Origin of the sequence: Saccharopolyspora hirsuta (assembly GCF_008630535.1) — a bacterium.
GTDB lineage: Bacteria > Actinomycetota > Actinomycetes > Mycobacteriales > Pseudonocardiaceae > Saccharopolyspora > Saccharopolyspora hirsuta.
The window spans coordinates 113,171-170,841 of the sequence record NZ_VWPH01000002.1 but is presented as its reverse complement, the minus strand read 5'-3'; the positions used below and the strand labels follow the sequence as shown (position 1 = coordinate 170,841).

The following is a 57,671-nucleotide window of genomic DNA, read 5'->3' as shown; positions in this document are numbered from 1 at the left end:
CGTCCGGATGCGTCCCACCTCCGTGCCAGCACGCCCCGGAACCCCCGACTCCGCAAGCCCGACGCCGTCCCGCCCCGAGCGCCATGTCACGATGTCGGCCGGGCACCACCGCCTGTCGCCCCGGGCCGGTAAGCTCGGGCAGCGGTGCCGGGCGTCACAGATCGGCTCCGCGGGCCGACGACGCCCGATCCGCCGTGGTGTAAAGGCAGCACCTCGGATTTTGGTTCCGATGGTCCAGGTTCGAATCCTGGCGGCGGAGCGAGCGGTCCTCCCGGATCCGACGCGGCGCGCGGCGACGCGCACCGTCCGGGAGGCAGGGTGAACAGGGGGTGTGCGCCGCTGCGCGACGACACGACCGCCGTGCGCGAAGAACCGGCGACCACGCTGAGCGAGGTGTCCGACGCGTGGTTGGTCGGACGCGCACGCGAACTGAACGCAGTCGGCCAGCACAGCGACCCGGCCGGACAGCGCAGCACCATCCGCGAGGCGGACAACCTGCTCGCCGAGGCCCAGCGGCGCGGTGAACCCCGGATCGTCGCCCAGCTCCTCCGGCACTGCGCCTCGATGCGGCTGGCCACCCCCGGTCTGGTGGACAGCGCCGACCCGCTGCTCGACGAACTGCTCATCCACTCCCGCCGCCACGGCCTGGACGTGCTGCAGGCCGACGCGCGCGCCCTCCGCGGCCGACGCGCGCTGCTGGGCGGCAGCGAGGACATCGCGCTGACCGAGATCGCCCACGGGCTGGCGATGCTCGACGAGGAGCTGGTGCCCGACCGCACGCTCGGCCGCCGCTCGTGGGAGCGGCTGCTGGCGACCGCGCTGATCGACATCGGCCTGGTGCTCACCCAGCTCGGCGTCTACGAGATGGCCGACGAGGTGATGGCCCGCGCCCACCAGCGGATCCGGGAGAGCGGCGGCCCGCACGAGATCGCGGTGCACATGATCAACCGGTGCCGGATGCTGCTCGGCTGGGGGCTGCGGCTGGAGCGCATAGGGCAGGACGAGGAGGCCGCCGCCCGGTTCGCCACCGCGTCGGCCATCGCGGTGGCCGTCGAGGGCCCCTGGCGCGAGTCGCTGTTCCCCCGCGTGTCCGACCGCCCGGCCGCCGAGCAGATGCCGGTGCTCGGCGCCGCGCACGCGCTCGCGCAGCCGCACGCCGAGCACATCGACCGCCTGGAGGTGCTGCGCACCCTGGACCGCGCGATCCACCCGCGGGAGAAGATCATCGTGGCGATCGCGCTCTCCCGCTGCCTGACCCGCGCCGACCAGGGCGAGCGCGCGGTGCAGGTGCTCTCGGAGACCAGGGCCGAGCTGGACGCGGACACCTCCGAGCCGACGCTGCGCATCTCGCTGGCCCGCGAGTACGCGCACCTGACCGACCTGGACAGCGCCGACGTGCACGAGGCGCTGCGCGAGTACGCGCTGGAGCTGGAGACCGAGCTGTGGACCATGCGCCAGGCGCGGCTGTCCACTTTGGTCACCCGGCTGGAGAACTCGCGGCTGAGCCACAAGCACGACGCGATCACCCGGCAGGCCCTGCAGGACCCGCTGACCGGCCTGTCCAACCGCCGCGCCCTGGACGACCGGCTGGAGGCGCTGCTCAACGAGCCCGACGCCGATCCGCTGGCGGTGGCGCTGGTCGACCTCGACGGGTTCAAGGGCGTCAACGACCGCTGCTCGCACGCGGAGGGCGACGACGTGCTGCGCACCGTCGCGGTGACCTTGCGCGACACGCTGCGCACCGACGACTTCGTCGCGCGCTACGGCGGCGACGAGTTCGTCGTGCTGCTGCCGGGCGCGACGCTGGGCGCGGCGGAGGCCGCGCTGCAGCGCGCGGTCGAAGCGGTGGACCGGCTGCCCGCCGAGCTCATCCACGGGGTGACGCTGTCGATCGGCGTGGTCGCGATGCGCCCGCAGGAGTCCGCGGCGCAGGTGCTGGCCCGCGCGGACGCCGCGATGTACCAGGCCAAGCGCGGCGGCGGCAACCGCGTCGCGGCGCTGGCGGGCGGCGCGATCCCCCCACCGGACCAGCCCGCCGAGGATCACTCCGTGTGGATCCCGCCGGACGCGCTCTAATCCGATCGAGTTGCGCACAACGGACACCCCCGACCGACCAGCTCGACGGAAGGTGCCCGCGACCCGTCCCGCGGAAGAGTGGGACCGATCACCCCGCACCGCCGCGGATCGTGCATCGAAGATCACATTTGCCCAGCTCGGACCGTATGTCTGAGCTCATCGCTGGACCGTTCGGCGGTACCATCACTCGCGCCGGAAGTCCTGCAGGGGCGCTGGACCGGCAGTCGCACCGGTCCGGTTACCCTTCACCCGCTTGGACGCAACAGGCACTGCCGGCCACATCGAGCCGCACAGAGATCAAGGGAGAGCGCTGATGCTCCAGGGCGACACCGCCCCGCCCTCCTCCCGCCGCGCTGACGCACATCCGGAACCGGTCAGCACCATCGTGCTCGCCGCGGGCGAGGGCACCAGGATGCGCTCGGCCACCCCGAAGGTGCTGCACCGGCTCGCGGGCAGGCCGCTGGTCGAGCACGCGGTGCGCGCCGCGGCCGGGGTCGAGCCCGACTCGCTGGTGGTCGTGCTGGGGCACGGCCGCGACGCGGTCGCCGAGCACCTCGACGGCGTGGCCCGCGCGCTGGACCGCCCGATCAGCACCGCGGTCCAGGAGGAGCAGCTGGGCACCGGGCACGCGGTGTCCTGCGGGCTCAGCGCCCTGCCGTCCGGGCTCACCGGCACGGTCCTGGTCAGCTACGGCGACGTGCCGCTGCTGGACAGCGACACCCTGCGCGGGCTGCTCGCCGAGCACACCGGCTCCGGCAACGCGGTCACGGTGCTCACCGCCGTGGTCGACGAGCCCACCGGCTACGGCCGGATGCTGCGCGACGCCGACGGCAACGTCACCGGGATCGTCGAGCAGAAGGACGCCACCCCGGAGCAGGCGGAGATCACCGAGATCAACTCCGGGGTCTACGCCTTCGACGCGGAGGTGCTCACCGACGCGCTCAAGCGGCTGTCCACCGACAACGCGCAGGGCGAGCTCTACCTGACCGACGTGCTGTCCATCGCGCGCGCCGACGGCCGCCCGGTGGGCGCGCTGGTGTGCGCCGACCCGTGGCTGGTCGAGGGCGTCAACGACCGGGTGCAGCTGGCCCGGCTCGGCGCCGAGCTCAACCGCCGCCTGCTGCTGCGCTGGATGCGCGAGGGCGTCACGATCACCGACCCCGGGTCGGTGTGGCTGGACTGCGACGTGCAGCTGGACCGCGACGTGCTGATCGAACCGGGCGTGCAGCTGCGCGCCGGGACCACCGTCGGCGAGGGCGCGACCATCGGCCCGGACACCACGCTGGCCGGGTGCACCGTGCACCCCGGCGCGTCCGTGGTGCGCACCCACGGCGAGGGCGCGGAGATCGGGCCGGGCGCCAAGGTCGGGCCGTTCGCGTTCCTGCGCCCCGGCACCCGGCTCGCCGCGAAGGGCAAGATCGGCACCTTCGTGGAGACCAAGAACGCCGAGATCGGCGAGGGCACCAAGGTCCCGCACCTGACCTACGTGGGCGACGCGACGATCGGTGCGGGCACCAACATCGGCGCGGCCACGATCTTCGTCAACTACGACGGGGTGAACAAGCACCGCACCGTGATCGGGTCGCACGCCCGGACCGGCGCGGACAACACCTTCGTCGCCCCGGTCGAGATCGGCGACGGCGCCTACACCGCCGCCGGTTCGACGATCACCCAGGATGTCCCGCCGGGGGCGATGGCCGTCGCCCGCGGCAGGCAACGCAACGTCGAGGGCTGGGTGGCCAGGCGCCGCCCCGGCACCCCGGCGGACGAGGCCGCACAGCAGGCCTTGGCGAAGGAACCGACCACCAATCCGACGGAAGACGCCCAACGACGGACGTCGAACGGGGAGGGACGATGACCGTGAGTGCCATGTCTGCGACCCCGAAGAAGAGCCTCAAGCTCTTCTCCGGTAGCAGTCACCCGGAACTTGCCGAGGAGGTGGCCAAGCAGCTCGACGTAACGGTCACGCCCCAGGCTGCCTACAAGTTCGCCAACGGCGAGATCTTCGTGCGCTACGACGAGTCGGTGCGCGGTTGCGACGCGTTCGTCATCCAGTCGCACTGCAACCCGCTCAACGACGCCATCATGGAGCAGCTGATCATGGTGGACGCGCTCAAGCGCGCCAGCGCCAAGCGCATCACCGTGGTCATGCCGTTCTACGGCTACGCCCGGCAGGACAAGAAGCACAAGGGCCGCGAGCCGATCTCGGCGCGGCTGATCGCGGACCTGTTCAAGACCGCCGGTGCCGACCGCATCATGGCCATCGACCTGCACACCGACCAGATCCAGGGCTTCTTCGACGGTCCGGTGGACCACCTGATGGCGCAGAAGCTGCTGGCCAGCTACATCCGCGACACCTACGCGGACGAGCAGATCACCGTGGTCTCCCCCGACTCCGGCCGCGTCCGGGTGGCGGAGAAGTGGGCCGACGACCTGGGCGGCACCCCGCTGGCGTTCATCCACAAGACCCGCGACCCCAGCAAGCCCAACCAGGTGGTCGCCAACCGCGTCGTGGGTGACGTCGAGGGTCGGCTGTGCGTGCTGGTGGACGACATGATCGACACCGGCGGCACGATCACCAAGGCCACCGAGCAGCTGCTGGCCGCGGGCGCCAAGGACGTGATCATCGCGGCGACGCACGCGGTGCTGTCCGGCCCGGCGGTGGAGCGCCTGTCCTCCTGCGGCGCGAAGGAGGTCGTGCTGACCAACACGCTGCCGATCCCGGAGGAGCGCCGCTTCCCGAACCTCACGGTCCTGTCGATCGCCCCGCTCGTCGCCGAGGCGATCCACCAGGTCTTCGAGGACGGCTCGGTCACCAGCCTCTTCGACGGCCGCGCCTGATCCCAGAGCGCAGAACGGCCCCGGTCCACTTCGGTGGGTCCGGGGCCGTTTCGCGTTCCGGTGCGATTTCAATGGAAATCAGGCACGCGATTTCCACTGAAATCGCGGAGGTCGTCCGCACCCGTCGGCGTGTCAGGCCCCGACACGCCGACGGAACGCAACTTCAAGGGAAATCGGACGTCCGATTTCCCTTGAAATCGGGTCAGACGGTGGTGACGACCTCGTCGTAGTCCAAGCGGGGCAGGCGGTCGAACCAGGCGTTCTCGGCGGGCTTGCCGATGTTGACCACCACCAGGACCTGCTGCTTGCCGTCCGGGAAGAACTCCTGGTTGATGCCCGCCGCGTCGAAGCCGGTCATCGGGCCCGCGGCCAGGCCCGCCGCGCGCACGCCGAGGATGAAGTAGGCGACCTGCAGGCTCGCGTTGAGCTTCGCGTTCTGCGCGCGGAACTCGTCGTCGGCGAAGATGTCCTTGGCGTTCGGGTTGTGCGGGAACACCCGCGGCAGGTTCTCGTGGAAGTCGGTGTCGGCGGCCAGGACCGCCACCAGCGGGGCCTGCTCGGTCTTGGCCCGGTTGCCCTCCATCAGGTGCGGCAGCAGGCGCTGCCTGCCCTCGTCGGAGCGCACCAGCACGATCCGCAGCGGCTGCTGGTTCATCGAGGTCGGGGCCCACTTGACCAGGTCGTAGATGGCCTGGACCTGCTCGTCGGACACCGGCTCGTCGGTGAACGCGTTCGCGGTGCGGGCCTCGCGGAACAGCAGGTCCTGCGCCTCGGCGCCGAGCACGAGCTGCGCCTGGTCGGTAGCGGTCATGGTGTCCTCTCCCAAGGGGTCGGGTCGCGGTGGGACCGCCCCGGGCGGCGATCCCACCTCCGACAACCTCATTGAACCTTCAAGTATTCCCGGTTCAGGAGAAGACCCCGACCAGCTCGTTGAACGCCACGCCGACGAACAGCGCCAGGCACAGGACCAGCATCGTGTTCGACAGCCACCGCGACCGGTGCTCGGCGGGCATCATCGACTTCGAGTTCAGCAGCACCAGCAGGGTGCCCGCCAGGAACGGCATGAACAGCGCGCCCAGCACGCCGTACACCACGGTCAGCTGGAACGGCTTGCCCAGGAACAGCAGCAGCATCGGCGGGAAGGTCAACCACAGCAGGTAGACCCGGTACGCGGTGCTGTTCATCCCGGCCTTGTGGTCGTAGTCGGCCGCGGTCTCCGGCGGCGCCTCCTTGGGCAGCCGCCAGGTGCGCCACCAGTCGGCGAACAGCAGGCTGACGCCGTTCCACACGCCGATCACCGAGCTGAACGCGACCGCGAAGAAGCCCACCAGGAACGGGATCCGGGCCCACTGCCCGTAGTCCGCCGCCAGCGTGTCGCCCAGCTGCAGCAGGCCCTTGTCCCCGCTGGTCAGGTCGTGCCCGAGCAGGATCTCCGCGCCGACCACCAGCATCGCCACCACGAAGATCCCGGTGGTGATGTAGCCGACGGCGTTGTCCGCGCGCATGAACGGCATCCAGCTCGGCGCCCGCCACCCCTTGGCGAAGGTCCAGTAGCCGTAGGCGGCCATCGTGATCGTGCCGCCGACGCCGCCCATCAGGCCGAGGACGTAGGCGACCGAGCCGTCCGGCAGCGTCGGCACCAGCCCCTCGCCCAGCTCCAGCAGGTTCGGGCCGACCATGACCGCGGTGCCCACCACGGTCACGAACATGACCCCGACCAGCACCGTCATGATCTTCTCGAGCAGCGCGTAGCGGCCGAACCAGACCAGCGCCAGCCCGAGCAGACCGCAGATGATCGCCCACCCGGCGACCGGCAGCACCGGGAACAGCGCGTTCAGCGGCAGCGCCGAGGCGGACATCGCGGTGGCGCCGTAGACGAAGCCCCACACCACCGCGTAGGCGCCGAAGTAGCCGACCGCCCAGCGCCCCATGGTCCGCCAGCCGGCCAGCATGGTGCGCCCGGAGGCCAGGTGCCAGCGCCCCACGGCCTCGCCGAGCGCCAGCTTGAAGAGCGTGCCCAGCACCACCGCCCAGAACAGGGTGTACCCGTAGCGGGACCCGGCGACGAGGGTGGCGACCAGGTCGCCGGCACCGACACCGGTCGCCGCGGCCATGATGCCGGGCCCGACCTGCTTGAGCCTGGCCTTCCAGGTCGCTTCGGGGGCGGTGGCGCCCGTGGTGTTCGCGTCAGCAGCCATGCCGGGGAAGCTAACCCGAAATTCCGGGCATTATCGATCCCGGCGACCGAACCGTGACGTCACCGATCAGTACCCGACGGTGAAGCGCTGCCTCCGGTGCGCGGGCTCCTCCAGCTCGTCGACGAACGCGATCGCGTAGTCGTCGCCGCCGATCGCGGAGTTGCCGTCGGCGTCGGTGACCAGCACCTCGCCGCCGAGCCGGTAGGTGCCGGTGCGCTCGCCCGGCGCGTAGGCGCCGAAGGTGCCCGCGGGGCTGAGGTAGAACCAGTCCACCCCCTCCGGGGCCTCGCGCAGCGCCGCCAGCACCTCGGCGTGCGCGCTCGCCTCCGGCTTGAACTCCGCCGGGAACTCCGGGGTGTCGATCACCCGCGGCCCGTCCTCGGACACCCGCAGGCTGCCCGCGCCGCCGACCACGCCGATCCGGACGCCGTGCCGCTCGGCAGCGGCGAACAGGGTGGGCAGCGCGTCGAGCAGCTTCGTGCCGTCGGGCATCGGGCGGCCGGGGATCGCCACGACCACCGCGTCCGCCCCGGCGGTCACGTCGAGCACGAAGTCCGCGTCGTGCAGCGAACCCGCCGCCTTCGGCTCCGGCAGCGCACCGGCGTTCCGGGCGATCCCGAGCACCTCGTGCCCGCGCCGCACCGCTTCCTCCCGGATCCGGCCGCCCGCGTAACCGGTGGCGCCGAACAGAACCAGTCGCATCACAATCCTCCTTGGATAAGTCCTGGTCAGCGACGATAACCACTGGTTACCGGTGACTTCAAAGTGCGCCGCGCACCTGGCGGTAACCATCGAGGTGAACGGCCCGCCCGGCGGCGCCGCAGCGGCGGGGTCACCCGTGCGAAAACGACTATGCGAGCACCGTTTAGACTATTCGGGTTGCCTCGGCGAGGTCGGGACGTTCGCCCGGCGTGATCGGCGCGGTGGCACGGTGGCCGCCGACCCACTCGGTTGGCGCACTGATGTCGCTCGTACCCCGGGGTGCCGTTTCGCGGCACCGCGTCGATTCGCTCCAGTAGCGCGCCCCACCGCCGCAGGCCAGCGACCAATTCACGTTCGCCCGACGTCATGAGGAGTGCACCACCGTGTCCGAGGTACGTATCGCCGTCGAACAGCGCACCGAGTTCGGCAAGGGTGCGGCCCGCCGCACCCGTCGCGCCGGCAAGATCCCCGCGGTCCTCTACGGCCACGGCTCCGACCCGAAGCACCTGTCCCTGCCGACCGTGGAGTTCGCCCGCGCCATCCGCGAGAACGGGCACAACGCGGTCCTCACGCTCGACGTGGCCGGCGGTGACAGCGAGCTCGCGCTGACCAAGACCATCACCAGCCACCCGATCAAGGGCTACATCGAGCACGTCGACCTGCTGCTGGTCAAGCGCGGCGAGAAGGTCACCGTCGCGGTGCCGGTCGTGCTCAGCGGCGAAGCCGGCCCCGGCAGCCTGGTCAGCCAGGAGACCACCGAGGTCGAGGTGGAGGCCGAGGCCCTGCACATCCCGGAGCAGCTGGAGCTGTCCATCGCCGGTGCCGAGGTCGGCACCCAGCTGCACGCCTCCGACATCCAGCTGCCGTCGGGCGTGACCCTGCAGTCCGACCCGGAGACCCTGGTCGTCAACATCACCGAGGCCGCCGCGGCGATGGCCGAGGAGCCCGCCGCCGAGGAGGCCGCCGAGGGCGAGGCCGCGGAGGCCTGATCCCCCGGACGTCGGGCGCACGGCGCGCTGCTCCGCTCCGGCGGGGCAGCGCGCAGCGTGTCCGTTGACGGGTGAGCAGAATGGGGTGCGGCCTGCGCCGTCGTCGCACACCCAGGTAGAGCAGGAGACTTCCCGTGACTTCCCCGGACGCGGTTTCGCTGATCGTCGGGCTCGGCAACCCCGGCCCGCGCTACGTCGGCAACCGGCACAACATCGGTTTCCTGGTCGCCGACGAGCTCGCCGACCGGGTCGGCGGGAAGTTCAAGGCGCACAAGTCCGGCGCCGAGGTCGTCGAAGGACGCCTCGGCGGGGCGCGCGCCGTGCTGGTCAAGCCCCGGTCGTTCATGAACCTCTCCGGCGGGCCGGTGGCCGGCGCGGTGAAGTTCTACAAGGTGCCGCCGGAATCGCTGATCGTGATCCACGACGAGCTGGACCTGCCGTTCGGCACCATCCGCCTCAAGCGCGGCGGCGGCGAGAACGGCCACAACGGCCTGCGCTCGATCACCAAGTCCCTCGGCACCCGCGACTACGTGCGGGTGCGCTTCGGCATCGGCCGCCCGCCCGGCCGGATGGACCCGGCCGACTACGTGCTGAAGGACTTCGCCACCGTCGAGCGCAAGGAACTGGCGTACTTCATCGACGTCTGCGCCGACGCCGTGGAGGCGGTGGCCACCAAGGGCCTCGAAGCCGCCCAGAACCAGTTCCACTGACCAAAGAGCTTTCCCGGCTCGTTCTGCGTGGCGGTGCCGGTAGCGGTGCCAGCTGCGGGGGCGGGCTATGCGCCTGCGGCGCGTGCGACATCTCCCGGAACGGGGCACGTTGATTGTCGCGGCTGCGGCCACCACCCGAGGTGCAAAGGCTCACCGGCCCCGCGCGACACGCCCGGGCGCGCGGGAAACTCCGCGATTTCAATGGAAATCGGACCTCTGATTTCCATTGAAATCGCGTGTCGACGCCGTCAGTCGGACGGGACGAGGGAGGCGGTGGCCGCTCGGCGGAGCTTGCCGGAGGGGGTCTTGGGCAGCGAGCCCGGCGCGAGCACCACGACCGCCGACGGCCGGACGCCGACCGCGTCGACCACGCGGGCCGCGACCTCCTTGCGCAGCGCCTTCTCCGCCGCTTCGTCACCGGCCAGGCGGGACTCCAGCACCACCGCGAACCGCTCGCGGCGGCTGCCCGCCTCCTGCCGGACCGCGGCGGCGTTGCCCGCGCGCACCCCTTCGACCTCGCAGGCGGCCCGCTCGATGTCGATCGGGTAGATGTTGCGGCCGCCCATGATGATCACGTCCTTGCGCCGACCGCAGATCACCACCTGCCCGTCGACCAGGTAGCCGTCGTCCCCGGTGTCCAGCCAGCCGTCACCGTCCTGCGTGGACAGCGGGCCGTCGACGGTGAGGTAGCCCGGCGTCACCGCGGCCCCGCGGATCCGCAGCCGCCCGACCTCCCGCTCCCCCAGCCGCCGCCCGGCGTCGTCCACGACGTCGACCTCCAGGCCCGGCAGCGGTCCGCCGAGCAGCGCGAACTGCCGCGCCCGCGCGGAATCCGGCGGCACCGGCTCGGCCCGCCGCTGCTGCTCCAGCGCGTCGGCGTCGACCACGTCGACCTCCAGACCGCGCCCGAGCGGCGCGAAGGAGACCGCCAGCGTCGCCTCCGCCATGCCGAAGGCGCACACCATGCTGGTCGGGCTGAGCCCGAAGCGGGTGCCCGCCTCGGTGAAGGTCCGCACCGCCGCCGGGTCGATCGGCTCCGCGCCGTTGAGCGTGAAGCGGACGCTGGACAGGTCGAAGTCGCCGTCGTCGGCGCGGGCCATCCGGCGGCCGACGATCGCGTAGGCGAAGTTCGGCGCCGCCGTCACGGTGCCGCGGTACTTGGTGATCAGCTCGGGCCACAGCAGCGGCCGGGCCAGGAAGTCCGCCGGGGTGACCTTGACCGCCGACATGCCGATGGCCATCGGCACGGTCAGGCAGCCGACCATCCCCATGTCGTGGAACAGCGGCAGCCAGGACACCGCCACATCGCGCTCGGCGTCCAGCTCGGCGGCCTCGACCATCGCCAGCAGGTTCGCGTGCAGGTTGCCGTGGGTGATCCGCACCGCCTTGGGATCGGCGGTGGACCCGCTGGTCAGCTGCAGCAGCGCGGTGACGTCCTCACCCACCTCGACCGGTCCGGCCAGCGGCGCGGCATCGGCCGCGGCGAGCTCGGCCAGGTCCCGGTGCGCGATCGAGTTCTCCTCCAGCAACCCGGACAGCTCCTCGAACGGCGGCCCCAGCAGCACCAGCCGAGCGCCGATCATCTTCAGCACCCGCAGCGTGTCCTCGGCCCAGTGCGCGAGATCGGTCCGCGGCGTCGGCTGGTGCAGCATGGTCACGCTGCCGCCGCCGAGCCACACCGCCTGCACCGCAGGCGCGATCAGCCCCGGATCAGCGGCCAGGATCGCAACGGCCGAACCGGGCGTGAGGTCGTCCCCGAGCGCCCCGGCGATCCGCAGCGCCTCGGCGTGCACCTGCCCCCAAGTCCGGAACAACGGCTGCTCGGGCTCGCCCGTGGTGAGCCCCCGCCCGCTCCCGCCGGAGTTCCGCTGCGCCGACGCCACGAGCGTCTCCACGAACCGACTCATGTGACGCAGCTTACGATCCGTACGATCACCCGCACAAAAGACGCGCTCAACAACTCCGCCGTCACCACGCGCCCCGGATCACCCCAGTTGGTCGGCGAGTTCCATCCAGCGGGCTTCGACGTCTTCCTTCTCCTGGTGCAGTGCGCGCAGCTCGCTGTTCAGCTCCGCCAGCCGCTCCGGCTCCGTCGCGGCCTCCGCGAGCTTCTCGTGCAACTTCTGCTCGCGCTCCGCGAGCTTGTCGAGCTGCCGCTCGCAGCGCGCGAGCTCCTTGCGCGCCGCGTGCTCCTCCGCGCCCGACAGGCCTCGCGGCTTCGCCGCGTCGGTCGCCTGCTTGCCGACGCTGGTCTCCGCCGCCAGCAGGGACTCCCGGCGCTCCAGGTACTCGTCGATGCCGCCCGGCAGGTGCGTCAGCCGACCGTCGCCGAACAGCGCGTACACGCTGTCGCACACCCGCTCCACCAGGTACCGGTCGTGCGAGACGACCACCAGCGTGCCCGGCCAGCCGTCGAGCAGGTCCTCCAGCTGCTGCAGGGTGTCGATGTCCAGGTCGTTGGTGGGCTCGTCCAGGACCAGCACGTTCGGCTCGGCCATCAGCAGCCGCGCCAGCTGCAGCCGACGGCGCTCACCGCCGGAGAGGTCCTCGACCGGCGTCCACTGGCGGCCCTTGCCGAACCCGAACCGCTCCCCCAGCTGCGAGGCGGACAGCTCGTACTTGCCGAGGGTGACCCGCTCGGCGACGTTCTCGATCGCCTCCCGCACCCGCCAGTGGCCGGGCAGGTCGTGCAGCTCCTGGGTGAGGTGCGCCAGGCGCACCGTCTTGCCCTCGATCCGCTTGCCCGCGTCCGGTTCGCGCTCCCCGGCGAGCAGCTTCAGCAGCGTCGTCTTCCCGGAGCCGTTGACGCCGACCAGGCCCAGCCGGTCGCCGGGGCCGATCCGCCAGGTCACGCCGTCCAGCAGGGTCCGGTCGGCGACCCGGAGGTCGACGTCCTCCAGCTCCAGCACGGTCTTGCCCAGCCGCCGCTTGGCGAAGGCGACCAGCTCCGCGGAGTCGCGCGGTTCCGGCACGTCGGAGATCAGCGCCTCGGCCGCCTCCACCCGGTAGCGCGGCTTGGACGTGCGGGCCTTGGCGCCGCGCTGCAGCCAGGCGAGCTCCTTGCGCGCGAGGTTCTGCCGCTTCTCCTCGGCGGCCTGCGCGATGCGGGCGCGCTCGGCGCGGGCGAAGATCCAGTCCGCGTAGCCGCCCTCGTACTGCTCGACGCGGCCGTCGACGACCTCCCAGGTCCGGTTGCAGACGGTGTCCAGGAACCAGCGGTCGTGGGTGACGACCACCAGCGCGCACTTGCGCTCCAGCAGGTGGTCGGCCAGCCAGCGCACGCCTTCGACGTCGAGGTGGTTGGTCGGCTCGTCCAGCACCAGCAGGTCGATGTCGCGGACCAGCGCGGCGGCCAGCGCGACCCGGCGCCGCTCGCCGCCGGAGAAGTCCTTGACCGGGGTGTCCAGCCCGAGCTTGGTCATGCCGAGCCCGCTGAGCACGGAGCGCACCTTCGCGTCGGCGGCCCACTCGTGCTCGGCGGTGAAGCCGTGCGGGTCGAGCACCGCGTTGCGCACGGTCGCGTCCTCGGGGAGCTCGGTGCGCTGGGTGACCACGGCCATCCGCAGGTCGCGCGACTGGCTCACCCGGCCGTCGTCCGGTTCGGCGAGACCGGCGAGCACCTCCAGCAGCGTCGTCTTGCCGCCGCCGTTGAGCCCGACGACCCCGATCCGCTCGCCCGCCGACACGCCCAGGGACACGCCGTCCAGCAGCGGGCGCACGCCGTAGCTCTTGTGGACCGATTCGAGATTGACCAGGTTCACCATCGAGTGCTCGTCTACTCCATCAACTGCGTTGCGTGGTCACGGGAAACCACAGTTTCAATTGAAACTGTGAACCGCCGCGGGTGGTGACCGCAGTTTCAATGGAAACTGCGGATCGGACGCTCGGGTGCCGCACCCGTCGGGCGGTCACCTAGGCGTGGACCTGAGGCGGGGTGGGGCGGTGGGCCGGTTCCTCGGACACGAGCTTCGCGCCCGGCACCGGGCCGTGGGCCACGCGGACCGTCCGGCAGACGCCCGCGCCGGAGAGCTCCGCGGCCACGCGCACCGCCGCGTCCGCGTCCGTGCACAGGAACGCGCAGGTCGGCCCGGAACCGGAGACAATCCCGGCGAGCGCGCCCGCCTGCACGCCCGCGCGCAGCGTCCGGCGCAGGCCGGGGCGCAGCGAGACCGCGGCGGCCTGCAGGTCGTTGCCCAGCAGCAGCGCGAGCTGGCGGGGATCGCCGGACGCCAGCGCCTCCAGCAGCGGCTCGACCTCGCCCACCCGGTTCGGCCGGGACTCGGCGCGCAGCCGGTCCAGCTCGGTGTAGGCGGCGGGAGTGCTCAGCCCGCGCCGGTCGAGCGCGATCACCCAGTGGAAGGTGTGCCGGGCCAGCACCGGGACCAGCCGCTCACCGCGGCCCGTGCCCAGCGCGGTGCCGCCCTGCAGGGAGAACGGGACGTCGCTGCCCAGCTTCGCGGCGAACTCGCTGAGCTCGTCGCGCCCCAGCTCCAGCCGCCAGAGCTGGTTGAGCGCCAGCAGCGTGGCGGCCGCGTCCGCGCTGCCCCCGGCCATGCCCCCGGCGACCGGGATGCCCTTGTTGATCGACAGCCGCACGCCGGGTTCCTCCGGGTCCCGACCGCTGTGCTCGGCGAGCAGCTGCACCGCCTTCCACGCCAGGTTGCTGGCGCCGGTGGGCACCGAGTCGGCGCCCTCGCCGTGCACGTCGATGCCGGGTTCCTCGGCGGCCAGCACGGTCACCTCGTCGGTCAACGACAGCGCCTGGAAGACGGTGACCAGCTCGTGGTAGCCGTCCGGCCGGGCATCCCCGACCGAGAGGTGCAGGTTCACCTTGGCCGGTACGCGAACGGTGATGGGGGTAGGAACCACGGAGAGCACACTTAGAGCGTACGTGCCCGAGGAACCCCACCGCCGACTATGTGTCCGTCCTGGCTCACCTTTCTCAGCGAGGAAACAGCGGAGGGCACCGCCCGGGCCGCAGCCCGGAGGGTGCCCTCCGCCGAACGCCGCCGGTCAGGCGGCCGGGATGACGGCCACGCCGCCCCACTTCTGGTTGATGAAGTCCTTGACCTGCTGCGAGCGCAGCAGCTCGGCCAGCTTCAAGATCCGCGGGTCCTTCGCCAGCGCCGGGGTGGTCACCAGGCCGTTGGCGTACGGGTTGCCCTCCGGGCTCTCCACGACCACCGGGTTCTGCAGGTTGGCCTTGATCGCGTAGTTGCCGTTGACCACCGCGGCGGCGGCGTCGTCCACCGAGCGCGGCAGCTGGTCCGGCGAGAGGTCCTTGAAGTCGATGTTCTTCGGGTTCTCCGCGATCGCGGACGCCAGCCGGGTGCCGACCGCGGCCTCCGGCTTGAGCTTGATCAGCCCGCCCTGCTCCAGCAGCTTCAGGCCGCGGAACTGGTTGGCCGGGTCGTTGGACAGCGTGACGGTCGCGCCGTTCGGGATCTCCTGCAGCGACTTGAACTGCTTGGAGTACACCGCCAGCGGCTCCAGGTGCACCGGCGCGACCCACTCGAAGTCACCGCCGCGCTGCTTGCGGTACTCCTCCAGGTACGGGACGTGCTGGAAGTAGTTGGCCTCCAGCTCGCCGTGCGCCACCGCCTCGTTCGGCCGGTTGTAGTCGTCGAACTTGACGATCTCGATGTCGATCCCGGCCTGCTCCGCCAGGTTGTCCTTGACGTACTCGAGGATCTCGCCGTGCGGCGTCGGGTTGACCCCGACCCGGATCGGGGCGTTGGGGTCGTCGGCGGCCGACGAGCCGCCACCGCACGCGGTCAACGCCAGACCGGCGGCGGCCACCAGGGCAGCGAAGCGCAAACGCATCAGGAAATGTCCTTTCTGGACGTCAGAACGGGAACGCGTTCCCGAACGAGGGGGGATCGCGGGATCCGAAGATCGTCGAAGCTCGGTTTTGCCTTTGAAGCGGCGAAGCCGCTTAGCCCACCTGCGCCACCGGCACCGCTAGGCAAAACGAGCCGGGAACAGGCCGTCAGCCAGCCGCGGTGCGGCGGCGGTCGACCAGCTTGGCCGCGAGGTCGGTGATCAGCTGCATCCCGAACGCCAGGATCGCCAGGACCACGACCGAGCCGTACAGCAGGCGGTCGTCGTAGCCCTGGTAGCCGTCCTGGATCGCGGTGGTGCCCAGGCCGCCACCGCCGATGGCGCCCGCCATCGCGGCGTAGCCGATCAGCGCCACCGCGGTGACGCCGACCGCGCCGACCAGCGCGGCCCGCGCCTCGCCGAGCAGCACCGTCCACACGATCCGCAGACGGCTCGATCCCGTGGTGATGGCCGCTTCCACGACGGTGAAGCTGACCTCGCGCAACGCGTTCTGCGTCAGCCGCGCGAAGAACGGGACCGCGCCGATGGTCAGCGGCACGATCACCGCCGTGTTGCCGATCGACGTGCCGATCAGCAACCGGGTGAACGACGCCAGCACCACCAGCAGCACCACGAACGGCACCGAGCGCACGACGTCGACCACGACGCCGAGCACCCGGTACAGCGCGGGCTTCGGGTTCAGCCCGACCGGCGAGCTCAGGTGCAGCAGAACACCGAGCGGCAGGCCTCCGAGCACTGCCAGCAGGGTGGACACCAACACCATGTAGAGCGTGCCGAGCGTTGCCTCACCGAGGATTTCGAAGACCTCCGACCAGGGGGTCACATCAGTCACGCAGCAACTCCGTCAACGCACACCGGGGCGCGTCGCACGTGCGCGTCCCGCTCGACCATCCACTTCAGCGCAGCCTCCGCGCGCTCGCCGCTCAGGCCGACCTTGAACTTCGCCACCGGCGTGTCGCCGAGGCGGGTCAGCCCACCGCCGAGGATCGCCAGTTCGACGCCGAACCGGCTGGCCGCCTCCGGCAGCAGCGCCCCGACCGCGGCGAAGCCGACCAGCACGACCTCGGCGACCACGTCGTGGCGGCCGTCGGTCGGGCGCAGCGGCTCGGCCTGGTCGGTGGCGGGCAGCAGCGTCGAGCTGACCCGGCTGCCGGGCTCGGCGACCAGGTCGAGCACCTTGCCGTGCTCGACCACGCGGCCGCCGTCCAGCACCGCGACGTCGTCGGCGATCTTGCGCACCACGGCCATGTCGTGGGTGACCACCAGGACGGTGACGCCGAGTTCGGCGCGGGCGCGGTCCAGCACGGTCAGCACCGAGTCGGTGGTGCCGGGGTCCAGCGCGGAGGTCGGTTCGTCGGCCAGCAGCACCGACGGCTTGGCGGCCAGCGCGCGGGCGACCGCGATCCGCTGCCGCTGCCCGCCGGAGAGCTGGTCGGGGTAGACCGAGGCCTTGTCGGTCAGGCCGACGAGGTCCAGCAGCTCGCCGACGCGGCTGCGCCGCTGCGGGCCGGACATGCCGGCCGCCTCCAGCGGCAGCGCGACGTTGCCCGCGGCGGTGCGCTGCCGCAGCAGCGAATCCCCTTGCGGCACAACGCCGATCTGCCGACGGGCGGCGCGCAGCGCCTTGCCGTCGAGGGAGACCAGGTCGGTGCCGTCGACCCGGATGGCGCCCGCGTCCGGCTTCTCCAGCAGGGCGATGCAGCGCGCCAGGGTGGACTTGCCGGCGCCGCTGGGACCGACCACGCCGCACACCGCGCCGGCCGGGACCTCCATGGTGACGCCGTCGAGGGCGCGCACGGTGCCGTTGTTGTGCTGGAAGGACTTGGTCAGGTTCTCGACTGTGATCACGATCGGCTCCACATCAGCTCGCGACGGCCGCGCTCCGCGCAGGAGCAGCTGGCCAGGGAACTTCGGAAAGGGAGGAAGGGCTGGGTCACATCTCGCGACGACAGGCGGTGGTGGTGCGCCGCCCGTGGTCGATGACGCGACGCTGCGTCAGCAGCCTCCGGATGTGGCTTTGCGATGACCGGGCCGGCAGCGACCGGGTGTGCTCCGCGGGCGGGCCGACTAACAGCGCGTTGGAATCCACAGCTACTCCATCGGTCCTGGCGTTAGCACCTGCCCGTCGGGTGGTTGCTGCGGCGTCTGGGAGCCAGGTCTCTCGGCCGCTCGGGATGGATTTCCCGAATAGTAGAACCCACTGGCGGATTCCAGCGCAAGTTGATAGTCGTCACTTTCCGGAATCGTTCGCCAAATCACACACCCGGACGAGCGGGAATTTTCCCGTCGCGCCAGGTGTTACCGGTGACTCCCAGTAGCGACTCGATTCCAGATGGCAAGCGCCCGGACGGGTGGTTCAGCGGCTGCCCGCGACCTCGGCGATGCGCGCGAAGTCGGCGATCTGCAGCTGCTCCCCGCGCGCCGTCGGGTCGACCCCCGCGGCCCGCAGCAGCTCCTCCGCCCGCGCGGCGGACCCGGCCCAGCCGGACAGCGCGCCGCGCAACGTCTTCCGCCGCTGCGCGAAAGCCGCGTCCACCACGCGGAAGACGTCCTCGCGCGCGGCGTTCGACGGCGGGTCGACGCGCCGGAACGACACCAGCCCGGAGTCCACATTGGGCACCGGCCAGAACACCTTGCGCGGCACCGGTCCCGCGCGCCGCACGTCGGCGAACCACGCGGCCTTCACGCTGGGCACGCCGTAGACCCGGCTGCCGGGCTGCGCGGACATCCGGTCGGCGACCTCGGCCTGCACCATGACCAGCCCGTGCTCCAGGCTCGGCAGCTCGGCCAGCAGGTGCAGCACGACCGGCACGGCGACGTTGTAGGGCAGGTTGGCGACCAGCGCGGTGGGCGGCGCGGGGAAGTCGGCGGCGCGGACGCGCAGCGCATCGGCTTCGATCACGGTGAGCCGCTCGGCCAGCGCCGGGGCGAACTCGGCGGCGGTGCGCGGCAACCGGGCGGCCAGCACCGGGTCGATCTCCACGGCGGTCACCGCGCCCGCGGCGGGCAGCAGGGCGAGCGTCAGCGAGCCGAGCCCGGGGCCGACCTCCAGGACGACGTCGTCGGCGGTGACCGACGCCGAGGACACGATGCGCCGCACCGTGTTCGGGTCGTGCACGAAGTTCTGCCCGAGCTTCTTCGTCGGCCGGATGTCCAGCTCCTCGGCCAGCCGACGCACGTCGGCCGGGCCGAGCAGCGCCGCCTGCTGGTCGTCCACAACCAAAACGTACCCGCAGCCCACCCAACACCCGGGACCAGGTGCATCGACGCAAGCCGAGCTCGCGAACCGGGCATCGTCAGGCAAGCAGCGACGCTGCTTTCGGCGGTGAACAGGGACCGCGACGGGCGACCGGCACCGATCGACGAGGGTCGCATGCGCCGCCAGGCGCATAACCCACCCCCGCAACCGGCACCGCCGCGGGTTCTCAGCGTTCGCCTGGCGAGGACGGCCCTGACGCCGTGTATCGGGTCATACACAAGTCAGGGCACCCACAACCAGGCGGGCGCTGAGGTTCCGCTACCGGCACCGCCACGCAAGGACGTGCGCTTCGTCAGCTGAGGCCGAGCTTGGAGGAGCAGCCTGGCCAGGCGCCGTAGCCGCCGCCTCGGGCCGCGCGGACCTTCTCCGCGACCGCGATCTGCTGTTCGCGGCTGGCCTGGTGGGGGTACGGGGCGTACTGGTCGCCGCCGTAGGCGTCCCAGGTGGACTTGTTGAACTGCAGGCCGCCGTAGTAGCCGTTGCCGCTGTTGATGGCCCAGTTGCCGCCGGACTCGCACTGCGCCAGCTTGTCCCAGACCCCGCTGGTCGGCGGCTGCTTGCCACCGACGCGCACGACCTTCTCCTGCGCTTCCTTGGTGACCTTCTCGCCGACCGTCTCCCGGTTGATCTCCTCGCCGTTGCGGGTGGTCACGCGGGTGGTCACGATCTTCTCGCCGGGCACGCCGGGGAACTCGACCCGCTCCTCGCCCTTGAACATCGTGTTGTCGACGATCTCGCGCACCGGCGGCTCGATCGGCATGGTCACGTTGACCACCGTGCTGCCGGTGCGGACGATGCGCACCTCGGCGCCGGTGACCAGCCGCTGGTCGCCGCCCGGGGTGATGGTGTCCTCGGCGCCGAGCTGGAGGTTCTGCTCCTTGAGCAGCTCATCGATGTTGGCGGCGGTGGTGGTCAGCTGCCGCGGCGCACCCGCGCCGTCGATGAGGGTGATGTCCTTGCTGGTCTTGATGACCAGCTCCATGCCTTCGCTCGGCACGGCCATGTTGCGGTCGGCGGAGAGCCAGGCGCCGTCGGTGGGCACGCCGAGCTGCTGCAGCGCCTGCCCGACGGTGACCGAGCGGACCCACTCCTCGCGGACCTCGCCGTCCACGTTGAGCTTGAGCAGGCGGCCGCGGTCGAGCGTGATGGTGTCGCCGTGGCCGACCTTGGCCTGCGGGGACGGGCTCAGCGCGTCGTGCTGGCCGATCGCGATGCCCTCGTCCTCGAGGACCTCGGCGACGGTGCTCTCGTAGGTGTTGATGGTGCGCTCGTGGCCGTCGATCTCGACGGTCACCGACTTGTCCATCGCGGCGGCCGCGCCGCCGGTGCCGGTGAGGGTGAGCAGCACGCCGGCCACCGCGCCCTTGAGGAAGCGCCGCTTCCAGACGGTGATCGCCTCGACCGCCTCCGGCGACGGGGCGTCGCCCGCCTCGGCCTCCGGCAGCGCGTCCGGGATGACCAGCGGCGGCAGGACGGTGGTCTCGGCGTTGATCAGCCGGATGACCTCGTCGACGTCGATCTCGGCGGTCGCGAGCATGTCCTCGGCGTCCGGGCCGAGGGCCTCGTAGATGTCCGCCGGGGTGATGTCCAGGGCGCCCGGCGGGAAGCTGGGGTGGTCATCGGCCGGGTAGCGCTCGTACTCGGGTCGGTCCAGCAGACCGACCGCGGTGTGCTGCTCAGCGGCCTGCACCGGGGTGAACCAGTCCGTCGCAGAGTCGAAGGAATCGGCCCAGTAGCCCTCGGCCTGATGGCCGGGATAGCTGGGCTCGCCGCGTCCGTTCACAGGGTCGTTACCTCCCGAAGGCGGAAGTCGCGCTGATGCGGGACGGGCGTTGCGTCGGGCGAGACCATGTCGTCGCTCAACTCCCTCGCTCCCAGCAGGCGCACAACCTTCGTGCTTCGTGTCTGTATCCGACTCCCGCAAGCCAACTGCCGTCCTAGCCGACCGGGGCGCCCTTGCCCGCGGCCCGCTTCCCCGACGTACACCGGCGAGACTAACGGGCGTTCCCCATGACTGGTTGTCATCGGTTACGAGGCCGAGACTCTAGCGTGATCAACCGGTGCAGCCAAGCACCCGGTTCTCGCATGTGATCTGCGTTACGCCGGTTTGCCAGGCAACCAACCACGATCAGTAAGCAAGATCGCCCGAATTTGCCCCGTTCGGAGGTACCGAACCCGGTGCGTTAACTGATTTCCCGCGGACCTGGGTGATGTAACACACGAGGCCGTCAACGCAGCGGATCGGCCGTTTTCCGGCCGGACGACGCGAGCCCGGCCCGAGCGCGCTGCGTGCTCGGGCCAGGCTCCCCTCCCCTCACCGTGGGAACTGCGTCCCAGGGCGAGCCGTTCACGTCATCTCGGCAGTCCCAGCTTCCGCGCGCACGCGGGCCAGGCCCCGTAGCCGCCCCGCTCCGCGCGCAGCACCTCGGCGATGGCGATCTGCTGCTCGCGCGTGGCCCGGTGCGGGTACCGGTGGAACCGCTCGCCGCCGTGCGCCGCCCAGGTCGAACGGCTGAACTGCAGGCCGCCGTAGTAGCCGTTGCCGGTGTTGATCGCCCAGTTCCCGCCGGACTCGCACTGCGCCAGCCGGTCCCAGACACCGGCGGCCTCCGCGGTGCCCGGCGACACCGCCGCCGCCGACGCCGCGCCCGAGAGCACGATGGCCGCCGCAGCGGTCGCCTTCGCGAAAATACCGAACTTCATCGCAATCCTGACTGCTGTGCCTCCGGGCAGGAGGGCCTCCGCCAGACAGCGGCGGAGTTCGGGGGATGCCCTCCACCCCGGCTTCCAAAGTGGACGGTAAGGACGGCGCAGCGGACTGCAAGCGGGCGTGCGCGGACGCCCAATATCAAAATGCGGCGAGTGAAGGAACGCGGCCCGGGGTTACACCTGATCGAGGGCGAAGAGCCGCTCGGCGGTGGCGGTTGTCGCTACCACGAGTTCTTCCAGGGTCATGCCACGGAGTTCGGCAAGATCCCGGAGGGTGTAATTAACGCAGTAGGGCTCGTTCGGCTGGCCCCGGAACGGGTGCGGGGTGAGGAACGGCGCGTCGGTCTCCACCACCATCTGCTCCAGCGGCACCAGCTGCGCCGCCTCGCGCAGCCCCCTGGCGTTGGCGTTGCGGAAGGTCGCCGTCCCGGCGAACGAGAGCACGTACCCGGCGTCCACGCAGGCCCGCGCGAACTCGGCGTCGCCGGAGAAGCAGTGGAACACCACCTTCTCCGGGGCGCCCTCCTCGGCGAGGATGCGCAGGATGTCCTGGTGCGCGTCGCGGTCGTGGATCATCAGCGGCTTGCCGCTGCGCTTGGCCAGGTCGATGTGCCAGCGGAACGCCTCCTGCTGCGGTTCCGGCGGCGAGTAGTCCCAGTAGTAGTCGAGGCCGGTCTCGCCGACCGCGACCACCCGCGGGTGCTCGACCAGCTTCTCCAGCGTGCCGCGGTCGGCGTCGTCGAAGTCCTTGGTGCGGGTGGGGTGCAGCGCGACCGCGGCGAACACCCGGTCGTCCCAGGTGGCCGCCTCGACCGCCCACTGCGCCGAGGAGATGTCGTCGGCGACGGTCACCACCCGGCCGATCCCGGCGGACTCCGCGCGGTCCACGACGGCCCGCACCTCGTCGGGGGTCTTCGCCCCGCAGGCGTCCAGGTGGGTGTGCGCGTCCACCGCAGGCGCCGGCAGCGCCTCCGGCACCGGCGGCAGCTCCCGCTTCCGGTCCCGCTTGCTCATCGCACCTCTCCAACGCGGGTGAGGGGCACCCGCGGTCGACGGATGCCCCTCAGCTCGCAGTGCTCAGCTCTCGATCGGGGCCCACTCGGGGCCGGTCTCGGCCAGCTTCGGGTCCAGCTTGGCGAACAGCGGCGTCGGCTTGCTCAGCGGCCGACCGACCTCGATGTCGGTGGAGCGCCACGCCGCCTGCTCGGCCGCGTACTCGCCCATCAGCACCGGGTACTCGACGCTCGCGTCGTCCAGGTCCGGCACCTCGCGGATCTCCGGCTGCGCCGACCAGACCCCGGTGCCGCCCAGCAGCTCGTGCACCTTCTGCGCCGAGTGCGGCAGGAACGGGGTGAGCAGCGTGTTGGCGTCCGAGACCACCTGCAGCGCGGTGTGCAGGACGGCGTCGCGCCGGTCCGGGTCCTCCCTGAGCTTCCACGGCTCCTGGTCGGACAGGTACTTGTTCGCCGCCGACACCACGCGCATCGCCTCCTGCGCGGCGGCCTTGAAACGGGACCGCTCCAGGTGCCCGCCGACGGTCTCGAAGGCGTTGCGGGACAACGCCTTCAGCTCCTCGTCCGCGGCCTGCGGCGCGGTCGGGGCGGGCACCGCGCCGTTGTTCTTCGCGGCCATCGAGATCGAGCGGTTGACCAGGTTGCCCCACTCGTTGGCCAGCTCGAAGTTGGTGCGGCGGACGAACTCGTCCCAGGTGAAGTCGGTGTCCTGGTTCTCCGGACCGGCCACCGAGATGAAGTACCGCAGGGTGTCCGGGCCGAACTCGCGCAGGAAGTCCCGCACGTAGATCACCGTGCCGCGGGAGGTGGAGAACTTCGACCCGCTCATGGTGAGGAACTCGCTGGAGACGATCTCGTCCGGCAGGTTCAGCTCGCCGAACGGGCCGACCGAGCCGCCCTTGTCGCCCTGGCCGTTGTGGCCCATCAGCAGGGTCGGCCAGATCTGGGCGTGGAAGGTGATGTTGTCCTTGCCCATGAAGTAGTAGGCCTTGGCCGACGGGTCGGTCCACCACTGCTTCCAGGCGTCCGCGTCGCCGGTCCGGCGGGCCCACTCGACGCTGGCCGACAGGTAGCCGATCACCGCGTCGAACCACACGTAGAACCGCTTCATCGGCTGGTCGCGCCAGCCGTCCAGCGGGATCGGCACGCCCCAGTCCAGGTCGCGGCTGATCGCGCGCGGCCGCATGTCCTCGACCAGGTTCTGCGCGAACTTGAGCACGTTCGGGCGCCAGCCGGTGCGGGTGGACAGCCACTTGCCCAGCGACTCGGTGAACGCGGGCAGGTCCAGGAACAGGTGCTCGGTCTCCACGAACTCCGGCGTCTCGCCGTTGATCCGGGACACCGGGTTGATCAGGTCGGCCGGGTCGAGCTGGTTGCCGCAGTTGTCGCACTGGTCACCGCGGGCACCGTCGTAACCGCAGATCGGGCAGGTGCCCTCGATGTAGCGGTCCGGCAGCGTGCGGCCGGTGGACGGGCTGATCGCGCCGGTGGTGGTCTTGGGCACCACGTAGCCGTTGCGGTGCAGCGCGAGGAAGATCTGCTGGACGACCTCGTAGTGGTTGCCGGTGGTGGTGCGGGTGAACAGGTCGTAGGACAGGCCGAGGCCCTGCAAGTCCTCGGCGATGACCCGGTTGTACTTGTCGGCGAGCTGCCGGGTGGTCAGGCCTTCCTTCTCCGCCTGCACCGAGATGGGGGTGCCGTGCTCGTCCGTGCCGGACACCATGAGCACCTGGTTGCCCGCCATTCGCTGGTAGCGCGAGAAGACGTCCGAGGGCACACCGAAGCCGGAGACGTGGCCGATGTGCCGCGGACCGTTGGCGTAGGGCCAAGCCACAGCGGTCAACACAGAGGCACTCATGCCGACCAGACTACGGTTCGAAGCCACGTGACCTCGAACGGGTTCCTGGTTCCCGGGGCCGGCTGGCGGAGGTCCGCAATTTCAATGGAAATCGACTATCCGAGTTCCATTGAAATTGCGTAACCACCGAAGCGGGGACAGCGGTTCAGCAGCGGACGGGTTGGGCGTGGGCCGGGTCGAGGGCGTTGAGGACCAGGCGGGCGACGTTGGGGTTGAAGGCCACCGCGACGTGCTCGGAGAAGTCGTTCGGGCAGACGTCCTGCAGGACGATGTTGGTCGCGCCGTCCAGGTGGCCGCTGGTGTACGGGGTGACCAGCTGGTCGTACTTGGTCATGATCGTCGTGTACTCGATGCCGGGCACCGCGGCGCCGTCGGCGTTGAGCTTCTTCATGAAGTCGGAGTCCTTGAAGAACTGGCGGCACGAGCCGCACAGCTCGTCCGGGATCTCGCCGACCACCGGGATCTCCTCGGCGAGCCGGTCGAGCAGCTCCGAGGTGCTGTGCAGCGTGGTGCCGTCGTAGAGCGGTGTGATCGCCACGTAGCGCTGCACCTTGTCGGCGCCGCCGAGGAACTTCAGGTAGTACTGCGGCATCACGGTGCCCTCGGAGTGGCCGACCAGGTCGACCTGCTCCGCGCCGGTCGCGGCCAGCACCTCGTCGACGAACTCGGCCAGCTCGGGCGCGCTCTCCTCCATCGGCGAGAAACCACCGGTGATCGGCGGCACCAGCGGCGGCTGGCCGTAGGTCAGCGCGTACACGCAGTAGCCCTCGCTGACCAGCTTCGGGCCCATGTAGGCCCAGTTCGTGGGGGCGGAACCGCCGAGGCCGTGCACCAGGACCACGGGCGTGGGGTGCTCCTCGCTCGGCTGGCAGCTCCAGTCGTTGACCCCGGGGGGTGCGGGTTCGACGTTCGCCGGTTCGGCGGTCGCCGGGGTCGCCGCCGCGGTGACCGCGAGCAGCGCCGCCAATCCGGCCAGGGCACCTCTGATCCGCATGTTCCGACCTCACCTCGTCGTGGGGTTTTGCGAAGCACAACGGGCTCGGAACGCGAAGGTGACGCGCCCCGGCGATCAGTTCACCCGGACGCGCGGCGGTCAGGCGAGGTCGGCGCGGAAGAGGTCGACGTTGTACGGGCCCCACCGGGTCAGGGTGAAGTGGATCGCCGGGCGGTCCGCCGACCACGGGTGCTGGAAGCCGCCGTAGAGCCCCGGGTAGCGGGTGCCCGGCACCAGGACCTCACCGCCGGTCCACGGACCGGTCAGCTCCGGGGCGGTGCGCAGCACGATCGCCGCGCGGTGCTCGTCCAGGTGCACCGCGAACCACCGGCCGAAGTGGTGGTTGAACTGCACCGACAGCTCCGCCACCGGGGCGCTGAGCACCGGCTCCGCGGCGCGCTCGTCGCGGCTCCACCCGGTGCCCGTCCAGTACTCGTACGCCGCAGGTTCCAGCAGGTCGTCGGCGCCGACGCGGGCCAGGTGCCCGGCGCCGAACCGGCCGCTCGGGGTGCCCAGCAGGTGCACCCGGCCGTCCAGCACCCCGGCGAAGGCGATCATCTGGAACGGGTGCCCGCCCGGGTCGCGCCGCCGGAACCGGCTCCACCAGCGCTGCCCGCGGTTCGGCCACACCGCGGTCGCCGACTTGGTCCAGGTGCGGCCGCCGTCGTCGGAGTGCGCCAGGGCCCCGTAGTTGGTGTGCCACACGCCGGGCATCCCCCAGCGGCGCACCGACATGTAGTGCAGGTAGTTGCGGTCGCCGATGGCGATGCCCGAGGTCGGGATGACGGTGTGCTCGCGCACGCCGGTCCGGTCGGCGGGCAGGAACTGGCCCGCGGAACCGTCCTCGCGCGGCAGCACCCAGTCGAACTCCAGCCCGGCGTCGAGGTCGGTGCTGGTGGACCGGGCGATGACGTTGAACCGCCAGTCGGCGTGCTTCGGACCGGCGCCGTGCCCGCCCCACCCCTCGCCGTAGGTGTCGCCGAACGCGACCAGGACACCGCCGCGGCCGTCGTCCCACATGATCCCCAGATCCGTCGCGGTGATCCCGAACCGGCTGGCGGTGCGGTTGCAGGAGTCCTCGCCGGTGATCCGGGTGAGCCTCGTCGCACCCAACACGCGCACCATGCCGACACCGTACGCGGAAATGATGTTCCCGCAGGCCAGCAAGGCTGTCGGCGGTGGTCGGGCGGGATGTTCCGCAGGTCATACTGGCGCCGTGCCGGTATTCACCCAGTCGATTGACGGGGCGGCGAGCGCCGAGCAGGTGCTGCGCCGCTTGGCGGTCCGCGCGCGCCGCCGCGGGCTGCCGCCGCCCGCCGCGCTGACCGGCGACTGGTTCGGCGGCTCCGCGGTGCTCGCGCCGTCGGTGCGGGTCGACGCCACACCGCCCGAGCGCGCCTTCACGACGGTGGACACCGCGACGGGGCACGGCGAGCCTGGCCCGGTCGGCGGCGGCTGGATCGGCTACCTCGGCTACGGCCTCACCGACCCCGGTCAGCACCCGCGACCTCGGCGGTTGCCCACCGCCGCGTGGGGTTGGGCCGACCACGTGCTGCGGCGCGACGCGAGCGGGCAGTGGTGGTTCGAGGCGCTGGGCGAGGTGTCGTCCGAGCTGATCGCTGAGCTCGCCGACGTGGTCTCGGCGGAGGATCCGCCGCCTGCGGAGTGGACGGCCGGGCCGGTCCGGCGGCCGGATGCCGACGAGCACGCCAAGGCGGTGCGGGGCTGCGTCGAGGAGATCGGCGCGGGCGAGATCTTCCAGGCCAACATCTGCAGCCGGTTCGAGGTGCCGTTCCGGGGCGACCCGCTGGAGGTGTTCGCCGCGGGCAGCGCGCGGTTCCGGCCCGCTCGGGCCGCGTACGTGGCCGGGTCGTGGGGCGCGGTGGCGTCGTTGTCCCCGGAGCTGTTCCTGACCCGGCGCGGGCGCGTGGTGCACTCCAGCCCGATCAAGGGCACGCTGCCGCGCCGGGGACCGCAGGACGACGGCAACGCGGACCTGCTGCGCTCGTCCGCGAAGGACGTCGCGGAGAACGTGATGATCGTGGACATGGCGCGCAACGACCTGGGCCGGGTGGCCGAGGTCGGACGGGTCACCGTGCCGCGGCTGCTGGACGTGCAACCGCACCCGGGCGTGTGGCACCTGGTCTCGGACGTGCGGGCGGAGGTGCCCGCGGAGCTGCCGAACTCGGCGCTGCTGGCCGCGGCGTTCCCGCCCGCGTCGGTGACCGGCGCGCCGAAGGTGCGCGCGCTGGAGGTCATCGCCGAGCTGGAGTCGCAGCCGCGCGACGTCTACTGCGGCGCGGTCGGCATGGTCTCGCCGGTCGCGGGCCTGGAGCTCAACGTGGCCATCCGGACCCTGGAGCACGCCGACGGCGTGTTCCACCTGGGCGTCGGCGGCGGCATCACCGCGGACTCGGACCCGGACCGGGAATGGCTGGAGGTCCTGGCCAAAGCCGCCCCGGCCCTCAGCCTCCTCGCCCCCGAACCCTAGGGTCCCGCCGCGATTTCAATGGAAATCGGAGGTGCGATTTCCATTGAAATTGTTCATCCCCGTCCGTGGACCGCAGCTGCGAAGGGCGAACGGCACCGACCGGCATGGCGAACGGCACCGACCGGCATGTCGCATGCGCCGCAGGCGCATAGCCCACCCTCGCAACCGGCACCGCCGCTGGTTCACGGTGCCCACCCCTCTGGGGTTCCTTCCGGCGAGGACGGCCCTGACGCCGTGTACCGGGTCATACATCAGTCAGGGCACCCGGAGTCCAGGCGGGCGCTGAGGTTCCGCCACTTGCACCGCCACGCAGAACGAGGCTGGAAAACCCTCGTTGAAATCTCGGATCAGCGGCGGGCTTCGAGGACGGCGTCGTAGAGCTCCTTCTTGCGGACGCCCGCGAGCTCCGCGACCTCGGCCACCGCGTCCTTCAGGCGGACGCCCTCGGCCGCGCGCTGCTCCACCTGCTCCACCAGGTCCGCCGGGTCGGCCGCCTCCGGCTCGGCTCCGCCGAGCACCACGGTGATCTCGCCGCGCACGCCTTCGGCGGCCCAGGCCGCCAGCTCCGCGAGGCTGCCGCGGCGGATCTCCTCGTAGGTCTTGGTCAGCTCGCGGCAGACCGCCGCTCGCCGCTGCCCGCCGAGCACGTCGACCGCGTCGGCCAGCGCGTCGGCGAGGCGGTGCGGCGCTTCGAAGAACACGCAGGTGCGCTCCTCCGCCGCCAACCGGCCGAACCAGCGGCGCCGCTCCCCCTGCTTGCGCGGCGGGAAGCCGTCGAAGCAGAAGCGGTCGGAGGGCAGCCCGGACAGCGCCAGCGCGGTGGTGACCGCGGACGGACCCGGCAAGCAGGTCACCGGCAGCTGCTCGGCGATGCAGGCCGTCACCAGCCGGTACCCGGGGTCGGACACGCTGGGCATGCCCGCGTCGGTGACCAGCAGCACGGTGCGGCCCTCGCGCAGCGCGTCGAGCAGCATCGGGGCGCGCGCCGACTCGACGCCCTCGTAGTAGCTGACCACCTTGCCGGTCGGCACCACGTCGAGCGCGCTGGCCAGCGCCCGCACCCGGCGGGTGTCCTCGGCGGCGACGACGTCGGCCGAGCCGAGCGCCTCGATCAGCCGCGCGGAGGCGTCGCGGACGTCGCCGAGCGGGGTGGCGGCGAGCAGGAGCGTGCCGGAGTCCATGACGGCCAAGCCTAATGACGGCCGCGCCCCCGGTCCGGGCCGCCTGTCGCGCAGTTTCAGCTGAAACTGCGAGTTCCCCGCCCGGCCGATCACAGTTTCAATTGAAACTGCAGATCCCCGCGGGTGGTGATCCGCACCGTCGGCGGACCGGGAACGCCGCCGGTCTCCTACGATCGGGGGTCGTGAGCGTCCTCGTCCCCAATCCCGGTGGCCGCAGCGCCGACGACCTCGTCCACGTCGGCCGCACACCACCGGCGCGGCAACCGGGCGAGAGCGATCCGCTCCCCCTGCTGGACGTGACGATGCCGACCGACCGCCTCCGCGGCTGGCTGGTCACCCTCGCGGTCGCGCTGATCGCCGGGGTCGTGCGGCTGTGGGACCTCGGCCGCGCGACCAACGAGGGCACGCCGGTCTTCGACGAGAAGCACTACGTGCCGCAGGCGTGGCAGATGCTGCGCAACGGCGGCTACGAGGACAACCCCGGCTACGAGCTCGTCGCGCACCCGCCGGTGGGCAAGCAGCTGATCGCGATCGGCGAGTGGCTGCTGGGCTACAACCCGTGGGGCTGGCGGATCGCGGCCGCGCTGTCCGGCACGCTGATGGTGCTGCTGATCGTGCGCATCGCCCGGCGGATGACCCGGTCCACGCTGCTCGGCGCGCTCGCCGGGATCCTGCTGATCTGCGACGGCGTCAGCCACGTGCAGTCCCGCGTCGGGATGCTCGACATCTTCCAGGCGATGTTCCTGCTGGCCGCGTTCGCCTGCCTGCTGGTGGACCGGGACCAGGTGCGCAGCCGGATGTGGCAGGTCTGCGTCGAGGGCAGGCTGGGCGACAGCCGCTGGGGGCCGCGGCTGGGGTTCCGCTGGTGGCGGTTCGGGGCCGGGCTGATGCTCGGGCTGGCCTGCGGCGTCAAGTGGAACGGCATCTACTACATCATGGCGTTCGGCCTGCTCAGCGTGATCTGGGACGCGCTGGCCCGCCGGGCGGCCGGGGTGCCGCGCCCGTGGCGGGCCGCGCTGCTGCGCGACACCGCGCCCGCGCTGTGGTCGCTGGTGGCCATCCCGCTGCTGGTGTACTTCGGGACCTGGGCGCTCTGGTTCGCCAGCGAGACCGCCACCGACCGGCACGCCGTGCTCCTCCACGACGACGTGGGCTTCGGGGTCCTGCCGGACCCGCTGCGGTCGCTGCTCTTCTACCAGCTCAACGTGCTGGACTTCCACACCCACCTGGTGACGCCGAAGGAGCCGCACCCGTGGGAGTCGAAGCCGTGGGCGTGGCCGATGGGCATGCGCCCGATGCTCTACTACTACGAGTCCGGGCTGCCGGGCTGCGGTCGGGCCAGCTGCATCGAGGCGACGATGCTGATCGGCACCCCGGCGATGTGGTGGCTGGCGCTGCCGGTCGCGGGCTGGGCGGTCTGGCGGGCGACGAGCCGGATGGACTGGCGCTACGCCGCGGTGCTGGTCGGCTACGGCGCGGGCTACCTGCCGTGGTTCCTCAACCTGGACCGGCAGATGTACTACTTCTACGCGACGCCGCTGGCGCCGTTCCTGGTGCTGGGGATCGTGCTGGTGCTGGGCGAGGTGCTGGGGGCCAGCCGGGACCACTTCGAGCGCCGCCGCACCGGGCTGCTGGCGGTGGCGCTGTACGTGGGTCTGGTGGTGGCCAACTTCATCTGGCTGTGGCCGATCCTCAACGGCGAGCCGATCACCCCGGAGCGCTGGCAGGCCGAGCTCTGGCTGCCCTCCTGGCGCTGAGCGGCCGGTTCTCGCTGGCGGCCTCGTTTCCGCAGGTGGGGCCCGTGAGTACTTCGTGTAGTGATAGCCCCGCAAAGTACTCACGGGAGCGGAGGCGGAGCTCCTGCCACTGCCGTCAGGCGCGCGGTTCCCAGCGGAACCAGGTGCGCGCGAGGACGGTCAGGACGACGGTCCAGGCCAGCAGGGCGCCGGTGGCGGGGAGGGCCGCGAGGAGGGACTCGCCGGTCATCGCCACGCGGACCAGGTCCATCACCCCGCCGCTGGGCACCAGGTAGGTCAGCGGCGTGATCTCGCCGCTCATCGACACCCACACCGCGCCGCCGATCAGCACCAGGAACCACGGCATGGTGGTGATCTGCGCCTGCTCCGAGCTCGCGGTCCAGGCGCTGGTGGCCGCGCCCGCGGCCATCGACATCGCGGCGCCGAGCAGCACCGCCAGCACCAGCGGCACCGGGTTGACCGGCGCCGGTGCGCCGACGGCCAGCGCGATGCCGACCACCACGACCGTCTGGACCAGCCCGAGCAGGACCACCGGCAGCAGCAGCCCGCTCAGGATCGCCGCGTCCGAGACCTCGCCGCTGCGCAGGCGCTTGAGGTACCGGTCCTCGCGGCGGCTGGCCAGCGTCGCGGTCGTGGTGAAGTAGAGGGTGAACCCCTGCACGGCCAGCAGCTGCATGCCCAGGACCACCGACCAGGCGGCCGGTCCGGCTCCGGCGGGGATGTTGTTGGCCAGCACGAACCCGAGCAGCAGCGGCACCAGCGTCGCGCTGATCAGCACTGCCTTGTTCCGCGAGAGCAGCTTCCACTCGGTTCGCCCCAGGGCGAGAACAGCCGAACTCATGCGACCAGTGCCTCCTCCCGGACGCCCTGGAAGACGTCCTCCAGCGATGCGTGGTGCGCGCGCAGACCGCTCAGCTCCACGCGGCCGTCCGCCCACGACAGCAGCGCGTGCAGGTCCCGCTGCAGGTCGGGGGTCCGGATCTCGACGTGCGTGCCGGTCACCTCAGCGGTCCCGGCCAGCGGCGGGAGCGCCACGTCGCGTCCGGCGTCGAAGCTGATCCGCGCGCGGTGCGCGGCCAGCACGTCGACCAGCCGCCCGGACACCGCGATCCGCCCCTCGTGCATGATCGCCAGCCGGTGCGCGAGCCGTTCCGCCTCCTCCAGGTAGTGCGTGGTCAGCAGGACGGTGGTGCCGCGCGCGAGCAGCCCGCGCACCAGGTCCCAGGTGGCGCGGCGGGATTCCGGGTCCATCCCGGTGGTCGGTTCGTCGAGGAACAGCAGGTCCGGTTCGCCGAGCAGCGCCAGCGCCAGGTCGAGGCGGCGGCGCTCGCCGCCGGAGAGCTGCCGGACGCGCACCTCGCGCCGCCCGGCCAGCCCGACCGCCGCCAGCGATTCGTCCACATCGGACGGGCGCGCGGTCAGCGCGCGGCCCAGCTCCGCGGTCTCGCGCACCGTCAGGTCCCCGGCGAAGCCGCCCTCCTGCAGCATGATGCCGATCCGGCGGCGGATCGAGCGGTCCTGCAGCGGGTCCCGCCCGAATACCCGCACCACCCCGCCGCTCGGCTCCCGGTGGCCCTCGATGGTCTCCAGCGTGGTCGTCTTGCCCGCGCCGTTGGTGCCGAGCAGGGCGAACAGCTCACCGGCCTGCACCTCGAGGTCGATCCCGCGGACCGCTTCGAACTCGCCGTACCGGCAGCGCAGGCCCTGCACGCCGATCACTGGTGTCGTCATGGATCCCAGCCTCGCCGGGGCGAGCGCGGGCCGGTAGCGCGTTCCGTCAGCGGTGCGGCGGCGTTCTGTCAGGGATATCGATGACAGTTGTCATGCGGTGCGCGGATCCGAGGTCCGGTGCCCGATGCTGGACCGGTGAGCGTTGCCGAGTTCGATCCCCGCCGCATCAGGCGCCTGCGCACCTACACGTGGTGGTCGCTCGTGCCGCTGCAACCGTTCTACGCGTTGTTCCCGCTGCTGAACCTGGTGACCGGCGTCCGGTCGGGTTTCTACGGCACCGTCGAGGTCGTGGTGCTGGCGCTGGTCCTGCTGGCCACCGTGCTCGACGGCCTCCAGCTGTCCACCAGCCTGATGGAGGGGCTGGGGCGCGGCAGGCACCGGCCGCTGCGGAACGGGGCGGTCTTCGCGATCGCTCTCGGTGCGATGGCCTACGCGCTGACGCAGAACCCCACCGGGGTGCTGTGGTCGATGCCCGTCGGCGGCCTCGCCGGGATCCACGTCCCGGCCGCGCCGTACCGGCTGCGCTGGCCGCTGACGATCGGCACGGCGCTGCTGACCGGCGCGGTCGCCACCTTCGCCAGCTCGCCGACCAACCCGCTGCCCGGTCTGGCCGTCGGCCTGTACGCGACGTTCATCGTCTCGATGTCCATCTTCGTGATCGTCATCGCGGTGTGGTTCTGGGACATCGTGCTCGGCCTGGACCGGGCGCGGGCGGTCAGCGCCGATCTGGCGGTGGCCAACGAACGCCTCCGGTTCGCCGCCGACCTGCACGACGTCCAGGGGCACCACCTGCAGGTGATCGCGTTGAAGGGGGAGCTGGCCGAGCGGCTGATCGGCCGCGACGACGAGGCGGCCCGCGCGCTGGCCGCCGAGATCGCCGAACTCGCCCGCACGGCGCTGAAGGACACCCGCGACGTGGTGCACGGGTACCGCCACACCAAGCTCACCACCGAGCTGGAGAACGCCCGGGAGATCCTGGAAGCCGCCGGAGTGCGGACCACTGTGGACGGTGATGCGGCGACCGTGCCACCTCCGCTGCAGCCGCTCTTCGGTGCGCTGGTGCGCGAGGGCACGACGAACATCCTGCGGCACTCGCGCGCGGAGAACTGCTCGCTGAGCATCGCCGTCGAAGGTCCGCGCACCAGCCTCGTGCTGCGCAACGACCGGGCGAACCCACCGAACGGCGAGGCGGGTTCGGGCATCGAGGGGCTGCGCCAGCGGTTCAGCGCCGTGGGCGGTCACGTCGAAGGACGTCTGGTGGACGATTGGTTCGAGCTGCGCGGAGCCGCCACCGAGCTGGGGAGGACATCGTGATCCGAGTGGTGCTGGCCGACGACGAGGACCTGATCCGCGGCGCCCTCGCGGCGCTGCTGGACCTGGAGCCGGACCTGTCGGTCGTCGCCCAGTGCAGCAACGGCGCCGAGGCGGTCCGCGCGGTCCGCGAGCACGCGCCGGACATCGCGGTGTTCGACCTGGAGATGCCCGAGGTCGACGGGGTGCAGGCCGCCCGGGAGGTCGGCGCGGAGGTGCCGGTCGTGCTGGTCACCCGGCACGCGCGCCCGGGTGTCCTGAAGCGCGCGCTGGAGGCGGGGATCCGCGGTTTCGTCCCGAAGACCACGCCCGCGTCCCGCCTGGCGGCGATCCTGCGCGACGTGCACGACGGCGGCCGCTACATCGACCCGGAGATCGCGGCCAGCGCGCTGACCAGCGGCGCCTGCCCGCTCACCGACCGGGAGCTGGAGCTGCTCGCGCACACCCTGCAGGGCGGCACGATCGCCACCATCGCGACGGCGGTCCACCTGGCCCCGGGCACGGTGCGCAACTACCTGTCCTCGGCGATGACGAAGCTGGGCGTGGCGACCCGCCACGAAGCGGCCCGCCGCGCCTGGCAGGAGGGCTGGATCTGACCTCCCGGCGGAGCCGCAATTTCCATTGAAATCGAAGATCCGATTTCCATTGAAATTGTTCATCCTGCCCGTGGACCGCAGCTGCGAAGGGCAAACTGCACCGGCCGTCAGGTGTCGCATGCGCCGCAGGCGCATAGCCCACCCTCGCAGCTTGCACCGCCGCGGGTTCACGGTGCCCACCCCTCGGGGGTTCCTTCCGGCGAGGACGGCCCTGACGCCGTGTATTGGCATACATCAGTCAGGGCACCCGGAGTCCAGGCGGGCGCTGAGGTTCCGCCACCCGCACCGCCCCCCAGAACGAGGCTGGAAAACCTCAACGAAATCGCGGCACGGGGTCGGGTCAGGTGAGGTCGGCGAGGGTCTTGCGGAGGGCCGCGACCGCGTCGACCAGCTCCTCCGGGCGGGCCGAGAGCGGCGGGCGGGCGCGCAGGGAGTCCGGACCCGACGGGAGGAAGAGGGTGCGGTAGCTGTCCCGGGCGACCGCCAGGGCCCGGTCCCGGTCGGCCGGGTCGTGGAAGCTGATCGCGCACATCAGGCCGCGGCCGCGCGGGGCCTTCACCAGCGACGGGAACTCCACCGCCAGGTCGCGCAGCTCGCCGAGCAGCAGCTCGCCCATCTGGCGGCTGTGCTCGAACAGGCCCTCGGCCTCGACGACCTCCAGGATCCTGGTCGCGCGCACCATGTCGACCAGCGAGCCGCCCCAGGTGGAGCTGATCCGGCTGGCCTCGCGGAACGCGTTGTCGGCGATCTCCAGCACCCGCCGACCGCCCATCACGCCGCACACCTGCAGGCGCTTGCCGAACGCCACCAGGTCCGGCTCCAGGCCGAGCGCCTGGTGCGCCCACGCCTGCCCGGTCAGCATGCCGGTCTGCACCTCGTCGGCGACGGTGAGCACGTCGTGCTCGCGGCACAGCTCCTGCACGGCCTGCAGGAACCGGGGCCGCAGGTGGCGGTCGCCGCCCTCGCCCTGGATCGGCTCGTACACGAAGCAGGCGATCTCCCGGCCGTAGCGGCGCAGCGCGGCGCGCGCGACGTCGAGCGCGGCCACCTCCTCCGGCAGCAGGTCCGGGCTGTCCCACCGCTCGCCCGGATCGACCGCCGGGCTGGGGATGCGCGGCCAGTCGAACATCGGGTAGTCGCGGATCTTCGCCGGGTCGGTGTTGGTCAGCGACATCGTGTAGCCGCTGCGCCCGTGGAAGGCCTTCTCCAGGTGCAGCACGCGGGAGCCCCGGGCGGCGATGCCGTTGCGGGCGTTGAGCTTGGTCTTCCAGTCGAAGGCGACCTTCAGCGCGTTCTCCACCGCGAGGGTGCCGCCGTCGATGAAGAACAGCAGCGGCAGCTCGTCGATGCCGACCACGCGCCGGAACGTCTCGGCGAAGCGGGCCTGCTCGACGGTGGCGAAGTCCGGGTTCGACGGCTTCACCCGACCGGCGCGCACCAGCGCGGCCTCGAACTCGGCGGTGCGCAGGCCGGGGTGGCCGTGCCCGAGCGGCGCCGAGCTGAAGAACATCGTCAGGTCCAGGTACTCGGTGCCGTCGCGGACGTCGCGCAGCCGGCAGCCGTCGCCCGCGTCGAGGTCCACGACGATGTCCATCAGGTCGCCGGTGACCTGCGCCTTCAGCGCCGCCACGACGTCGGTCGCGGCCTCCCTCGGAGCGGGTACGTCGGTCGGTGCCACATCGCGAACGGTCTCGTGCTGAGCGGTCATCTTCGGCCTCCCGGACCCGTGTCACGCATCACTTGTCAAGAAGAATTACATCAGAGACTCGTGAACAAGCAACATCCTTCCGACAAGACTGCGCAAAGGCGAAAGATTTTCTTTCGCTGGAGATCGCGCAGAACCCGGCCGGAAAAGGGGTCCGAACACACCTGAGCCCCCAGGCCGGAACGCGCTGGGGGCTGCGACGGTGGTGGTGCGGTCAGTCGGCGAGGAGGTGCTCGCGGCCGAACATGGTGGCCGCGGCCCGCGCGCTGGGGGTGCCCGCGTCCAGGTCGGCCCCGGCTTCGCGGAGGACCTCCACCACTTCTTCCTCGCCCTTGAACAGGGCTCCCGCGATGGGCGACTGGTCGCGGTCGTTGCGCAGGTCCGGGCTCGCGCCGCGGTCCAGCAGCGCGCGGACCGTCGCGGCGTGGCCGTGGTAGGCCGCCAGCATGAGCAGGCTGTTGCCCGCCGGGTCGGTCACGTCGACCGGGAGGCCGTGGTCGACGAACTCCGCGAGCTCGTCGGTGCGGCCCTCGCGGGCCAGGTCCATGGCGATCGCCACGACGCGCTCGGTCTGCTCCGGGGTCAGTCCATCGCTCATGGTGGTTCTTCCTGATCTCGTTCGGAAACGGGGACGGGGCGGCGGTCGCGCGACCGCCGCCCCGCTACGAGGTCGTCAACCTCGGGTCAGCCTCAGAGGTTGCCCGCGGCCAGCGCCTCGATCGCCTTGCGGACGCCCTCGCCGTAGGCCGGGTCCGCCTTGGTGCAGTTGGCGATGTGCCGCTCGATGGTCGCCTGCGAAGCGCCGTTGATGGCGCGCGCGGTGTTCTCGAACAGCGCCTGCTGCTGCTCCGCCGACATGCTGCGGAACAGGTTGCCCGGCTGCTCGTAGTAGTTGTCGTCGTCCTCGCGGTAGTTGAACCGGTCGGCGACGGCACCCACGGCCAGGGCCGGGTCGCGGTAGGCGGGCTGCTCCTGCCAGCGGCCGTACGAGTTCGGCTCGATGCCCGGGGTCGCACCCTGGTTGCCGTCGACGCGCATCGCACCGTCGCGGTGGAAGGAGTTCACCGGGCACTTCGGCGAGTTGACCGGGATCTGGTGGTGGTTCACGCCCAGGCGGTAGCGCTGCGCGTCACCGTAGGAGAACAGCCGGCCCTGCAGCATGCGGTCGGGCGAGAAGCTGATGCCCGGGACCACGTTCGCCGGGTTGAAGGCGGCCTGCTCGACGTCGGCGTGGTAGTTGGCCGGGTTGCGGTTAAGCTCCCACTCGCCGACCTCGATCAGCGGGTAGTCCTTCTTGGACCAGACCTTGGTCAGGTCGAAGGGGTGGAAGCGGTAGGTCTCCGCGTCCGCCTCCGGCATGATCTGCACGTACAGCTTCCACTTCGGGAAGTCGCCGCGCTCGATCGCCTCGAACAGGTCGCGCTGGTGCGACTCGCGGTCCTTGCCGATCAGGGCCTCGGCCTCGGCGTCGGTCAGGTTCTTGATGCCCTGCTGGGTGCGGTGGTGGAACTTGACCCAGAACCGCTCGCCCTCGGCGTTGATGAAGCTGTAGGTGTGCGAGCCGAAGCCGTGCATGTGGCGGTAGGACGCCGGGATGCCGCGGTCCGACATCACGATGGTGACCTGGTGCAGCGCCTCGGGGAGGTTGGTCCAGAAGTCCCAGTTGTTCTCCGGGTTGCGCATGTTGGTGTACGGGTCGCGCTTCACCGCGTGGTTGAGGTCCGGGAACTTCAGCGGGTCGCGGAAGAAGAACACCGGGGTGTTGTTGCCGACGAGGTCCCAGTTGCCCTCCTCGGTGTAGAACTTCACCGCGAAGCCGCGGATGTCGCGCTCGGCGTCGGCCGCGCCGCGCTCACCGGCGACGGTGGAGAACCGCACGAACAGGTCGGTCTTCTTGCCGACCTCGGAGAAGATCTTCGCGCTGGTGTACCGGGTGATGTCGTTGGTCACCGTGAAGGTGCCGAACGCACCGGAACCCTTGGCGTGCATCCGGCGCTCCGGGATGACCTCGCGGTCGAAGTGCGCCAGCTTCTCCAGGAACCAGACGTCCTGCAGCAGCATCGGGCCGCGCGGCCCGGCGGTCAGGGAGTTCTGGTTGTCCGGGACCGGGGCACCGGCCACCGTGGTCAACGGTTTCTGGTTGTTCTCGGGCAAAACTCGCTCCTCGGTGGGATCTTCAGTCAATCGCTCGTCCGGCGCCGCGGCAGTCGGGGCACACGCCCCAGAAGGTCACCTCGGCCTCGTCGAGCAGGTATCCGCGCGGGTCCTCGGCGTGGAGGCACGGGGCCTCCCCCACCGCGCAACTGACGTCGGCGATGGCACCGCAGTCGCGGCACACCAGGTGGTGGTGGTTGTCGCCCACGCGGGTCTCGAACCGGGCGGGCGAGCCGGCCGGTTCGATGCGACGGACCAGGCCCGCCTCGGTGAGCGCGCGCAGGACGTCGTAGACCGCCTGGGTGGACACCGACCCCAGATCGCGGCGGACGGCCGTCGCGATGGTGTCGGCGTCGGAATGGGGGTTCTCCGAAACCATCGCGAGCACGGCGACCCGAGGACGGGTCACGCGCAACGACGCCCCCCTGAGCAGGGCGGCGGCATCGATGGACGGCATGGGCACATAGCTATCAGCTTTTCTGGAATGAGTCAAATAAAGACCGCCGCCCGCGCGCCCCTCCCGACCGGACATCGGAACCGGGAAACCACAGGTCAGAGCCCTGGACGAGCAGCCAGAGCCGGCAACACCCGCCACTCCGGACACCGGAACAACCCCGACCGGGTGATCCCGCTCATCCCCCTCGATCAGCCGGTCCCGGACTCGCCCCTGCCGCGCAGCAGCAGCGAGATCAGCACCGACAGCGCCAGGAACCCGCCGACGACGACGAACACCGTGCTCAGCGAGGACGCCATCGCGGCCAGGACCGGTTGGGCCAGCCGGTCGTCGACCTGGGCGAGGAACGAGGTGTCGTCGAGGTCGACGGTCCCGCGCTCCCGCAGCTGCTCGACCACCGCGGCGTTGGCCGGATCGGCCATCGCCACCGGGTCGGCGAGCACCGCCCGGACCTGCGGGCCCGCGGCGTCGAACTGCTCCCCCACCCGGTCCCCGGCGATGCCGAACAGCACCGAGACGAACACCGCGGTACCGGCGACACCGCCGATCTGCCGGGAGAAGTTGTACAGACCGCTGGCCAGCCCGATGTCGGTCTTCGGCACGCTGCCCTGGATGGCGATGAGGATCACCTGGAAGAACACGCCCATGCCGGTGCCGAGCGCGGTGACCAGCAGCACGGTGATCCACAGCGGAGTGCCGAGCCCGACCTGGCCCAGCAGCGCGAACACCGCCGTCATCAGCACCATGCCGCCCGCCAGCACCGGCCGGTGGCCGAAGCGCTTCACCAGCGGGCTGGAGATCCGCGCGCCGAAGGTGGTGGCCAGCGACTGCGGCAGCAGCAGGAGCCCGGCCGCGGTGGGCGACATGCCCTTGACGATCTGCAGGTAGAGCGGCAACAGCGCCAGCCCCGCGAAAACTCCGATCCCGCCCAGGAAGTTCACCGCGTTGACCATCGAGAACGACGGGTTGCGGAAGAGCCTGCCGGGCAGCAGGGCGCTGTCCCCGACCCGCCGCTCCACCAGGACGAACAGCACCAGCCCGATCCCGCCGAGAGCGAACAGCGCGATCGACTGCGGCGAGCTCCAGCCCCACTCGCGGCCGCTCTCGGCGACGACCAGCAGCGGGAACACGCACAGCACCAGGGCGGCCGCGCCGCCGAAGTCGACGCGGTGCGGGATGCGCTTGGCCGGGACGTTCAGCAGCAGCGCGACCAGCGCGCAGGCCACCAGGCCGATCGGCACGTTGATCAGGAAGATCCAGCGCCAGCCCGCCACGCCCAGCAACTCGGCGGTACCGGCGAAGAACCCGCCCAGCACCGGCCCGGCCACGCTGGCGACCGCGAACACCGCGCCGAGGTTGGCCTGGTACCGCGACCGCTCCTCCTCCGGCGCGATGTCGGCGATCACCGCGAGCGCCAGCGAGGTGAGGCCGCCCGCGCCGAGCCCCTGCACCGCGCGGGCGGCGGCGAGCTGGTACATCGACTGCGCGAGCCCGCACAGCAGCGATCCGACGACGAACAGCAGGATCGCGGCCAGGTACAGCGGCCTGCGCCCGCGGATGTCCGAGAGCTTCCCGTACAACGGCGCGGAAGCGGTCATCGTCACCAGGTAGGCGGTGGTCACCCACGCCTGCAGGGTCAGCCCGTGCAGCTGGTCGGCGACCGTCCGCAGCGCCGACGCCATGATCATCGTGTCCAGCGCGCCCAGGAACATGCCCAGCCCGAGCGCGATCAGGATCGCGATCAGCGCGCCGCGGGCCGGCGGCCGGGATCCCGCCTCGGACGTGACCTCCGCTGCCCCGGTCACAGCCCGTCACCCGCCGCGCAGCGCGTGGCCACCTGGAACTCGGTCGACATCATCCGCAAACACCCCCGGGAAGCAGGAAGAACCGGCGGCCAAGCCTGCAACCTCGAGTGCTCTTGAGGTCAATCCCGCCGACGTGGAAGCGCTCCAGCACGCTCGTGCGTCGGCGAAGCAGCTGCTCGAACCCCCGCTCCTCGACGGCGCGGGCTGGCTCAGCGCTGGACCGGGTCGCCTCCAGCAGCCAGGAAGGCCTCGAGCTCGGCGGGGGTCGGGGCGACCTCCCAGTCGCCGGGGGCCGTGCACATCACGGCACCGCAGGCGTTCGCCCGGGCGAGCTTCTCCTCGGCGCTCCAGCCCTGCACGTCGCCGCTGAGGTATCCGGCCACGAACGCATCCCCCGCGCCCACCGTGTCGACGACGTCGACGCGATGGCCAGCCGCGTGGACCGCAGCACCCCCGACGTACGCCGAAGCACCGTCGGCGCCCCGCTTGACGACGATCTCGCGCGCGCCCGCGGGGTCGAGGGCGCGGGCCAGCTCGTCGATCGCCGCAGGAGCCTCCGCCACGCCGCCGGGGACCACGTACGCCAGTTCTTCAGGGGACCCGAACACCAGGTCCGCCTCCGCGACGAGCTCGCCCAGCACCTTCGAGGCGACGTCCGCCGGAGCGAGCGTCGACCGGTAGTTCACGTCGACGCTCACGCGCACCCCGGCGGCCCGCGCCCGCCTCGCGACGGAAAGGCACGCCTCGCGCGCGGAGTCCGAAAGCAGCGGCGTGATGCCGGTGAGGTGCACCAATCCGACGCTCTCGACCAGACCACCGGGCACGTCCGCGGCCGCCAGCCGCGAACCGGCGGAACCCGCGCGGTAGTAGTGCACCCGCGACGTCCCCAGCCCGGTGATCTCCTTGAGCATGAGACCGGTCGGCGCCTCCGGGTCGACCTGCGCCCGCACGTCCACGCCCTCGCCGCGGATCTCGCGCACCACCCGCCTGCCCAGCGAGTCGTCCCCGACCCGGCCGATCCAGGTGACCGGAACCCCGAGCCTGCTCAGGCTGACGGCGACGTTCGTCTCCGCGCCGCCGATCCCCACGTGCGCTTCGGACACGTGGGCGAACGATCCGATGCGCCCGCCGGTGAGCAGGCCCATCGTCTCGCCCAGCGTCAGGACCTGGGAGGCCGTCATTCGGTTCCACTCCCCGCGCACACCTCGGCGAACCGCCGCGCCCGCTGCGCGAGCGCACCGAGATCCCCGCCCCTCATCGCATCTCCGAGCAGCGGACCGCCGACGCTCACCGCCGCCGCACCGGCCGCGAGCCACGCCCGCGCCGATTCGAGGTCCACCCCGCCGGACGGGATGGCGGACAGGTCCGGGAACGGACCGCGCAGGTCCTTCAGGTACCCCGGCCCCACCTGGCCCGCCGGGAACACCTTCACCGCGGCGACCCCGCGGTCCCAGGTGGAGAACAGCTCCGTGGGGGTGAGGCCGCCCGGGACGATCGCGATGCCCCGTTCGAGGGCCCGGTCGACGACGGCGAGGTCGGAGACCGGCGTGACGACGTAGTGCGCTCCGCCGTCGGCAGCGGCGTCCACGTCGCCGGGCCGCGTCACCGTGCCGATGCCGATGTCGGCCGTCTCCGCGTACCGCCCGACGATCCCGGGCAGCGCGGCGAGCGTCCCGGGAGTCGTGAGGGTGAGCTCGAAGCTCCGCACCCCCGCCTCGACCATCGTGTCGACGACCGGCACGTAGTCCTCGGCGCGCTCGCCGCGGATCACCACGACGAGCCGGGAGGCGGCGGTCCTCGGCGGCAGGGCCTGGCGCAGGCTCATGGCGTCCGTCCTCTCTCGACTCACCAGTCGTGCACGGTGCCGTCGAGCAGGCGGTTCACCGGGAGGTAGGCGGCGGTGTACGGGTGGCGCGCGGCGAGCTCCTCGTCGAGCTCCACGCCGAGTCCCGGGTTGTCGCCGGGGTGGAGGAAGCCGCGGTCGAACGTGTACGACGTGCGGAAGGTCTCCAGCGTCAGCTCGTTGTGCGGCATGTACTCCTGGATGCCGAAGTTGTGGATCGCCAGGTCGATGTGCAGCGCGGCCGCCATGCCGATCGGCGAGACGTCGGTCGGGCCGTGGATGCCGGAGCGGATCCCGTAGATGCCCGCGAAGTCGAGGAGCTTCTTCATCCCGGTGACACCGCCGGTGTGCGTGGGCGCCGACCGCACGTAGTCGATGAGCCGCTCGGTGATGAGCGTCCGGTAGTCGTGCACCGAGTTGAAGACCTCGCCGGTGGCCAGCGGGGTCGTGCTGTGCTGCCGGACGAGCCGGAACGCCTCCTGGTCCTCGCCGGGCGTCACGTCCTCGAGCCAGAACAGGTCGTAGGGTTCGAGCGACTTCGCCAGCCGGGCCGCTTCGATCGGCGACATGCGGTGGTGCGCGTCGTGGAGCAGCCGGAGCTCCGGCCCGAACTCCTCGCGCACCTTCTCGAAGATCGACGGGACGTGCCGCAGGTACGCGGGCGTGTCCCAGTCCTCCTCCTCGGGCCGCGTCGCGGCGCTGCCGTCGGCCGCCCGGTGCGCGGGCTCGTAGTCGTACCGCTCCCCCGGCTTCGCCGTGTCCGAGACGCCGTACACCCGGTTGAGGCCGGGAACGCCCGTCTGGATGCGCACCGCGGTGTAGCCCTCGTCCACGTACCCGCGGATGGCCCGGGCCAGCGTCTCGTAGTCGTTGCCGGAGGCGTGCGCGTACACCCGGAGCTTGTCCCGGCTCGCTCCGCCGAGCAGCTGGTACAGCGGAACGCCCGCCTTCTTCGCCTTGATGTCCCACAGCGCCATGTCCACGGCGGCGATCGCCGCCATCGTCACCGGCCCGCGACGCCAGTACGCGCCGCGGTACAGGTACTGCCAGGTGTCCTCGATGCGGTCCTCGTCCCGGCCGACGAGGGTGCTCGCGAGGTGGTCCCGCAGGTAGGACGCGACCGAGAGCTCCCGCCCGTTGAGCGTCGCGTCGCCCCACCCCACGATCCCGTCGGACGTGACGATCTTGAGGGTGACGAAGTTGCGTCCGGGACTCGTGACGATGACGTCGGCGGTCGAGATGCTCACGGTGCTCGATTCCTTCCGGTGTGTGTCGACAGTGGACGGTGCTCAGACCGCGTTGCGCGGGTCCCGCAGGTCGCGCCCGGCGACCTCGGGCATGAGGAACGTCCCGATGAGCGGGCAGGCGGTGAAGATGCCGAGCATGATCGCGATCGGGACCCACGACCCGGTCGCAGCGGCCACCCAGGCCGCCACCACGACGGGGCCGATGCCGGTGGCGATCATCGCGGCGACCTCCCGGACCACGCCGGTCGCGGCGTACCGGTGCCGGGAGCCGAAGAGCTCCGGCAGCGTGAGGTTCTCCAGCGAGGCGAGCGCCATGACCGACACGTTGTGCATCACGATGTAGCCGAGGAACACCTTCGGGACCTCCGCCCCGGCGATCGCCATCATCGTCGGCACGATGAGGATCAGCGAGATCACGCTCATCACCTGGTACATCCGGCGGCGGCCGAACTTGTCGCCGAGCGCGCCGACGATCGGCACCGTGACGAACGCGCACAGCGAGGAGACCATCACGACGCTGGTGCCCACCGAGGCCGACATCGCGAGCGTGACGGTGATGAACGAGACCATGTAGGTCTGCAGGATCCCCGAGTTGCCCGCCTGCCCGAACCGCAGCAGGAACGCGGGGACGAGCGCGCGCCACTTCTTCTGCTCGAGCGCTTCGAGCATCGGGGTGTCGTTCTCCCGCTCGGCCTTCGCCCGGATCTCGTCCGCCGTGAGCGCCACGCCGTCGTTGACGTGGGAGCTCTCCTCGAACACCGGGCTCTCCTTGAGCCGGAACCGGATCCACACGGCGAACAGCAGGATCACGGCGCTGCCCAGGAACGGGATGCGCCAGCCCCACGCGAGGAGCTGCTCCTCGGAGAGCACCGCGACGAGGACGCCCCAGATCGCCGACGCACCGAGGGTGCCGCAGTTCGTGCCGAGCGCGACGAGCGACGCGACGATGCCGCGGCGCTTGGCCGGGGCGTACTCGGCGAGCATGACGCCCGCACCGGAGATCTCGGCACCGGCGCCGAAGCCCTGCACGAGGCGCAGCACCGCGAGCAGGATGGGCGCGAGGATGCCGATGGAGTGGACGGTCGGCAGGGCGCCGATGAGCGTTGTCGCACCGCCCATGAGGGCGATGGTGAGGAACAGGACCTTGGTGCGGCCCACCCGGTCGCCGAGCCGCCCGAAGTACCACGCGCCCACGGGGCGGGCGAGGTAGCCGACCGCGTACGTCGCCATCGCGGACACGACCGCGAGCGCGGGGCTCTCGCCCGCGAAGAACAGCTGGCCGAAGACGAGCCCGGCCGCGAGCGAGTACAGCTGGAAGTCCATGAACTCGAGCGCGGTGCCGAGCCATCCGGACATCGCGGCGCGGGCGAGATCGCCGGTGCTGCGCTCGACCTGACCGTCCTTCGCGGTGCCCGTGTCGGGCGGCGGAGCTGAAGTGGACATCGTTGTACCTTCTTCGGTTGCCGACGGGGTGGGGGGGATCAGAACGCAATGAGGACCTTGCCGGAGGCAGCGGAGTCCTTCGCCGTCTCGAACGCTCCGACCGCTTCGGCTGCGGGGAACACGTGCGTGACGACCTGGGAGATCGAGGGGTTGGTCGCGAGCAGGTCGACGGCCTCGTCGATCTCCGTCGAGAAGCGGAAGGTGCCGCGCAGCTGCACTTCCTTCGACACCAGCGGCGCGAGGTTCACGCCGATCGCGGCGTCGGCGAGCATGCCGACCTGGACGACCACGCCCGCGCGGGACGCCGACGCAACGGCTTGCGTCAGCGACGCGGGCGCACCCGAGCACTCGAACACGACCGGGTAGGAGGTCGTCGGGACCTCGTCGCGTCCGATGTGGAACGTCTCGTGCGCGCCCAGCGCGCGAGCCCGGTCGAGGGCGGCCTCCTGGATGTCCCCGACGGCCACGTGCTCGACGCCGCGCGCGGCGAGCGCCGCGACGATCAGCAGGCCGACGGGACCGGCGCCGAGCACGAGCGCGCGATCACCGAGGTCACCGGCGACCGTGAGCGCGTGCAGCGCGACGCCGAGCGGCTCGGCGAGCGCTGCGTCCCGCAGCGACAGGCCTTCCGGCAGCCCGCGGAGCATGGGCTTCTCGACCACCACGTACTCCGCGGCAGCGCCCTGGCGGTGCGGGAAGTCCGCGGCGCTGCCGAGGTAGTCGCCGCCGGGCCACAGGTGCGGCCGGTCCCCGATGCCGTCCACCGGGGTGCCGTACCGCGCGGGGTGCACGGTCACCGGCGTGCCCTTCGCCCACTCACCGCTCGGGTCGGCCTCGACCGTCGCGGAGAGCTCGTGGCCGGGGGCGAAGGGCTCGCGAACGACGTTCTCCCCGTTCTTGCCGTGGAAGTAGTAGTGCAGGTCCGAACCGCAGATGCCGACGTACCGCACGCGCAGCAGCACCTCGCCGTCGGCGGGTTCGGGGGTCGTGACGTCCTCGAGGCGCATGTCCTGGGCGCCGTGGATGAACAGGCCTTTCAACGAAGATCAGCTCCAGGGGTGGCTCAGCGGGAAGTGGCGACGTCGGCGGCCGCGGCGCGCGCACCGCCGCGGACGATGGCGGTGAGCAGGTCGGCGACCCGGGCGGTGAAGGCGTCCTGCTCGGCGAGGGCGACCGGGAAGAAACCGCCGTGCATGATCCGGCGCACGTGGTCGGGAACGGTCGTCGCGCCGTCCACGGCGGCGGCTAGCCGGTCGCGGGCGGGTTCGACGACGCGCTCGGCGAGCGGCCCCGGGGTGAACCCTGCGGGCGGGGCGACGCACGCGATCCACGCGGCGGTGCACAGCGCGAGGTGGTGCGGCACTTCGCCGCGCCGGAGGTGGAAGAGCGCCGCGTCGGGGATGCGCTGGAGGAGCTTGACGGACCCGTCGGTGCCCACCTGCGTGGTCGCGTGCCCGATGAGCGGGTTGCGCCACCGCGCGTCCAGTTCGGACACGTACGCGTCGACGTCGAACCCGGTGGGCGGGGTGAACGTCGGCAGGTAGTCGCCGGCGATCCCGCCCAGGACCGCCTCGCGCACGAAGTCCTGCCCCCACGCGGCGTCGATCGTCGGCGCCCCGGACAGGATCCCGAGGTAGGCGATGAGCGAGTGCGATCCGTTGAGCAGGCGCAGCTTGACCATCTCGTACGCCGCGAGCTCGTCCGAGAACGTCGCGCCCGCCAGGTCCCAGGCGGGACGCCCGCCCGCGAAGTCGTCCTCGAGGACCCACATGGTGAAGTCCTCGGCCGGGACGGGGCACCGGTCCTCGACGCCGAGCAGCTCCGCGACGCGGCGGGAGTGCTCCTCGGTCGTCTTCGGCACGATGCGGTCCACCATCGCGTTCGGGAACGAGACCGAGGAGTCCACGAAGGACAGCACGTCCTCGCTCGCACCCGCCGCCTGCAGGAACTCCTCGACCACGGCGCGCGTGACCTCGCCGGAGGACTGGAGGTTGTCGCAGGACAGGACGGCGAACGGCTCACCCGAGGCGGCGCGCTTCTCGATGCCGCGGGCGATCATGCCCACCGCGGTGCGCGGCGTCGCCCCCGCTGCGAGGTCCGCGGCGACGTCGGGGGCGTCGAGCGCCAGCCTGCCGGTCGCGGGGTCGCGCGTGTACCCCACCTCGGAGACGGTGAGCGTGACGATGCGGTGCGCCGGGTCCGCGATCGCGTCCACCACGGCGGCGGGGTCCTGGGCGGCCACGCCGGTGTTGCGGTGGACGTCGACCACGCCCGCCTCAGCACCGTGCTCGGTGAGCTGGAGGATCGAGTAGACGTTGTCCTGAGCTCGCATCGGAGCGACCACGCGGTCCGACGAGTGCGCGAAACCGCGGATGCCCCAATCCCCACCGGCGGCCGCCATCGCCTGCGCGGTGTAGACCGCGCCGTGCGCGCGGTGGAAGTTCCCGAGGCCGAGGTGGACGATTCCCGTCCGATCCGGCGCGGAGGCCCCGATGAGCGATCCCGCGGGCACGCTCTTCCGGCCCAGTGGCTGTGTCATGACGTCCTCGTCCCTCCACGACGCGCGGGCGGAGCGTTTCACATCGCGAACCGACCGTTTTGCATCTCGGACCACAAGCTAAACTCACGGTGACCGCGACGCAATATCGCCCCGGACGAGAATGGAGCCATGGAGACCGAAGCCACACCGGAGACGCCGCCCGTCACCAGCCTCGACCGCGCGCTCGTCGTGCTCGAGACGGTCGCGGCAGCGGGCCCCGAGGGGCTCGCGCTCGGCGAGATCGCGGCGCGCACGGGGATCAACAAGGGGTCGGTCCACCGGCTGCTCCGCGGCCTCGCGCACCGCGAGTACGTGGCGCGCGACGGCGACGACCGCAACTACGTCCTCGGCGAGGCGCTCCGGCGGCTGGTGCGGACCTTCGGTGCGGGCGACAACCTGCCGCTGCTGTTCCGGCCGCTGCTGCTCGAACTGTCGCGCCGGACGGAGGAGCTCGTCCACCTCGGCGTGCTCGACGGCCGCCGCGTCGTCTACCTCGACAAGATCGAGCCGGAGCGCTCCGTCCGCGTGTGGTCCCGCGTCGGTCGGCGCACGCACATCGCGACCACGGCGCTCGGCCGCGCGCTCATCGCCGCAGCTCCCCCGAACGACGCGCTCATGACCAGCTACCTCAGGGAAGCCGAGCCCGACCACGCGCACCCCGCGCTCGGCGACCGGTTCCGCGACGCGGTGGCCGCCGCGCGCAGGCGGGGGTGGGCGGTCGAGAACCAGGAGAACGAAGCCGGGATCGCCTGCGTCGGCATCGCCCTCACGTCCACGACCTCGCAGGACGTCGCCATCAGCGTCACCGGCCCCGCCGAGCGCATGACCACCGACCGCCTCGCCGAGATCGGCGCCCTGCTCCGCGAGCTCGCCGCCGAACTCGCCCCGGAGGAGTACACCCTCGCACCGGCGACGGGGTGACGCCCCGGATCACCCGACGACGTCGAGGACGTCGACCTGGCCCGCCGGGGTGAGCTCCAGGATCGGGATCCGCCGCCCCACCGCGTCGCCGGTCACCGGGTCGAACTGGAAGCTGCCGCCCGCGCCGGTCACCACGTGCTCCGGATCGTTCATCAGGTACAGCTGCGGCAGGACGTCGGTCGGGGCGGGCAGGTGCAGCCCCTGCCCGATCGCGGTGCGGGACGCCTGCGCGGCGGCCAGGACCGCGTCGTGCTGCATGATCGCCCAGCCGTTGCGCAGGTCCGCCTCGGGGAACCCGTTGTTCCGGAACTCGGCCTCGAAGCGCTGGTACTGGTCCAGCGTCGGGTTCCAGCGCGGGTCCTTCAGCGCCTTCGGCTCGGCCAGCCCGGTGTAGATCACCGAGACCGGGGAGTCGTTCGGCCCTGGCTCGCCCAGCGCGACCTGGAGGTCGCTGGCGTCGGAGGCCGTCACCACCGTGACCGGGCGGTCGGTGACGCAGCCGCGCTGCCGGAGCTGGGCGACGAAGTCCGGCAGCAGGATGGCGCGACCCGCGTAGAAGAACACGTCGGGCGGGTTGTCGCCGCAGAGCCGACCGGCGATGGAGTTGAACTGGGCGACGATCCCGGGCGTCCGCGGGGCGCCGGAGTAGGGCATCCACGACGGCCGGGGACCGTCCCAGTAGGCGCCGAAGTGCCGCTCGAACCCCTCGCGGAGCGTCCGGGTGTAGAAGTCCGCCGGGTTGGTGTCCGCGACGACCAGGGCCTTGCGCAGGTCCGGCCGGTTGCGGGGGAGGAACTCGGCGAGCGCGGCGAGCTGGTCGTCGTTGCTGGAGTTGACCCGGACCAGCCCGTACGCGCCGGTGCCGGTGGTGTTCAGGCCGTCGGCGGTGATCACCGAGCCGATCGAGGGGATTCCCGCCGCGGCCAGCGCCCGGGCGCCGTCGACGGTCTGCTGCACGCTGACGCCGAGACCGGTCACCGCGACCAGCGGCTGCGGGTGGCGGACCAGCCGCTCCAGCTCGCCGACCACCGGTTGCCAGGCCTGCTCGCGACTCCCCTCGTTCGCCAGCACCAACCGGACCTTCAGGTCGTATCGGTTCGCCTGGACCTGGGCGACGTGCGCGCCTTCCAGCAGCGCGCGGATCTGGTCGGTGGACAGCAGGCCGTTCGGCGGCTGGCCGCTCTCGCTCGGCAGCGGGATCGGCACCAGCACCGCGATGGTGATGCCGCGCTGACCGGCCACCCGCTGGTTCTCCGCCCAGATCTTCGCGGCCACGGCGTCGAATTCCGGGTGGAAGGAGGTGGAACCGTCGCTGATGCCGACGCATTCGCCGCCGTCGTCCCACAGCTCCCCGCCGCACGGGACCGCCAGCGGGAAGATCAGCCCGCCGAGCACGGCCACCGCGGCCACCGCCGAGGCGATCAGCTTGATCCGCCGTCGGCGCCGCCCGCGGGTGGAGAGCCCGGCCGCGATCCGCTTGGTGCCGTTCCGCCGTCGTGGCGCGGGGTTCTGCTGGATGAGCACGACACATCTCCTCGGGTCTCGGTCAGCGGATCTGCTCGGCGTCGCGGCGGTACTTCTGGCCGTCCTCCAGCAGCGCCGCCATGTCGTCGGAATGCGGTGCGATGCGGTCGTAGGCGTCGGCGATGGTCAGCTTCAGCAGCCGCAGCCCGTCCTCGAGCAGCGGATCGTTCTCCAGCCAGCGGGCGGGCACGAGCTTGGCGAGCGAGGCCAGCGGCTCGTCCAGACCTCGGGCCCACGCGGACAGCTCCTGGACGTGGCGCAGCGGCGGGATCGCGGGATCGACCCGGTTCGGCGCGGACACGGTGGTTTCCAGCACAGCGCGCCAATCGGCCACCGACAGCTCAGGACCGCGGAGCAGCTCGGCCAGCTGTCGCGTGACCGCTTCCACCTCGCCGATCGCCAGCGCGTGGTGCAGCGCCTTCGCCCCGGCACCGGTCTCGCGGAAGAACCCGTGCACCTTCGCCCAGGACGCCGGGTGCTCCGCCGGACGCCCCGCGAGCTGCCGGACCAGCAGTCGGCGCAGCACGCGCGGCAGCACCGCCGGTCCGCCCGGCGCGTTCTGGAACCACAGCGACGGCGCGAAGACCTCGTCCCGCTCGGCGGTGGCGACCAGCAGCCCGCTCGCCGCGCCGAGACGCCGCGCCTGCTCCAGATCCGGGGCCGCAGCGCAGGTCACCAGGTCCGCTCGCGCGGCAGCGGAGAGGTTCGCCAGGAACAGGTCCAGCAACCGGTCCTCGACGCTGCGGTGATCCGGCGGGCTCGTCGATTCCAGCAGGGCGTGCAGTTCGAGACGTCGTTCCGCGTCCGCGAACGCCGTGAGCAGCAGGTCGGTGGAGCCGGGGTGGCCGTCGGTGAACCGGTGCACGGCGGCGGCGATGCCGCGGTGATCGCGCATGCCCGCGTCGGCCACCAGCCGCACCACCTCGTTCCGGGTGAAGTTGCGCAGCTGCACCGGATACCAGTTCCGCTCGACCCCGACACCGCCGTGCCACTGGGTGTAGTCCTCGTAGCTCGCGTCCTCGGCGGTCGGCAGCGAGGGGATGTTCGCCCAGGTCTGGGTGCTGCTGCGGCTGGTCGCCACCACCGTCAGCGGATCCGCGAGGTCGCCGCCGGTGAGCGGTTCCTCCTCGCGCATGCTGTCGCGCGCCCGGACCAGCCCGTCGAGGAAGCCGCGACCGGCCGGGCTGTCGATGTTGTCGAGCAGGACCGCGCAGTTGAGCGTCCGCCGGTCCGCGTACCTGCTGCGGCGGAACTCCGCCCGCAGGTCGGCGAGGAACGCCGACCACAGCAGCTCCTCGGCGTCCAGGCGTTCCCGGTCGTCGTTCGGCCGGTGCGTCATCTGGTTGAGGTCGACCAGCTCGTCGATCGGGTCGCGGTCGAGCTGCCGGTCCTGGTGCCCGTACCAGTGCTGACCGGTGCCGAGCACCACGCGGCGCCCCCAGCGCCACGCGGTCAGCCCGCTGATCACGAAGTTCGGCAGGAGCTGCCCGACGGCGCCGGGCACCGGCACGGGCCCGAGCAGCCCGGCGGCGGCGACGTCCGCGAGGATCTGCCCGAGCGTCAACCGGAGCTGGTCGACGTTGCGGTGCGCTTCCAGCGCCTGCACGACCTGCGCGCGGGCCCGGTCGCGGTCGTGGCGGTTGAGCTGCTGCGCGATCACGAGCTGCCCGGTGATGAACCGGGGGAACCCCAGCCGCCCGAACCGGCCGCGCTCCCGGCTGAGTTCGAAGACCAGCGCGGACAACCGCTGCCAGGTGGACATCTCCGGGGCGACCTCGAGGTCCTGGCGGGCGTGCGGGATGTCGAGCGCGGCTTCGAGCTCGCCGAGCAGCCGCGTCTTGCTGCTGCTGCGCGGACCGGTGAAGACCAGCACGGGCACCCACCGGCTCCGCGGCACGCCCCGGTGGTCCTCGGGCCGGGCCAGGAACTCCTCGACCAGCTCTACCTCGTGCTGCATGGTGGTCTCCGCTCGCTCGGCGCTGGTGCCGAGCGAAGCGGATGCGGTACCGGGACCACCAGTCCGCCGAACTGTTCCGAACCCTCCGGTCCCTCCGGAAAGCCGTTCGGAACAGGCATTTTCGCTGTTCGCGGCCGTTGGGCCCCGAGACGGCGCTACCGTGTCCGACAAGCACCCGGCCCGTTCGCCGAACGCTGTCGAACGGCTTCGGATGGAGTGGGGAGGCCCCAGCAGTGCAGGATGTCGGCGAGGAATCCGAGCCACTGGACCCCGACCGCAGCACGACCCGCGACGAGTTCACCGAGCTGCTGAACGCCGCGCGGAACCGCGCGGGCCTGTCCTACGCGGGTGTGGAACGCGCGGCCAAACGCCTCCCGCCGCGGAGCGGCCACCAGCCGAGCCTGGCCCGCAGCACCCTCAGCGACATGCTCACCGGAAAGCGCGCCCCGAACAAGACGAACCTGGAGATCTACCTGCTGGTCTGCGGGATCGCCGAGGAGGACCTGCCGCGCTGGATGGAAGCCCGCAAGCGGGTCTGGGAAACAGCCCCGAAACCGGAACCGAAGGCCCCGCCGAAGTACCGCCTCCGCACGGTCCTGATCACCTCGGCCAGCGCCCTGGCCCTCGGCGCGGCAGCGGGCGCGACGGCCGTGCTCCTCCTGACCCCCGACCCCGCCAGGGGAACCGGAGAACCACTGGTCCCGCTCCAGGTGGCGACCTACAACTGGACCCACTGGACCCCGGACCCGCTGGCCGAAACCCGAGCGGGCGAGATCTGGCCCGGAACCCACGCAGTCGCCTGCTGGACGACAGGAGTCCGCTACACCTGGATCGACGAAGCGGGAACCACCCGGGGAACCAGCGACACCTGGCTCCGCCTGGCAACGGACTACTACGGCAACAGAAACGTCTACATCAGCGACCTGATGCTCGCCCCAACCCCGAAACCCGCCCAATCCCTGCTCCCCAGGTGCCCCTGACCCCACCCCGGGCAAGCACGGAGGGCAGCACCGAGCGATCAGCGGGCAGTCAGCATCAACCCCAGGAGCTCAGCGGTGATACCGGGTGGGGTTGGCGAGGAGCGGTGCTGTTTGGGTGCGGGGTTGCTCAGGGTTCAAAGCGGTAGGTGGTCGCCTTGCGGGATGCGATTTCAATCGAAATCGGCGCTGTTGCGCTGCGACGGAACCTGCGGTGGCGACATCCGCCAATTTCAATCGAAATCGCAACCGTCCCCACCCCTCCCCAGGAGGTGGTGAGACGTCGCCGCACCCGGTCCCGCACCACCCCTGGGCTGGACGTCCGAAGCGCTCCCGGAGGAGCTGGTCCCCACCCAGGCCTAGAACCCACCCGCGCGAGGAGCCGACGAAAAGCAACCACCGCACCGTGGGGGCCGCGGGGGCTCGGCCCCCGCGATAGACACGCGGAACGCAAAAAGGCTCGCGCTCTCCGCGAGCACGAGCCTCCCATTGCGTGGAGCTGAGGGGAATCGAACCCCTGACCTTCTCGATGCGAACGAGACGCGCTACCAACTGCGCTACAGCCCCTTGCCTCGAGGTTTTCGGCCTCTCGGCTTTGTTGTTGTCAGTACTCTAGCAAGGCCCGAATCGGGGGTTCGCAGCACCCCCCTCCACGGGGTCGGGATCACTCCCCGGCCGCTCGGCGGTAGGGCTCCCAGGTGCGTTCGTCCAGCTCGTCGAACATCGGGTCCTCGTCGTCGATCTCGACGCGGACCGCGCGGGTGGTCTGGCGGGTGTCACGGCGCTCGACGACCTCGTCCTCGGCCGCGTCGTCGTACTCGTCGTCGTGGAGGTCCTCGTCGTACTCGTCGGCGTACTCGACCTCGTCGCGCTCGCCGTTCATGCGGGCGAGGCGGCGGGAGCGGATGTCCTCCTCGATGCGGACCTGGCGGCGCAGGTACGTGAGGTAGCCGACGATCACCAGGTCGATGATGCCGTGCAGCCACCACAGGACCGGCCACAGCAGTCCCGCCAGCAGCGCCGTCACGACCGCGGCCGCGAGCATGGCGACCACGATCCGCTGCCGCCGGGCGTACTTGGCGCGGGCCGCCAGCGCGGCGGCCTCCGGGTCGAACCCGCCGCGGCCGGGCCGGTAGCGGCGACCGGCGCGGACGTCGTCGCCGTTCACCCGGCGCCACGAGTTGTCGTCGGTGTCGTGCTCCTCGACCGCGTCGTCCAGCTCGGTGTCAGACATCCCGGCCTCCTCCACCCTGTCGGTTGTCGCGGCTCCGGGCGTTGCCGGACGCCGACCGCTGCCGCGGCGGACCACCCTCGCGGCGAGCGCGGAATCGGTGGTCTTGGACACTTCCTGGCGGCGGCGGGCGAACATCGGCGCCAGCACCACCAGCCACGCCGCCGCCAGTGCAGCGAAGATCAACGAACTGGGCATGCCTCGCCACCTCCCCCTGGCCACCGGCAGCACACGAGTCTGCGATCGCCACGCTAGTCACATCTGTCACTCCCGTGTTGGAGCCACGCCGAACACGGTAGGTTCCCCGCGGCCCAGAAAACCCCACGTTCAGCGGAGTCAGCGGCAACATCGACATCGGCGTGTCGGTCTCCACACCGCCGAATGCGTCTGATCATGCGTCCGTTCGGTGCAATTTCCGCGAAATCCCGCCGCGCCAGCGGTGACGGTGCGTGATCAAGATCTCCCGCCGGTTCGGCCGTCAGGGGCGGCTGGCCCCGCCGCCGCGGACCAGCCGCGCGACCGCGCCCTCCGGGACCTCCTCCGCGGTCAGCGCGTACACGTAGTGGTCCCGCCAGTCCCCGGCCACGTCCAGGTAGCGCCGGAACAGCCCCTCGCGGCGGAACCCGGACTTCTCCAGAACCCGGACGCTGGGCAGGTTCTCGGGCCGCACGGTGGCTTCCAGCCGGTGCAGCCCGACCGGGCCGAAGCAGTGGTCGACGGCGAGCGCGACCCCGGCGGTGGCCACGCCACCACCGGCCAGCCGCTCGGCGACCCAGTAGCCGATCCACCCGGAGCGCAGCGCGCCCCGCACGATGTTGCCGATGGTCAGCTGGCCGGCGAACTCGCCGTCCACGGTGATGCTGAACGGCAGCGCCTGGCCGCGGCGGGCCATGCCGCGCAGCGCCGCCCACTGCGCGGGCCACGCCGTCGCGGCGTTGCGCTCCTGCCAGCCGCCGACGGCCGTGGGCTCCCACTGCTGCAGGTAGGTCCGGTCGTGCAGCCGGGTGCGGCTCCACGCCGACGCGTCGCGCAGGCGCGGCGGGCGCAGCGCGACCGCACCGCGCGCGGTGACCAGCGGCCCGAGCCTGGCCGGCCAGCCGGGGTGGCGGCCGACCGGGAACCCATCAGCGTCGGTGGGCTGCATCGGCGGCTCAGGCGCGCTGCGACAGGAAGCGGACCTGGACCTCTTCTCCCGCGCCGATCTCGGTGACCTCCTCGTCCACCACCACCAGGCAGTTCGCCTCGGCCAGCGAGGCGAGCAGGTGCGATCCCGAGGTGCCCAGCGGTTGCACCAGGTAGGAGCCGTTCTTCGGGTCGCGCAGCAGCTGGCCGCGCAGGAAGCCCCGCCGCCCCTCGGTGGAGGTGATCGGCGAGAGCAGCTCGGCGGTCACGGTGCGGCGGTGCGGGTTGGGCTTGCCGAGGGCGGCGCGGATCAGCGGTCGCACCAGCACCTCGAACACCACCAGCGCGCTCACCGGGTTGCTGGGCAGCATGAAGGTGGGGATCTCGTCGGGCCCCAGGCGTCCGAAGCCCTGCACCGACCCGGGTTGCATCGCGACCCTGGTCACGTCGAGCTCACCGAGGTCGGACAGCGCCGCCCGGACCTCGGCCCCGGCCGCACCGCCGACGCCACCGGCGACCACGACGATCTCCGAGAGCAGCAGCCGCCCCTCCACGACCTCGCGCAACCGGCGCGGATCGCTGCTCATGATGCCGACGCGGGTGACCTCGGCGCCCGCGTCCCGAGCGGCCGCGGACAGCGCGTAGGAGTTCACGTCGTAGACCTGGCCCTGGCCGGGCGTGCGGTCCACGTCCACCAGCTCCTCGCCGACGGAGATCACCGACACCCGCGGCCGCGGGTGCACCAGCACCTTGTCGCGGCCCACCGCGGCCAGCAGCCCGACCTGCGCGGACCCGATCGGCGCCCCGCGGCGCACCGCCACGTCGCCGGTCTGCACGTCCTCGCCGGTGCGGCGGACGAACGCCGCCGAGGGCACCGGGCGGCGCACGGTGACCTTGGCCGGGTGCTCGTCGGTGTAGTCCAGCGGGACGACGGCGTCGGCCAGCGTCGGCAGCGGCGCCCCGGTGTCCACCCGGACCGCCTGGCCGGGCTGCAGCCGTCGGGGCTGCCGGGAGCCGACCGGGATCTCGCCGACGACCGGCAGCACGGTCGACTCGTCTGCGGCGGCCTGCACGTCCACGCTGCGCACCGCGTACCCGTCCACTGCGGCCTGGTCGAACCCGGGCAGCGCCTGCTCGGCGACGACCTCCTCCGCGCACAGCAGGCCCTGCGCCTCGGAGATCGCCACCCGGACCGGTGCGGGCCGGACAGCCGCCGTGAGCACGCGTGCGAGTTGCTCGTCCACTGACCTCATGGCTGTCGTCCTCTTCCCGCGCACCGAGCCGCCGCCCGGCGTGGCTGTCATCACGTCCTGTCCCGGCGGAGGCGGCGAGCGCTCGGGCCGTTCAGGACACCCCGTCGTTCTCCGCGATCCGCTCGACGAGCCAGGACCGCAGGTCCGGCCCGTACTCGGGATCCTTCAGCGCGAAGTCCACCGCAGCTTTGAGGAAACCGCCAGGATTTCCCAAGTCGTGTCGCCCACCGCGATGGACCACCACGTGCACCGGGTGTCCTTCGGAGATCAGCAACGCTACGGCATCGGTGAGCTGCAGCTCACCTCCGGCACCGGGCTCGATGCGGCGCAGCGCGTCGAAGACGGCGCGGTCCAGCAGGTAGCGACCGGCCGCGGCGAAGGTGGACGGGGCCTGCTCCGGCGCCGGCTTCTCGACCATGCCCCGGACCTGCTTGACGTCCTCGTCGTCGGTGTCGGTGACGTCGAACACGCCGTAGGCGGAGATCTGCTCGCGCGGCACGTCGAAGGCGCACAGCACGCTGCCGCCGTGCCGGGCGCGGACCTCGGCCATCCGCCGCAGCACGCCGGTGGGCAGCACCAGGTCGTCGGGCAGCAGCACGGCGACCGCGTCGTCGGCGTCGGTCAGGTTCGGCTCCGCGCAGCCCACGGCGTGGCCGAGCCCGAGGGCCTGCTCCTGCGTCGCGGTCTCGGCGGAGAGCAGGCCGGGCGCGCGGCGGACCTTCTCCAGCAGCGCGTCCTTGCCGCGCTCCTCGAGCGTCCGCTCGAGCTCGGGCTGCGGTGTGAAGTAGTCGGCGACCGCGCCCTTGTCCGGCGAGGTCACGATGATCAGGCGTTGTGCGCCCGCCTCGGCCGCTTCGGCGGCGACCAGTTCGATCCCGGGGGTGTCCACGACCGGGAGCAACTCCTTGGGCACCGCCTTCGTGGTCGGCAGGAACCGGGTTCCCAGGCCGGCTGCGGGCACGATGGCGGTCCGGAACGCGATGGGCGTGCTCGTCGGGCTGCTCATGGCCAGGGAGCCTATCGGGCAAACCTACAGTGGAACCGTGAGCTCGCTGGACGAATCGTGTACGACGAAGGCCGAGTGGCGCCGCAGGCTGTTGCAGCAGCGCCGTGACATGGACGAAACCACCCGCTCGGCCGAGGCCAGGGCGCTGCAGGAGGCCGCGCTCGCCTGGCTGGCCGAGCACCCGGTCCGGACCGTCGCGGCCTACGTGCCGGTCGGCGGCGAGCCGGGCTCAC

47 protein-coding genes, 2 tRNA genes, 1 pseudogene and 1 riboswitch (1 of these 51 cut by a window edge) are annotated in these 57,671 nt (G+C 71.6%); of the genes and pseudogenes, 13 read left to right on the top strand and 37 right to left on the bottom strand.

Annotated features, from left to right (window positions below; genetic code table 11):
- The first annotated feature begins 188 nt into the window (after positions 1–188).
- From F1721_RS03865 to F1721_RS03850, 4 genes are all read left to right on the top strand, one after another.
- A tRNA-Gln gene (locus F1721_RS03865) sits at positions 189–259 on the top strand.
- Positions 260–318: 59 nt separating this feature from the next.
- On the top strand, positions 319–2,076 hold the full coding sequence (locus tag F1721_RS03860; RefSeq protein ID WP_387512769.1) for a GGDEF domain-containing protein: 1,758 nt from the start codon (positions 319–321) through the stop codon (positions 2,074–2,076).
- Positions 2,077–2,389: 313 nt separating this feature from the next.
- Complete coding sequence (gene glmU / locus F1721_RS03855; protein WP_150065143.1) at positions 2,390–3,934, top strand: bifunctional UDP-N-acetylglucosamine diphosphorylase/glucosamine-1-phosphate N-acetyltransferase GlmU; 1,545 nt, start codon at positions 2,390–2,392, stop codon at positions 3,932–3,934.
- Between the two features lie 11 nt (positions 3,935–3,945).
- Entirely contained in the window at positions 3,946–4,917 is a 972-nt protein-coding gene (locus F1721_RS03850) for a ribose-phosphate diphosphokinase (RefSeq protein ID WP_246154192.1), read from the top strand.
- Positions 4,918–5,119: 202 nt separating this feature from the next.
- Here F1721_RS03850 and F1721_RS03845 read toward each other — a convergent pair whose 3' ends face one another.
- The 3 genes from F1721_RS03845 to F1721_RS03835 form a co-directional block, all read right to left on the bottom strand.
- Positions 5,120–5,728, bottom strand: coding sequence for a malonic semialdehyde reductase (locus F1721_RS03845; RefSeq protein WP_150065141.1), 609 nt, complete (start codon positions 5,726–5,728; stop codon positions 5,120–5,122).
- A gap of 94 nt (positions 5,729–5,822) precedes the next feature.
- The gene (locus F1721_RS03840; RefSeq protein WP_150065140.1) at positions 5,823–7,115 is read right to left on the bottom strand and encodes an Nramp family divalent metal transporter; all 1,293 of its coding nucleotides are present in this window, start codon (positions 7,113–7,115) and stop codon (positions 5,823–5,825) included.
- A gap of 66 nt (positions 7,116–7,181) precedes the next feature.
- Positions 7,182–7,820, bottom strand: coding sequence for an NAD(P)-dependent oxidoreductase (locus F1721_RS03835; protein ID WP_170301342.1), 639 nt, complete (start codon positions 7,818–7,820; stop codon positions 7,182–7,184).
- Between the two features lie 380 nt (positions 7,821–8,200).
- Between F1721_RS03835 and F1721_RS03830 the strand changes: the two genes are divergently transcribed.
- Both F1721_RS03830 and pth read left to right on the top strand, forming a co-directional pair.
- Complete coding sequence (locus F1721_RS03830) at positions 8,201–8,806, top strand: 50S ribosomal protein L25/general stress protein Ctc (protein ID WP_150065138.1); 606 nt, start codon at positions 8,201–8,203, stop codon at positions 8,804–8,806.
- A gap of 134 nt (positions 8,807–8,940) precedes the next feature.
- A complete protein-coding gene (gene pth, locus F1721_RS03825) occupies positions 8,941–9,516 on the top strand; it encodes an aminoacyl-tRNA hydrolase (RefSeq protein WP_150065137.1) in 576 nt (191 codons plus the stop codon).
- Between the two features lie 248 nt (positions 9,517–9,764).
- Here pth and F1721_RS03820 read toward each other — a convergent pair whose 3' ends face one another.
- From F1721_RS03820 to F1721_RS03760, 13 genes and pseudogenes are all read right to left on the bottom strand, one after another.
- Positions 9,765–11,423 carry a fatty acyl-AMP ligase gene (locus F1721_RS03820; protein WP_150065136.1) on the bottom strand — a complete coding sequence of 553 codons (1,659 nt, stop codon included), beginning with the start codon at positions 11,421–11,423 and terminating at the stop codon, positions 9,765–9,767.
- Between the two features lie 78 nt (positions 11,424–11,501).
- Positions 11,502–13,280 (bottom strand): ABC-F family ATP-binding cassette domain-containing protein, encoded by a 1,779-nt coding sequence (locus F1721_RS03815; RefSeq protein ID WP_150065135.1) that lies wholly within the window; start codon positions 13,278–13,280, stop codon positions 11,502–11,504.
- A gap of 148 nt (positions 13,281–13,428) precedes the next feature.
- Positions 13,429–14,385: a 4-(cytidine 5'-diphospho)-2-C-methyl-D-erythritol kinase gene (locus tag F1721_RS03810; protein ID WP_211840323.1), complete on the bottom strand. Its 957-nt coding sequence runs from the start codon at positions 14,383–14,385 to the stop codon at positions 13,429–13,431.
- 144 nt (positions 14,386–14,529) lie between these two features.
- Positions 14,530–15,339: a MetQ/NlpA family ABC transporter substrate-binding protein gene (locus F1721_RS03805; protein WP_150065133.1), complete on the bottom strand. Its 810-nt coding sequence runs from the start codon at positions 15,337–15,339 to the stop codon at positions 14,530–14,532.
- Between the two features lie 166 nt (positions 15,340–15,505).
- Positions 15,506–16,189, bottom strand: coding sequence for an ABC transporter permease subunit (locus F1721_RS03800; RefSeq protein ID WP_170301341.1), 684 nt, complete (start codon positions 16,187–16,189; stop codon positions 15,506–15,508).
- A complete protein-coding gene (locus F1721_RS03795; protein WP_150065132.1) occupies positions 16,186–17,205 on the bottom strand; it encodes a methionine ABC transporter ATP-binding protein in 1,020 nt (339 codons plus the stop codon). The genes F1721_RS03800 and F1721_RS03795 overlap by 4 nt, the downstream gene beginning before the upstream one ends.
- Before the next feature lie 245 nt (positions 17,206–17,450).
- Positions 17,451–17,538: riboswitch (SAM riboswitch) on the bottom strand.
- Between the two features lie 175 nt (positions 17,539–17,713).
- A complete protein-coding gene (rsmA, locus tag F1721_RS03790) occupies positions 17,714–18,574 on the bottom strand; it encodes a 16S rRNA (adenine(1518)-N(6)/adenine(1519)-N(6))-dimethyltransferase RsmA (protein ID WP_246154181.1) in 861 nt (286 codons plus the stop codon).
- Between the two features lie 334 nt (positions 18,575–18,908).
- Positions 18,909–20,399 (bottom strand): resuscitation-promoting factor, encoded by a 1,491-nt coding sequence (locus F1721_RS03785; protein ID WP_150065131.1) that lies wholly within the window; start codon positions 20,397–20,399, stop codon positions 18,909–18,911.
- A 569-nt stretch (positions 20,400–20,968) separates the two neighbouring features.
- Positions 20,969–21,220 (bottom strand): annotated as a pseudogene (locus F1721_RS03780) (transglycosylase family protein); the annotation flags it as partial.
- Positions 21,221–21,499: 279 nt separating this feature from the next.
- Positions 21,500–22,339, bottom strand: coding sequence for a TatD family hydrolase (locus F1721_RS03775; protein WP_150065129.1), 840 nt, complete (start codon positions 22,337–22,339; stop codon positions 21,500–21,502).
- Between the two features lie 63 nt (positions 22,340–22,402).
- Positions 22,403–24,196: a methionine--tRNA ligase gene (gene metG, locus F1721_RS03770; protein WP_150065128.1), complete on the bottom strand. Its 1,794-nt coding sequence runs from the start codon at positions 24,194–24,196 to the stop codon at positions 22,403–22,405.
- A 145-nt stretch (positions 24,197–24,341) separates the two neighbouring features.
- Complete coding sequence (locus tag F1721_RS03765; protein WP_150065127.1) at positions 24,342–25,190, bottom strand: lipase family alpha/beta hydrolase; 849 nt, start codon at positions 25,188–25,190, stop codon at positions 24,342–24,344.
- A gap of 99 nt (positions 25,191–25,289) precedes the next feature.
- A complete protein-coding gene (locus tag F1721_RS03760; RefSeq protein WP_150065126.1) occupies positions 25,290–26,315 on the bottom strand; it encodes a glycoside hydrolase family 183 protein in 1,026 nt (341 codons plus the stop codon).
- Positions 26,316–26,406: 91 nt separating this feature from the next.
- On the opposite strand from F1721_RS03760, the gene F1721_RS03755 reads away from it, so the two are divergent.
- Entirely contained in the window at positions 26,407–27,681 is a 1,275-nt protein-coding gene (locus F1721_RS03755; protein ID WP_150065125.1) for an aminodeoxychorismate synthase component I, read from the top strand.
- A gap of 347 nt (positions 27,682–28,028) precedes the next feature.
- Here the strand turns inward: F1721_RS03755 and rsmI are convergent, their stop codons facing one another.
- Positions 28,029–28,862, bottom strand: a complete 834-nt coding sequence (gene rsmI / locus F1721_RS03750) for a 16S rRNA (cytidine(1402)-2'-O)-methyltransferase (RefSeq protein ID WP_150065124.1) — start codon at positions 28,860–28,862, stop codon at positions 28,029–28,031.
- 182 nt (positions 28,863–29,044) lie between these two features.
- On the opposite strand from rsmI, the gene F1721_RS03745 reads away from it, so the two are divergent.
- A complete protein-coding gene (locus F1721_RS03745; protein ID WP_150065123.1) occupies positions 29,045–30,619 on the top strand; it encodes a dolichyl-phosphate-mannose--protein mannosyltransferase in 1,575 nt (524 codons plus the stop codon).
- 115 nt (positions 30,620–30,734) lie between these two features.
- Here the strand turns inward: F1721_RS03745 and F1721_RS03740 are convergent, their stop codons facing one another.
- Entirely contained in the window at positions 30,735–31,460 is a 726-nt protein-coding gene (locus tag F1721_RS03740) for an ABC transporter permease (RefSeq protein ID WP_150065122.1), read from the bottom strand.
- Positions 31,457–32,350: an ABC transporter ATP-binding protein gene (locus tag F1721_RS03735; RefSeq protein ID WP_150065121.1), complete on the bottom strand. Its 894-nt coding sequence runs from the start codon at positions 32,348–32,350 to the stop codon at positions 31,457–31,459. The genes F1721_RS03740 and F1721_RS03735 overlap by 4 nt, the downstream gene beginning before the upstream one ends.
- 135 nt (positions 32,351–32,485) lie before the next feature.
- On the opposite strand from F1721_RS03735, the gene F1721_RS03730 reads away from it, so the two are divergent.
- Both F1721_RS03730 and F1721_RS03725 read left to right on the top strand, forming a co-directional pair.
- Complete coding sequence (locus F1721_RS03730; protein ID WP_150065120.1) at positions 32,486–33,664, top strand: sensor histidine kinase; 1,179 nt, start codon at positions 32,486–32,488, stop codon at positions 33,662–33,664.
- Positions 33,661–34,257 (top strand): response regulator transcription factor, encoded by a 597-nt coding sequence (locus F1721_RS03725; protein ID WP_150065119.1) that lies wholly within the window; start codon positions 33,661–33,663, stop codon positions 34,255–34,257. Before F1721_RS03730 ends, F1721_RS03725 begins: the two co-directional genes overlap by 4 nt.
- 340 nt (positions 34,258–34,597) lie before the next feature.
- Here the strand turns inward: F1721_RS03725 and lat are convergent, their stop codons facing one another.
- From lat to F1721_RS03670, 11 genes are all read right to left on the bottom strand, one after another.
- Entirely contained in the window at positions 34,598–35,965 is a 1,368-nt protein-coding gene (gene lat, locus F1721_RS03720) for an L-lysine 6-transaminase (RefSeq protein WP_150065118.1), read from the bottom strand.
- Positions 35,966–36,176: 211 nt separating this feature from the next.
- Positions 36,177–36,560, bottom strand: coding sequence for an ankyrin repeat domain-containing protein (locus F1721_RS03715; protein ID WP_150065117.1), 384 nt, complete (start codon positions 36,558–36,560; stop codon positions 36,177–36,179).
- Between the two features lie 92 nt (positions 36,561–36,652).
- A complete protein-coding gene (locus F1721_RS03710; RefSeq protein ID WP_150065116.1) occupies positions 36,653–38,116 on the bottom strand; it encodes a catalase in 1,464 nt (487 codons plus the stop codon).
- 22 nt (positions 38,117–38,138) lie between these two features.
- The gene (locus tag F1721_RS03705; RefSeq protein WP_150065534.1) at positions 38,139–38,573 is read right to left on the bottom strand and encodes a Fur family transcriptional regulator; all 435 of its coding nucleotides are present in this window, start codon (positions 38,571–38,573) and stop codon (positions 38,139–38,141) included.
- 188 nt (positions 38,574–38,761) lie between these two features.
- The gene (locus tag F1721_RS03700; protein WP_246154179.1) at positions 38,762–40,375 is read right to left on the bottom strand and encodes an MDR family MFS transporter; all 1,614 of its coding nucleotides are present in this window, start codon (positions 40,373–40,375) and stop codon (positions 38,762–38,764) included.
- Between the two features lie 209 nt (positions 40,376–40,584).
- Entirely contained in the window at positions 40,585–41,556 is a 972-nt protein-coding gene (locus F1721_RS03695; protein ID WP_150065115.1) for a sugar kinase, read from the bottom strand.
- On the bottom strand, positions 41,553–42,200 hold the full coding sequence (locus F1721_RS03690) for a bifunctional 4-hydroxy-2-oxoglutarate aldolase/2-dehydro-3-deoxy-phosphogluconate aldolase (protein ID WP_150065114.1): 648 nt from the start codon (positions 42,198–42,200) through the stop codon (positions 41,553–41,555). The genes F1721_RS03695 and F1721_RS03690 overlap by 4 nt, the downstream gene beginning before the upstream one ends.
- 20 nt (positions 42,201–42,220) lie before the next feature.
- Positions 42,221–43,465 carry a D-mannonate dehydratase ManD gene (gene manD / locus F1721_RS03685; RefSeq protein ID WP_150065113.1) on the bottom strand — a complete coding sequence of 415 codons (1,245 nt, stop codon included), beginning with the start codon at positions 43,463–43,465 and terminating at the stop codon, positions 42,221–42,223.
- Between the two features lie 42 nt (positions 43,466–43,507).
- On the bottom strand, positions 43,508–44,908 hold the full coding sequence (locus tag F1721_RS03680) for an MFS transporter (RefSeq protein ID WP_150065112.1): 1,401 nt from the start codon (positions 44,906–44,908) through the stop codon (positions 43,508–43,510).
- 38 nt (positions 44,909–44,946) lie between these two features.
- Complete coding sequence (locus tag F1721_RS03675; protein WP_150065111.1) at positions 44,947–45,948, bottom strand: L-idonate 5-dehydrogenase; 1,002 nt, start codon at positions 45,946–45,948, stop codon at positions 44,947–44,949.
- 23 nt (positions 45,949–45,971) lie between these two features.
- Positions 45,972–47,447, bottom strand: coding sequence for a mannitol dehydrogenase family protein (locus F1721_RS03670; protein ID WP_150065110.1), 1,476 nt, complete (start codon positions 47,445–47,447; stop codon positions 45,972–45,974).
- A 129-nt stretch (positions 47,448–47,576) separates the two neighbouring features.
- Here F1721_RS03670 and F1721_RS03665 point away from each other — a divergent pair, with 129 nt between their 5' ends.
- On the top strand, positions 47,577–48,368 hold the full coding sequence (locus F1721_RS03665; protein ID WP_150065109.1) for an IclR family transcriptional regulator: 792 nt from the start codon (positions 47,577–47,579) through the stop codon (positions 48,366–48,368).
- A gap of 9 nt (positions 48,369–48,377) precedes the next feature.
- Here F1721_RS03665 and F1721_RS03660 read toward each other — a convergent pair whose 3' ends face one another.
- Both F1721_RS03660 and F1721_RS03655 read right to left on the bottom strand, forming a co-directional pair.
- Entirely contained in the window at positions 48,378–49,892 is a 1,515-nt protein-coding gene (locus F1721_RS03660; RefSeq protein ID WP_150065108.1) for a type 1 periplasmic-binding domain-containing protein, read from the bottom strand.
- A 22-nt stretch (positions 49,893–49,914) separates the two neighbouring features.
- Positions 49,915–51,849 carry a hypothetical protein gene (locus F1721_RS03655; protein ID WP_150065107.1) on the bottom strand — a complete coding sequence of 645 codons (1,935 nt, stop codon included), beginning with the start codon at positions 51,847–51,849 and terminating at the stop codon, positions 49,915–49,917.
- Positions 51,850–52,082: 233 nt separating this feature from the next.
- Here F1721_RS03655 and F1721_RS03650 point away from each other — a divergent pair, with 233 nt between their 5' ends.
- Positions 52,083–52,829, top strand: a complete 747-nt coding sequence (locus tag F1721_RS03650; RefSeq protein ID WP_150065106.1) for a helix-turn-helix domain-containing protein — start codon at positions 52,083–52,085, stop codon at positions 52,827–52,829.
- 491 nt (positions 52,830–53,320) lie between these two features.
- On the opposite strand, the gene F1721_RS03645 is transcribed toward F1721_RS03650, so the two are convergent.
- From F1721_RS03645 to F1721_RS03625, 5 genes are all read right to left on the bottom strand, one after another.
- Positions 53,321–53,393 (bottom strand) — tRNA-Ala (locus tag F1721_RS03645).
- A 97-nt stretch (positions 53,394–53,490) separates the two neighbouring features.
- Positions 53,491–54,255, bottom strand: coding sequence for a divisome protein SepX/GlpR (gene sepX / locus F1721_RS03640; RefSeq protein WP_150065105.1), 765 nt, complete (start codon positions 54,253–54,255; stop codon positions 53,491–53,493).
- Positions 54,256–54,535: 280 nt separating this feature from the next.
- Positions 54,536–55,201 (bottom strand): GNAT family N-acetyltransferase, encoded by a 666-nt coding sequence (locus F1721_RS03635; RefSeq protein ID WP_150065104.1) that lies wholly within the window; start codon positions 55,199–55,201, stop codon positions 54,536–54,538.
- Positions 55,202–55,208: 7 nt separating this feature from the next.
- Positions 55,209–56,432, bottom strand: a complete 1,224-nt coding sequence (glp, locus tag F1721_RS03630) for a molybdotransferase-like divisome protein Glp (protein ID WP_150065103.1) — start codon at positions 56,430–56,432, stop codon at positions 55,209–55,211.
- A gap of 91 nt (positions 56,433–56,523) precedes the next feature.
- On the bottom strand, positions 56,524–57,438 hold the full coding sequence (locus F1721_RS03625; protein ID WP_150065102.1) for a UTP--glucose-1-phosphate uridylyltransferase: 915 nt from the start codon (positions 57,436–57,438) through the stop codon (positions 56,524–56,526).
- A 37-nt stretch (positions 57,439–57,475) separates the two neighbouring features.
- On the opposite strand from F1721_RS03625, the gene F1721_RS03620 reads away from it, so the two are divergent.
- Positions 57,476–57,671, top strand: partial view of a 5-formyltetrahydrofolate cyclo-ligase gene (locus F1721_RS03620; protein WP_246154177.1) — the 5' portion only. It continues 401 nt past the right edge of the window; 196 of the gene's 597 nt are visible here — the first part of the coding sequence; the start codon lies at positions 57,476–57,478; its stop codon lies off the right edge, out of view.

What these genes read in the sequence shown, in the direction of transcription:
- glmU (WP_150065143.1), top strand. Translation starts at nt 2,390, where the DNA reads ATGCTCCAGGGCGACACCGCCCCGCCCTCCTCCCGCCGCGCTGACGCA.
- F1721_RS03850 (WP_246154192.1), top strand. Translation starts at nt 3,946, where the DNA reads ATGTCTGCGACCCCGAAGAAGAGCCTCAAGCTCTTCTCCGGTAGCAGT.
- F1721_RS03845 (WP_150065141.1), bottom strand. Translation starts at nt 5,728, where the DNA reads ATGACCGCTACCGACCAGGCGCAGCTCGTGCTCGGCGCCGAGGCGCAG.
- F1721_RS03840 (WP_150065140.1), bottom strand. Translation starts at nt 7,115, where the DNA reads ATGGCTGCTGACGCGAACACCACGGGCGCCACCGCCCCCGAAGCGACC.
- F1721_RS03820 (WP_150065136.1), bottom strand. Translation starts at nt 11,423, where the DNA reads ATGAGTCGGTTCGTGGAGACGCTCGTGGCGTCGGCGCAGCGGAACTCC.
- F1721_RS03815 (WP_150065135.1), bottom strand. Translation starts at nt 13,280, where the DNA reads ATGGTGAACCTGGTCAATCTCGAATCGGTCCACAAGAGCTACGGCGTG.
- F1721_RS03805 (WP_150065133.1), bottom strand. Translation starts at nt 15,339, where the DNA reads ATGCGTTTGCGCTTCGCTGCCCTGGTGGCCGCCGCCGGTCTGGCGTTG.
- F1721_RS03775 (WP_150065129.1), bottom strand. Translation starts at nt 22,339, where the DNA reads ATGAGCAAGCGGGACCGGAAGCGGGAGCTGCCGCCGGTGCCGGAGGCG.
- metG (WP_150065128.1), bottom strand. Translation starts at nt 24,196, where the DNA reads ATGAGTGCCTCTGTGTTGACCGCTGTGGCTTGGCCCTACGCCAACGGT.
- F1721_RS03765 (WP_150065127.1), bottom strand. Translation starts at nt 25,190, where the DNA reads ATGCGGATCAGAGGTGCCCTGGCCGGATTGGCGGCGCTGCTCGCGGTC.
- F1721_RS03760 (WP_150065126.1), bottom strand. Translation starts at nt 26,315, where the DNA reads ATGGTGCGCGTGTTGGGTGCGACGAGGCTCACCCGGATCACCGGCGAG.
- rsmI (WP_150065124.1), bottom strand. Translation starts at nt 28,862, where the DNA reads ATGGACTCCGGCACGCTCCTGCTCGCCGCCACCCCGCTCGGCGACGTC.
- F1721_RS03740 (WP_150065122.1), bottom strand. Translation starts at nt 31,460, where the DNA reads ATGAGTTCGGCTGTTCTCGCCCTGGGGCGAACCGAGTGGAAGCTGCTC.
- F1721_RS03735 (WP_150065121.1), bottom strand. Translation starts at nt 32,350, where the DNA reads ATGACGACACCAGTGATCGGCGTGCAGGGCCTGCGCTGCCGGTACGGC.
- lat (WP_150065118.1), bottom strand. Translation starts at nt 35,965, where the DNA reads ATGACCGCTCAGCACGAGACCGTTCGCGATGTGGCACCGACCGACGTA.
- F1721_RS03715 (WP_150065117.1), bottom strand. Translation starts at nt 36,560, where the DNA reads ATGAGCGATGGACTGACCCCGGAGCAGACCGAGCGCGTCGTGGCGATC.
- F1721_RS03705 (WP_150065534.1), bottom strand. Translation starts at nt 38,573, where the DNA reads ATGCCGTCCATCGATGCCGCCGCCCTGCTCAGGGGGGCGTCGTTGCGC.
- F1721_RS03695 (WP_150065115.1), bottom strand. Translation starts at nt 41,556, where the DNA reads ATGACGGCCTCCCAGGTCCTGACGCTGGGCGAGACGATGGGCCTGCTC.
- F1721_RS03690 (WP_150065114.1), bottom strand. Translation starts at nt 42,200, where the DNA reads ATGAGCCTGCGCCAGGCCCTGCCGCCGAGGACCGCCGCCTCCCGGCTC.
- F1721_RS03680 (WP_150065112.1), bottom strand. Translation starts at nt 44,908, where the DNA reads ATGTCCACTTCAGCTCCGCCGCCCGACACGGGCACCGCGAAGGACGGT.
- F1721_RS03670 (WP_150065110.1), bottom strand. Translation starts at nt 47,447, where the DNA reads ATGACACAGCCACTGGGCCGGAAGAGCGTGCCCGCGGGATCGCTCATC.
- F1721_RS03665 (WP_150065109.1), top strand. Translation starts at nt 47,577, where the DNA reads ATGGAGACCGAAGCCACACCGGAGACGCCGCCCGTCACCAGCCTCGAC.
- F1721_RS03655 (WP_150065107.1), bottom strand. Translation starts at nt 51,849, where the DNA reads ATGCAGCACGAGGTAGAGCTGGTCGAGGAGTTCCTGGCCCGGCCCGAG.
- sepX (WP_150065105.1), bottom strand. Translation starts at nt 54,255, where the DNA reads ATGCCCAGTTCGTTGATCTTCGCTGCACTGGCGGCGGCGTGGCTGGTG.
- F1721_RS03635 (WP_150065104.1), bottom strand. Translation starts at nt 55,201, where the DNA reads ATGCAGCCCACCGACGCTGATGGGTTCCCGGTCGGCCGCCACCCCGGC.
- glp (WP_150065103.1), bottom strand. Translation starts at nt 56,432, where the DNA reads ATGAGGTCAGTGGACGAGCAACTCGCACGCGTGCTCACGGCGGCTGTC.
- F1721_RS03625 (WP_150065102.1), bottom strand. Translation starts at nt 57,438, where the DNA reads ATGAGCAGCCCGACGAGCACGCCCATCGCGTTCCGGACCGCCATCGTG.